The sequence below is a fragment of the Perlucidibaca piscinae DSM 21586 genome, from assembly GCF_000420045.1.
Taxonomy (GTDB): domain Bacteria; phylum Pseudomonadota; class Gammaproteobacteria; order Pseudomonadales; family Moraxellaceae; genus Perlucidibaca; species Perlucidibaca piscinae.
The window spans coordinates 166,200-218,823 of sequence record NZ_ATUE01000006.1; the positions used below are offsets into that span (position 1 = coordinate 166,200).

66 protein-coding genes, 1 tRNA gene and 2 pseudogenes (2 of these 69 only partly in view) are annotated in these 52,624 nt (G+C 62.1%); 23 read left to right on the plus strand and 46 right to left on the minus strand.

Annotated elements, in window-relative coordinates; genetic code table 11:
• Positions 1-83, minus strand: partial view of a hydrolase gene (locus tag F595_RS14620; protein WP_022955723.1) — the 5' portion only. It extends 556 nt beyond the left edge of the window; 83 of the gene's 639 nt are visible here — the first part of the coding sequence; the start codon lies at positions 81-83; its stop codon lies beyond the left edge, outside the window.
• A gap of 92 nt (positions 84-175) precedes the next feature.
• On the minus strand, positions 176-799 hold the full coding sequence (ycaC, locus tag F595_RS0104735) for an isochorismate family cysteine hydrolase YcaC (protein ID WP_022955724.1): 624 nt from the start codon (positions 797-799) through the stop codon (positions 176-178).
• A 162-nt stretch (positions 800-961) separates the two neighbouring features.
• Between ycaC and F595_RS0104740 the strand changes: the two genes are divergently transcribed.
• Positions 962-1,852 (plus strand): LysR substrate-binding domain-containing protein, encoded by an 891-nt coding sequence (locus F595_RS0104740; protein WP_022955725.1) that lies wholly within the window; start codon positions 962-964, stop codon positions 1,850-1,852.
• A 5-nt stretch (positions 1,853-1,857) separates the two neighbouring features.
• Here F595_RS0104740 and F595_RS0104745 read toward each other — a convergent pair whose 3' ends face one another.
• Both F595_RS0104745 and tpx read right to left on the minus strand, forming a co-directional pair.
• Entirely contained in the window at positions 1,858-2,928 is a 1,071-nt protein-coding gene (locus F595_RS0104745) for a hypothetical protein (protein WP_022955726.1), read from the minus strand.
• An 8-nt stretch (positions 2,929-2,936) separates the two neighbouring features.
• Positions 2,937-3,437, minus strand: coding sequence for a thiol peroxidase (gene tpx, locus F595_RS0104750; RefSeq protein WP_022955727.1), 501 nt, complete (start codon positions 3,435-3,437; stop codon positions 2,937-2,939).
• A 183-nt stretch (positions 3,438-3,620) separates the two neighbouring features.
• On the opposite strand from tpx, the gene F595_RS0104755 reads away from it, so the two are divergent.
• The 5 genes from F595_RS0104755 to F595_RS12790 all read left to right on the plus strand — a co-directional run bounded on the left by F595_RS0104755 (position 3,621) and on the right by F595_RS12790 (position 8,031).
• Positions 3,621-4,691, plus strand: coding sequence for an alkene reductase (locus tag F595_RS0104755; protein ID WP_026913237.1), 1,071 nt, complete (start codon positions 3,621-3,623; stop codon positions 4,689-4,691).
• 92 nt (positions 4,692-4,783) lie between these two features.
• Entirely contained in the window at positions 4,784-5,962 is a 1,179-nt protein-coding gene (locus F595_RS12785) for an alpha/beta fold hydrolase (protein WP_022955729.1), read from the plus strand.
• Positions 5,959-7,020: an NAD(P)H-dependent flavin oxidoreductase gene (locus F595_RS0104765; protein WP_022955730.1), complete on the plus strand. Its 1,062-nt coding sequence runs from the start codon at positions 5,959-5,961 to the stop codon at positions 7,018-7,020. Before F595_RS12785 ends, F595_RS0104765 begins: the two co-directional genes overlap by 4 nt.
• Entirely contained in the window at positions 7,010-7,561 is a 552-nt protein-coding gene (locus F595_RS0104770) for a nitroreductase family protein (protein WP_022955731.1), read from the plus strand. The genes F595_RS0104765 and F595_RS0104770 overlap by 11 nt, the downstream gene beginning before the upstream one ends.
• Positions 7,558-8,031, plus strand: a complete 474-nt coding sequence (locus F595_RS12790; RefSeq protein ID WP_022955732.1) for a YiiD C-terminal domain-containing protein — start codon at positions 7,558-7,560, stop codon at positions 8,029-8,031. The genes F595_RS0104770 and F595_RS12790 overlap by 4 nt, the downstream gene beginning before the upstream one ends.
• 50 nt (positions 8,032-8,081) lie before the next feature.
• On the opposite strand, the gene F595_RS12795 is transcribed toward F595_RS12790, so the two are convergent.
• Positions 8,082-8,261: a PA1571 family protein gene (locus tag F595_RS12795; protein ID WP_022955733.1), complete on the minus strand. Its 180-nt coding sequence runs from the start codon at positions 8,259-8,261 to the stop codon at positions 8,082-8,084.
• 119 nt (positions 8,262-8,380) lie between these two features.
• Between F595_RS12795 and F595_RS0104785 the strand changes: the two genes are divergently transcribed.
• Positions 8,381-9,550, plus strand: coding sequence for an ATP-NAD kinase family protein (locus F595_RS0104785; RefSeq protein ID WP_051144635.1), 1,170 nt, complete (start codon positions 8,381-8,383; stop codon positions 9,548-9,550).
• Between the two features lie 15 nt (positions 9,551-9,565).
• Here F595_RS0104785 and F595_RS0104790 read toward each other — a convergent pair whose 3' ends face one another.
• Entirely contained in the window at positions 9,566-12,070 is a 2,505-nt protein-coding gene (locus tag F595_RS0104790; RefSeq protein ID WP_022955735.1) for an ABC transporter permease, read from the minus strand.
• Positions 12,070-12,795 carry an ABC transporter ATP-binding protein gene (locus tag F595_RS12800; RefSeq protein WP_022955736.1) on the minus strand — a complete coding sequence of 242 codons (726 nt, stop codon included), beginning with the start codon at positions 12,793-12,795 and terminating at the stop codon, positions 12,070-12,072. The genes F595_RS0104790 and F595_RS12800 overlap by 1 nt, the downstream gene beginning before the upstream one ends.
• On the opposite strand from F595_RS12800, the gene F595_RS0104800 reads away from it, so the two are divergent.
• A complete protein-coding gene (locus F595_RS0104800; protein WP_026913241.1) occupies positions 12,794-13,438 on the plus strand; it encodes an arylesterase in 645 nt (214 codons plus the stop codon). The genes F595_RS12800 and F595_RS0104800 overlap by 2 nt on opposite strands.
• A gap of 39 nt (positions 13,439-13,477) precedes the next feature.
• On the opposite strand, the gene htpX is transcribed toward F595_RS0104800, so the two are convergent.
• Together htpX and F595_RS12805 are read right to left on the minus strand one after the other, a co-directional pair.
• On the minus strand, positions 13,478-14,374 hold the full coding sequence (gene htpX, locus F595_RS0104805; protein WP_022955738.1) for a protease HtpX: 897 nt from the start codon (positions 14,372-14,374) through the stop codon (positions 13,478-13,480).
• Between the two features lie 68 nt (positions 14,375-14,442).
• Positions 14,443-15,693 carry a pyridoxal phosphate-dependent aminotransferase gene (locus F595_RS12805; protein ID WP_022955739.1) on the minus strand — a complete coding sequence of 417 codons (1,251 nt, stop codon included), beginning with the start codon at positions 15,691-15,693 and terminating at the stop codon, positions 14,443-14,445.
• A gap of 139 nt (positions 15,694-15,832) precedes the next feature.
• Here F595_RS12805 and msrB point away from each other — a divergent pair, with 139 nt between their 5' ends.
• The 4 genes from msrB to F595_RS14830 all read left to right on the plus strand — a co-directional run bounded on the left by msrB (position 15,833) and on the right by F595_RS14830 (position 17,265).
• Complete coding sequence (gene msrB, locus F595_RS0104815; protein WP_022955740.1) at positions 15,833-16,249, plus strand: peptide-methionine (R)-S-oxide reductase MsrB; 417 nt, start codon at positions 15,833-15,835, stop codon at positions 16,247-16,249.
• A 44-nt stretch (positions 16,250-16,293) separates the two neighbouring features.
• Positions 16,294-16,779 carry a glutathione peroxidase gene (locus F595_RS0104820; RefSeq protein WP_022955741.1) on the plus strand — a complete coding sequence of 162 codons (486 nt, stop codon included), beginning with the start codon at positions 16,294-16,296 and terminating at the stop codon, positions 16,777-16,779.
• An 88-nt stretch (positions 16,780-16,867) separates the two neighbouring features.
• Positions 16,868-16,943 (plus strand) — tRNA-Glu (locus F595_RS0104825).
• A gap of 127 nt (positions 16,944-17,070) precedes the next feature.
• Positions 17,071-17,265, plus strand: coding sequence for a hypothetical protein (locus F595_RS14830; protein ID WP_026913242.1), 195 nt, complete (start codon positions 17,071-17,073; stop codon positions 17,263-17,265).
• A gap of 357 nt (positions 17,266-17,622) precedes the next feature.
• Here F595_RS14830 and F595_RS14975 read toward each other — a convergent pair.
• From F595_RS14975 to F595_RS0104860, 5 genes and pseudogenes are all read right to left on the minus strand, one after another.
• Positions 17,623-18,444, minus strand: a pseudogene (locus tag F595_RS14975) (recombinase family protein); the annotation flags it as partial.
• Positions 18,445-18,586: 142 nt separating this feature from the next.
• On the minus strand, positions 18,587-18,829 hold the full coding sequence (csrA, locus tag F595_RS12810; RefSeq protein ID WP_022955742.1) for a carbon storage regulator CsrA: 243 nt from the start codon (positions 18,827-18,829) through the stop codon (positions 18,587-18,589).
• Between the two features lie 14 nt (positions 18,830-18,843).
• A complete protein-coding gene (locus F595_RS0104850) occupies positions 18,844-21,516 on the minus strand; it encodes a toprim domain-containing protein (RefSeq protein WP_022955743.1) in 2,673 nt (890 codons plus the stop codon).
• Entirely contained in the window at positions 21,513-21,755 is a 243-nt protein-coding gene (locus F595_RS0104855) for a hypothetical protein (RefSeq protein ID WP_022955744.1), read from the minus strand. The genes F595_RS0104850 and F595_RS0104855 overlap by 4 nt, the downstream gene beginning before the upstream one ends.
• Positions 21,748-21,930, minus strand: coding sequence for a hypothetical protein (locus F595_RS0104860; protein WP_022955745.1), 183 nt, complete (start codon positions 21,928-21,930; stop codon positions 21,748-21,750). Before F595_RS0104860 ends, F595_RS0104855 begins: the two co-directional genes overlap by 8 nt.
• A gap of 368 nt (positions 21,931-22,298) precedes the next feature.
• Between F595_RS0104860 and F595_RS0104865 the strand changes: the two genes are divergently transcribed.
• Positions 22,299-22,601, plus strand: a complete 303-nt coding sequence (locus tag F595_RS0104865) for a type II toxin-antitoxin system MqsR family toxin (RefSeq protein ID WP_022955746.1) — start codon at positions 22,299-22,301, stop codon at positions 22,599-22,601.
• 1 nt (position 22,602) lies between these two features.
• A complete protein-coding gene (locus tag F595_RS0104870) occupies positions 22,603-23,016 on the plus strand; it encodes a type II toxin-antitoxin system MqsA family antitoxin (protein WP_022955747.1) in 414 nt (137 codons plus the stop codon).
• Positions 23,017-23,054: 38 nt separating this feature from the next.
• Here F595_RS0104870 and F595_RS0104875 read toward each other — a convergent pair whose 3' ends face one another.
• The 4 genes from F595_RS0104875 to F595_RS14440 are packed head-to-tail and all read right to left on the minus strand — an operon-like array spanning position 23,055 to position 24,402.
• Entirely contained in the window at positions 23,055-23,441 is a 387-nt protein-coding gene (locus F595_RS0104875) for a hypothetical protein (RefSeq protein WP_169446955.1), read from the minus strand.
• A complete protein-coding gene (locus F595_RS0104880; RefSeq protein ID WP_022955749.1) occupies positions 23,395-23,709 on the minus strand; it encodes an ogr/Delta-like zinc finger family protein in 315 nt (104 codons plus the stop codon). Before F595_RS0104880 ends, F595_RS0104875 begins: the two co-directional genes overlap by 47 nt.
• Positions 23,706-24,143, minus strand: a complete 438-nt coding sequence (locus F595_RS0104885; protein ID WP_022955750.1) for a phage regulatory CII family protein — start codon at positions 24,141-24,143, stop codon at positions 23,706-23,708. The genes F595_RS0104880 and F595_RS0104885 overlap by 4 nt, the downstream gene beginning before the upstream one ends.
• Positions 24,144-24,153: 10 nt before the next feature.
• Entirely contained in the window at positions 24,154-24,402 is a 249-nt protein-coding gene (locus F595_RS14440) for a helix-turn-helix domain-containing protein (RefSeq protein ID WP_022955751.1), read from the minus strand.
• A gap of 83 nt (positions 24,403-24,485) precedes the next feature.
• Between F595_RS14440 and F595_RS0104890 the strand changes: the two genes are divergently transcribed.
• The 5 genes from F595_RS0104890 to F595_RS14445 all read left to right on the plus strand — a co-directional run bounded on the left by F595_RS0104890 (position 24,486) and on the right by F595_RS14445 (position 28,324).
• Positions 24,486-24,881 (plus strand): helix-turn-helix domain-containing protein, encoded by a 396-nt coding sequence (locus tag F595_RS0104890; RefSeq protein WP_022955752.1) that lies wholly within the window; start codon positions 24,486-24,488, stop codon positions 24,879-24,881.
• A gap of 4 nt (positions 24,882-24,885) precedes the next feature.
• Positions 24,886-25,461, plus strand: coding sequence for a hypothetical protein (locus tag F595_RS0104895; RefSeq protein WP_156873797.1), 576 nt, complete (start codon positions 24,886-24,888; stop codon positions 25,459-25,461).
• Positions 25,412-26,320 carry a BRCT domain-containing protein gene (locus tag F595_RS14125; protein WP_156873798.1) on the plus strand — a complete coding sequence of 303 codons (909 nt, stop codon included), beginning with the start codon at positions 25,412-25,414 and terminating at the stop codon, positions 26,318-26,320. Before F595_RS0104895 ends, F595_RS14125 begins: the two co-directional genes overlap by 50 nt.
• Before the next feature lie 244 nt (positions 26,321-26,564).
• Entirely contained in the window at positions 26,565-27,167 is a 603-nt protein-coding gene (locus F595_RS14625; protein ID WP_169446957.1) for a hypothetical protein, read from the plus strand.
• On the plus strand, positions 27,167-28,324 hold the full coding sequence (locus F595_RS14445) for a DGQHR domain-containing protein (protein WP_084682830.1): 1,158 nt from the start codon (positions 27,167-27,169) through the stop codon (positions 28,322-28,324). Before F595_RS14625 ends, F595_RS14445 begins: the two co-directional genes overlap by 1 nt.
• On the opposite strand, the gene F595_RS14450 is transcribed toward F595_RS14445, so the two are convergent.
• From F595_RS14450 to F595_RS0104935, 8 genes are all read right to left on the minus strand, one after another.
• Entirely contained in the window at positions 28,325-29,125 is an 801-nt protein-coding gene (locus F595_RS14450; protein ID WP_228126946.1) for a DNA adenine methylase, read from the minus strand.
• A gap of 77 nt (positions 29,126-29,202) precedes the next feature.
• Positions 29,203-30,372: a phage late control D family protein gene (locus F595_RS12820; protein ID WP_211213137.1), complete on the minus strand. Its 1,170-nt coding sequence runs from the start codon at positions 30,370-30,372 to the stop codon at positions 29,203-29,205.
• Positions 30,373-30,398: 26 nt separating this feature from the next.
• Positions 30,399-30,830, minus strand: a complete 432-nt coding sequence (locus F595_RS0104910) for a phage tail protein (protein ID WP_026913245.1) — start codon at positions 30,828-30,830, stop codon at positions 30,399-30,401.
• 12 nt (positions 30,831-30,842) lie between these two features.
• On the minus strand, positions 30,843-33,317 hold the full coding sequence (locus F595_RS0104915; protein ID WP_022955757.1) for a phage tail tape measure protein: 2,475 nt from the start codon (positions 33,315-33,317) through the stop codon (positions 30,843-30,845).
• On the minus strand, positions 33,310-33,429 hold the full coding sequence (locus F595_RS14455) for a GpE family phage tail protein (protein ID WP_084682881.1): 120 nt from the start codon (positions 33,427-33,429) through the stop codon (positions 33,310-33,312). The genes F595_RS0104915 and F595_RS14455 overlap by 8 nt, the downstream gene beginning before the upstream one ends.
• Positions 33,430-33,437: 8 nt before the next feature.
• The gene (locus F595_RS0104925; RefSeq protein ID WP_022955759.1) at positions 33,438-33,785 is read right to left on the minus strand and encodes a phage tail assembly protein; all 348 of its coding nucleotides are present in this window, start codon (positions 33,783-33,785) and stop codon (positions 33,438-33,440) included.
• Positions 33,786-33,839: 54 nt separating this feature from the next.
• Positions 33,840-34,358 carry a phage major tail tube protein gene (locus tag F595_RS0104930; RefSeq protein WP_022955760.1) on the minus strand — a complete coding sequence of 173 codons (519 nt, stop codon included), beginning with the start codon at positions 34,356-34,358 and terminating at the stop codon, positions 33,840-33,842.
• Between the two features lie 61 nt (positions 34,359-34,419).
• Complete coding sequence (locus F595_RS0104935) at positions 34,420-35,577, minus strand: phage tail sheath protein (RefSeq protein ID WP_022955761.1); 1,158 nt, start codon at positions 35,575-35,577, stop codon at positions 34,420-34,422.
• 183 nt (positions 35,578-35,760) lie between these two features.
• Between F595_RS0104935 and F595_RS14630 the strand changes: the two genes are divergently transcribed.
• Entirely contained in the window at positions 35,761-36,225 is a 465-nt protein-coding gene (locus F595_RS14630) for a hypothetical protein (RefSeq protein WP_156873800.1), read from the plus strand.
• Positions 36,226-36,244: 19 nt separating this feature from the next.
• On the opposite strand, the gene F595_RS0104940 is transcribed toward F595_RS14630, so the two are convergent.
• From F595_RS0104940 to F595_RS0105035, 20 genes and pseudogenes are all read right to left on the minus strand, one after another.
• Complete coding sequence (locus F595_RS0104940) at positions 36,245-36,532, minus strand: hypothetical protein (RefSeq protein ID WP_022955762.1); 288 nt, start codon at positions 36,530-36,532, stop codon at positions 36,245-36,247.
• A gap of 10 nt (positions 36,533-36,542) precedes the next feature.
• Entirely contained in the window at positions 36,543-37,952 is a 1,410-nt protein-coding gene (locus F595_RS0104945; protein WP_022955763.1) for a phage tail-collar fiber domain-containing protein, read from the minus strand.
• The gene (locus F595_RS0104950) at positions 37,949-39,022 is read right to left on the minus strand and encodes a hypothetical protein (protein WP_156873801.1); all 1,074 of its coding nucleotides are present in this window, start codon (positions 39,020-39,022) and stop codon (positions 37,949-37,951) included. Before F595_RS0104950 ends, F595_RS0104945 begins: the two co-directional genes overlap by 4 nt.
• The gene (locus tag F595_RS0104955; RefSeq protein WP_022955765.1) at positions 38,995-39,711 is read right to left on the minus strand and encodes a hypothetical protein; all 717 of its coding nucleotides are present in this window, start codon (positions 39,709-39,711) and stop codon (positions 38,995-38,997) included. The genes F595_RS0104950 and F595_RS0104955 overlap by 28 nt, the downstream gene beginning before the upstream one ends.
• Position 39,712: 1 nt before the next feature.
• A complete protein-coding gene (locus F595_RS0104960) occupies positions 39,713-40,285 on the minus strand; it encodes a phage tail protein I (protein WP_022955766.1) in 573 nt (190 codons plus the stop codon).
• Complete coding sequence (locus F595_RS12825; RefSeq protein WP_022955767.1) at positions 40,278-41,183, minus strand: baseplate assembly protein; 906 nt, start codon at positions 41,181-41,183, stop codon at positions 40,278-40,280. The genes F595_RS0104960 and F595_RS12825 overlap by 8 nt, the downstream gene beginning before the upstream one ends.
• Positions 41,183-41,533, minus strand: coding sequence for a GPW/gp25 family protein (locus F595_RS12830; protein WP_084682832.1), 351 nt, complete (start codon positions 41,531-41,533; stop codon positions 41,183-41,185). The genes F595_RS12825 and F595_RS12830 overlap by 1 nt, the downstream gene beginning before the upstream one ends.
• Entirely contained in the window at positions 41,530-42,081 is a 552-nt protein-coding gene (locus tag F595_RS14460) for a phage baseplate assembly protein V (protein ID WP_022955769.1), read from the minus strand. Before F595_RS14460 ends, F595_RS12830 begins: the two co-directional genes overlap by 4 nt.
• A 73-nt stretch (positions 42,082-42,154) precedes the next feature.
• Positions 42,155-42,616, minus strand: a complete 462-nt coding sequence (locus F595_RS0104985) for a phage virion morphogenesis protein (protein ID WP_022955770.1) — start codon at positions 42,614-42,616, stop codon at positions 42,155-42,157.
• Complete coding sequence (locus F595_RS12835) at positions 42,613-43,113, minus strand: phage tail protein (protein WP_022955771.1); 501 nt, start codon at positions 43,111-43,113, stop codon at positions 42,613-42,615. The genes F595_RS0104985 and F595_RS12835 overlap by 4 nt, the downstream gene beginning before the upstream one ends.
• Positions 43,079-43,369 (minus strand): Rz1-like lysis system protein LysC, encoded by a 291-nt coding sequence (gene lysC / locus F595_RS14835; protein WP_022955772.1) that lies wholly within the window; start codon positions 43,367-43,369, stop codon positions 43,079-43,081. Before lysC ends, F595_RS12835 begins: the two co-directional genes overlap by 35 nt.
• Positions 43,290-43,655, minus strand: a pseudogene (locus tag F595_RS14130) (hypothetical protein); the annotation flags it as partial. The gene lysC and the pseudogene F595_RS14130, both read right to left, overlap by 80 nt.
• The gene (locus F595_RS0105000; RefSeq protein WP_022955774.1) at positions 43,652-44,482 is read right to left on the minus strand and encodes an N-acetylmuramidase domain-containing protein; all 831 of its coding nucleotides are present in this window, start codon (positions 44,480-44,482) and stop codon (positions 43,652-43,654) included. The gene F595_RS0105000 and the pseudogene F595_RS14130, both read right to left, overlap by 4 nt.
• On the minus strand, positions 44,479-44,763 hold the full coding sequence (locus F595_RS0105005; protein WP_022955775.1) for a phage holin family protein: 285 nt from the start codon (positions 44,761-44,763) through the stop codon (positions 44,479-44,481). The genes F595_RS0105000 and F595_RS0105005 overlap by 4 nt, the downstream gene beginning before the upstream one ends.
• A gap of 4 nt (positions 44,764-44,767) precedes the next feature.
• Positions 44,768-45,124, minus strand: a complete 357-nt coding sequence (locus F595_RS0105010) for a putative holin (protein WP_022955776.1) — start codon at positions 45,122-45,124, stop codon at positions 44,768-44,770.
• Positions 45,125-45,145: 21 nt separating this feature from the next.
• Positions 45,146-45,355, minus strand: a complete 210-nt coding sequence (locus tag F595_RS0105015; RefSeq protein WP_022955777.1) for a tail protein X — start codon at positions 45,353-45,355, stop codon at positions 45,146-45,148.
• Positions 45,355-45,813: a head completion/stabilization protein gene (locus F595_RS0105020; RefSeq protein WP_022955778.1), complete on the minus strand. Its 459-nt coding sequence runs from the start codon at positions 45,811-45,813 to the stop codon at positions 45,355-45,357. Before F595_RS0105020 ends, F595_RS0105015 begins: the two co-directional genes overlap by 1 nt.
• A 112-nt stretch (positions 45,814-45,925) precedes the next feature.
• Complete coding sequence (gpM, locus tag F595_RS0105025) at positions 45,926-46,654, minus strand: phage terminase small subunit (RefSeq protein ID WP_040568224.1); 729 nt, start codon at positions 46,652-46,654, stop codon at positions 45,926-45,928.
• On the minus strand, positions 46,654-47,676 hold the full coding sequence (locus tag F595_RS0105030) for a phage major capsid protein, P2 family (RefSeq protein WP_022955780.1): 1,023 nt from the start codon (positions 47,674-47,676) through the stop codon (positions 46,654-46,656). Before F595_RS0105030 ends, gpM begins: the two co-directional genes overlap by 1 nt.
• Positions 47,677-47,707: 31 nt before the next feature.
• On the minus strand, positions 47,708-48,562 hold the full coding sequence (locus tag F595_RS0105035; RefSeq protein WP_022955781.1) for a GPO family capsid scaffolding protein: 855 nt from the start codon (positions 48,560-48,562) through the stop codon (positions 47,708-47,710).
• 146 nt (positions 48,563-48,708) lie between these two features.
• On the opposite strand from F595_RS0105035, the gene F595_RS0105040 reads away from it, so the two are divergent.
• From F595_RS0105040 to F595_RS0105050, 3 genes are all read left to right on the plus strand, one after another.
• Positions 48,709-50,490, plus strand: coding sequence for a terminase large subunit domain-containing protein (locus F595_RS0105040; RefSeq protein ID WP_022955782.1), 1,782 nt, complete (start codon positions 48,709-48,711; stop codon positions 50,488-50,490).
• Positions 50,490-51,512, plus strand: coding sequence for a phage portal protein (locus tag F595_RS12845; RefSeq protein WP_022955783.1), 1,023 nt, complete (start codon positions 50,490-50,492; stop codon positions 51,510-51,512). The genes F595_RS0105040 and F595_RS12845 overlap by 1 nt, the downstream gene beginning before the upstream one ends.
• 803 nt (positions 51,513-52,315) lie before the next feature.
• Positions 52,316-52,624, plus strand: partial view of a 2-dehydropantoate 2-reductase gene (locus F595_RS0105050; RefSeq protein ID WP_022955784.1) — the start only. 705 nt of this gene lie beyond the right edge of the window; the window shows 309 of its 1,014 coding nt (coding positions 1-309); the start codon lies at positions 52,316-52,318; its stop codon lies beyond the right edge, outside the window.

Below are 52,624 nucleotides of genomic sequence, written 5' to 3' on the forward strand. Positions count from 1 at the left end.
ACCGCGAAGGCAAGGCCGGCCTGATGATCAAGCAGTACCAGCGCGCAGGCATCAGGTGTCAGGAAGGGAGAGGGCGTTTGCATCCTGGATCTTCCTTTCATGCGTTGAATGCAAAAACGGCCACGATCCCTGCCGGGGATGTGGCCGATCCTGGGTCAGGTGCTGCGTCGCCACATCACTTCTTGGTCAGGGCGTCGTAGCTGGTGATCAGGTTGCGGTAGTCCGGGATGTGGTTGGACAGCAGCGTGGCCAGGCCTTCGACGTCATTGCGCCAGTCGCGGTGCAGTTCGCAGGCGACAGCGAACCAGTTCATCAGCTGGGCACCGGCAGCGGTCATGCGCTCCCAGGCCGACTGGCGGGCGATGTCGGTGAAGGTGCCGGAGGCATCGGTGACCACGAACACGTCAAAGTCTTCTTCCAGGGCTGACAGGGCCGGGAAGGCGACGCAGACTTCGGTGACCACGCCGGCGATGATCAGCTGCTTCTTGCCGGTGGCCTTGACGGCCTTGACGAAGTCTTCGTTGTCCCAGGCGTTGATGTTGCCGGGACGGGCGATGTAGGGCGCATCCGGGAACAGGGCCTTGAGCTCCGGCATCAGCGGGCCGTTGGGGCCGTTCTCGAAGCTGGTGGTGAGGATGGTCGGCAGCTGGAAGTACTTGGCCAGATCGGCCAGGGCCAGCACGTTGTTCTTGAACTTGTCAGGGTCGATGTCGCGCACCAGCGACAGCAGACCGGCCTGATGGTCGACCAGCAGGACAGCGGCATTGTTCTTGTCGAGACGCTTGTAGGTAAAGCTCATGGTCGTATTCCTGTCGATTGGGGGGTATTTTCCGATGACTGTCTGGTCTTTTTGCTGTTCCATCCATGCTTGCAAAAAAGCCGTTCGAAAGACATTAATCACTGGACATGTATTGGACAAGACAGAAAAGATGAGTATCAGTGTTGCGCTGATGGAACGACCATGGATGATCTGAACGACTATCTTTATTTCGCACAGGTGGTGGATCACGGCGGCTTTGCCGCTGCCGGCCGGGCCCTGAATCTGCCCAAGTCAACGCTCAGCCGTCGCATCAGCCAGCTTGAGGAGCGTCTCGGCGTGCGCCTGCTGCAGCGCAGCACCCGGCACTTCTCGGTCACTGACCTGGGGCGCGAGTTCTATCAGCACTGCGTGGCCATGCAGGTGGAGGCGGAGTGCGCGCGTGACGTGATCGCCCGTCATCAGGGCGAGCCGCAGGGCATCGTGCGCATGAGCTGTCCGATCACGCTGCTGCACTACAACATCGCCGAGCTGATCAGCCAGTTCATGGTGCGCCATCCCAAGATAGTCGTGCAGCTGGAAGCCACCAATCGCCGTGTCGACGTGCTGGCCGAGGGGCTGGATCTGGCCCTTCGCGTTCGCTTTCCACCGCTGGAAAACAGCAATCTGGTGATGCGGGTGCTTTGTGAAAGCCCTCAGCGCCTGCTCGCCAGCCCCGACCTGCTGACGCGTCATCCGCCAATCCGGCAACCCGAGTATCTGCAGGGGCTGCCAAGCATGGACTGGGGCACGGTCGGAGAGCATGTCTGGTGCCTGGAGTCCGTCAACGGCGAGTCCCGCCTGATACGGCATCAGCCCAGGCTGGTGACCGAGGACATGACGGCCCTGCGCATTGCCGCCATGCATGGTCTGGGCGTGGTCCAGCTGCCCACCATCATCGCGCGCCAGGCGCTGGATGCCGGTGAGCTCTGCGAGGTGCTGCCGGACTGGGCGCCGCGCAGCGGCATCGTGCATGCGGTGTTTCCGTCACGCCGGGGCCTGTTGCCCAGCGTCCGGCTGCTGCTCGATTATCTGGTTGCCAACATCCGCCACTGAGCCGGTCAGAGCGGCTGCAGGCGGGTCATGACATCACCGCGCGCCAGCATGTCGCGGAACTCGTCGGCAATCCGCTCGCCCAGTGACAGTGCGGCTTGCCAGGCCTGCAGGCGCTCGCTGTCACGGCCCTTGTAGCCGCTGAAATCCTTGCGGCAGGGAATCTTGCCGCCGGGCAGCCGGGCGACAAGCGCCGGGTTCGGCGAGAGCACCAGCATGCGCTCGACATGCCGGGTACGACGGTGACGCAGACCCTTGTCCAGCCAGCCAGGCACTACGCGCTGCTCGTAATGCGGAATGAACAGCAGGCCGGATGGCGACTCCCGAAGCGGCAGGTCCATGTGGTAGTCGATGAGACCGCCATCGATGTGTGCGCCCAGTGGCGCGGCAGGAATGTCACGCACGGTCTGCATCATCAGCGGGATGCTGCCGCTGGCCAGCGTCGCTGTCGCCAGGTTGTCAGGGGTCAGACGTATCACATGATTGCGGAAACTGTCCGGCAGCAGAATGTCGGCCGGACGCTGCTGGTTGTGGAACAGGCAGCGCTCGAACGAGGCGGACAAGCGACGGCGGTGGCACAGGTTGTTGACGAAGGCCAGGGCAAAGCCGATCGCCTGCACGGCCGGCTGATGGCTGGCGGCGAGGCCCAGGCAGCGCGCGGTGATCAGGTTCAGCTGCAGCCAGGGGTGTGCCAGCACATGCTCGATGTCATCGTGATTCAGGGTGGCATCGAGAATGCCGCGTACCTGGCGGGTGATCTCGGCAGCATCGGGCCGTTCCCGGTAGTGCTGGGCGCAGTAGGCCGCCACCAGCCTGTCGATCGCCGCCACCGGATCACGGTGTGCTGCCGCCACCAGGCGGAAGGCCCCCACCGACGCGCCGAAGGCGGGCAGGGGCGAGCGCCGCTGCGGCAGCCAGTCGCCGAACAGGAAACGGTCGAGGGCGGCGATGACCAGGAACTTGGGGCCACCGGCCGGCGCACCCAGGGCAGCCAGGCTGTCCGGGGTCAGTCCCTGCTGTTCCAGCAACTGCCGGGCCTGCGCACCGGCGCGCAGCACGAAGGCGGGTTCGTGTGTCATCCGCCTGATCAGCCCAGCACGGCCAGTGCGGCAGCGTAGTCAGGCTCATTGGCGATTTCGCTGACCAGCTCGCTGTGCAGCACGCGATTGTCGCCATCGAGCACGACCACGGCACGTGCTGCCAGGCCGGCCAGCGGGCCGTCGGCAATGGCGACGCCGTAATCGCGCAGAAACTCGCGACCACGCAGCGTTGACAGGTTGATCACGCGATCCAGACCTTCGGCACCGCAGAAGCGGGCCTGCGCGAACGGCAGGTCAGCCGAGATGCAGAGCACAACGGTGTTGTCGAGGCCAGAGGCGCGGGCATTGAACTGGCGTACCGAGGTTGCGCAGGTCGGAGTGTCGACGCTGGGGAAGATGTTGAGGATCTTGCGCTGGCTGCCGAAACTGGCCAGCGTGGCATCGGACAGGTCGTTCCTGACCAGCGCAAAGGCTGGGGCGGTGTCACCAGGGACGGGCAGGGTTCCGTCGACCCGGACCGGGTTGCCATGCAGGGTTGTTGTTGCCATCACGCATCTCCAGGAAAAAGAACCAGTCGCCGAGTAAAGCAGAAGTTGGCACGCACGGGCAGTGGGCGGTGACGTGTGTGCCGGTGTGCGCTTTGCGTGCAGTGTGGGCTTTGCAGGCATGCAGCGACTGTCTAGTCTGTGTCGCAGCGCCCTCAACACTGTCCGGGAGTCCCCATGTCTGATCTGTCGTCGCTGTTCCAGCCCCTGCAAGCCGGTGCCCTGCAGGCCGCCAACCGCATCTGGATGGCGCCCCTGACGCGCACGCGTGCCGGTGAGGAGCATCTCGCCAACGCCCTGATGGCCGAGCACTACGCCCAGCGTGCCAGTGCAGGCCTGCTCATCGCCGAGGCCACCATGGCCATGCCCGGCTGTTCGGCGTTCTGGCGCGAGCCTGGCGTGCACAGCGATGCCCAGGTTGCCGGCTGGCGGCTGGTCACCGACGCCGTGCACGCTGCCGGTGGCCGCATCGTGCTGCAGATCTGGCACGGCGGACGCGCCTGCCATCCCGACCTCAATGACGGGCGCCAACCGGTCGCGCCCAGTGCGCTGGCCATCACCAACGACACCGTGCACACCCCCAGCGGCAAGGTGCCCTACGTCACCCCCAGGGCCCTTGAGGAGGCGGAGATTCCCGGCATCGTCGAGGGCTTCGCGCATGCCGCACGCCAGGCCATGGCGGCCGGCTTTGATGGCGTCGAGGTGCATGGCGCCAACGGCTACCTGATTGACGAGTTCCTGCGTGATGGCAGCAACCAGCGCACGGATGGCTATGGCGGTACCCGCGAGAAGCGTGCGCGCTTCCTGTTCGAGGTGCTGGAGGCGGTGATCGCGGTCTGGGGCAGCGATCGTGTCGGGCTGCGTCTGTCGCCGCTGAACAGCTACAACGACATGCGCGACAGCGATCCGGTCGGCCTCGCGGGGTGGCTGGCCGGCGAGCTCAACCGTTTCCGGCTGGCCTATCTGCACCTCATGCGTGGTGATTTCTACAACCAACAGAAGGGCGATGTGCTGACGCCGGTACGCGCTGCCTGGCAGGGCGTGCTGGTCACCAACATGGGCTACAGTGCCGAAGAGGCGGCCGCCACCGTGGCAAGCGGACAGGCGGATGCCGTGGCATTCGGCGTCCCGTTTCTCGCCAATCCCGACCTGCCGGCCCGTATCCGGGCTGGTGCGCCGCTGAACGCGGCTGATCCGGCGACGTTCTACAGTCCGGGGCCGGCCGGTTACACCGATTATCCGGTATGGTCGCAGTGACGATGATCGCTGGCGCCATGGTCAGGAATGCCGGGCATGAATGCTCTATAATGGTACGATCGTATTAATTTATCCGCAGGGAGAGCCAGTACATGGCGCGAGTGAATCTGCTGTCGCGGGCGCGACAGTATGCCGAAACCGGCGTGGCGATGGCGCGCAAGCTCACCGACAGCCGCCGCCACAAGGAGCGCTACATGCTCCAGGACCTGTCTGCCTACGAAACCATCCTGCGTGACGGCCTGATGTCGGTTCGGCACTACCGGCCGCTGGACGAGACCGAGGTTGTCATCGAGGGCAAGACCCAGCCGGTGCAGCAGCAGAAATACCGCATTCCGCTCGTGCTGGTGCCGCCACTGGGCGTGTTCGCTTGGATCTTCGACCTCATGGCCGACCGCAGCCTGGTGCGCTACTTCCTCGCCCATGGCTACGACGTCTACCTGATCGACTGGGGCTCCCCCAACCGTGACGACAAGCACCTGACGCTGGAAACCTACGTTGGTTACTGGATGCCGCTGGCCATGAAGGCGATTCGCAAGCACAGCGGCAGTCAGCAGCTGTCCCTGCTCGGCTACTGCATGGGTGGCCTGCTGTCGCTGATGTATCTAGCCTCCAGCAAGGATCGCGAGGTGCTCAACCTGGTCACCATCGCCAGCCCGGTCGACATGCACAAGACGCTCAGCGGTCGCCTGTCGGCCCTGATCGAGAAGCCGGCCCATTTCGTGCGCAAGACCACCGGCTTCCGCCTCGACAACCTGGATGACAAGCTGTTCCACATCCCGGGCCCGATGCTGTCGTTCATGTTCAAGATGACCAACCCGCTGGGGGTCGTGTCCAGCTACATCGAACTGCTGCGCAACCTCGGCGATGACGACTACGTGGCGCGCTACATGACCATGAACGAGTGGTTCACCAACATGCCGGACTATCCGGGCGGGACCGTGCAGGAAGTCATGCGCGACATGGGGCTGTACAACCAGATGGTGCGCGGGCGCATCAAGGTCGGTGGCGTGCTGGCAAACTTTGCGGACATCACTGCCAATGTGCTGGCGTTTGCCGGTGAAACCGACGTTATCGTGTCGATACCGGCGGCCGAGGCCATCATGGATGTGGTGAGCTCCCGCGACAAGACCTTCCATGTCGTGCCGGGTGGCCATGCCGGTGTCTTCACGGGCAGCAAGGCGGCGCACACGACCTGGGCCCTGAGTGCCGCCTGGCTGTCGACGCGTTCCGGTGGCTGGGCTGCCTGCGCCTTGCCGGAGCAGGCCACGTGAGCCAGGGCAACCGCCTGACCTCGCTGCTCGGCATCGAGCAGCCGTTCCTGTGCTCGGGCATGACCTATGTCTCCAATGCCCGTCTGGCGGCCGCGGTGAGCGAGGCGGGCGGTCTGGGCCTGATCCAGATCGGTCACCTGACACCCGAGCAGGCACGCGCCGAGATCCAGCTTGCCAAGCGTCTCACCAGCAAGCCGTTCGGCATCGGTCTGGCGCTGATGATGCCCGGCGCCCGTGAAAACGCCGAGGTGGCACTTGACGAACAGGTGCCGGTGATCAACTTCTCGCTGGGCAAGGGTGACTGGCTCTGCCGTCGCGCGCATGCCTATGGCGGCAAGGTGCTGGCCACCGTGGTCACCGAGCGCCATGCCATGGCCGCTGAACGCGATGGCGCCGATGCCCTGATCGTCACCGGCCATGAAGCCGCGGCGCATGGTGGTGATGTCACCACCCTGGTGCTGATCCCGGCAATTCGCCGCGTAACCGCGCTGCCCATCATCGCGGCTGGCGGCTTCGCCGGTGGCGAGGGCCTGATCGCCGCTCAGGCGCTGGGTGCGGATGCCGTGGCCATGGGCACACGCTGGGCCATGACCCGTGAAAGCCCGCTGCATGACAGGACCCGTGAGCTGGTGCTTGCCAAATCGGTGGATGACACCCTGGTCACGCGCAATTTCGACGGCATGCCCTGTCGCATCATGGCCACGCCCACCGGCCGTGCCGTGGCACGCAAGCCGCTGACGCCCTGGCGCGCGCTTTGGCAGTCCCTGCAGCTGATGTGGCGACAGCGCACCCCGGTGTCGCAGGTGCTGCGTTCGGTGCGTGAGCAGGGCGTGATGGAGGCGATCAAGCTGATGTATTTCGGTGCCGCCGTCGAGCGCATCCGGGTCGCCATCGAGGACGGTGATCACGCGCGCGGCGTGCAGCTCATCGGCCAGGCCCAGGGACTTATTGATGACGTGCCCAGTTGTGCCGAGCTGATGGCACGTCTGGTTGCCGATGCCGAGGCCACGCGTGCCCGGCTGCTCGCAGCCACGGGAGGAGTACATCATGCAGCTTGAAGAGGCGTTGTTGACGCGTCGTTCGCTGTCGCAGCTGGGGGCTCCGGCGCCCTCCGCCGAGCAGCTGGCGTTCGCTTTCGCGGCGGCAGGCCGTGCCCCTGACCATCGTCTGCTGCGTCCCTGGCGCTACCTGGTCATCGAGGGGGAAGGTCTGAGCCGTCTGGGTAATCTGTTCGTGGCCTCGGTGGCGGCCAGCGATCCGGCGCGTGCCGAAGCCGAGTCGCAGCGCCTGCGCCAGATGCCGCAGCGTGCGCCGATGATCGTGGTGGCCATCCTGGCGCGCCAGGAACATCCGACGGTTCCGGACTGGGAGCAATGGCTGAGCCTGGGCGCATCGGTGCAGAACTTCCTGCTCATGCTGCATGACCAGGGTTTTGCCGGCATGTGGCGCACCGGCGAGATGGCGACCTCGGCCACCGTGCGTGACGGCCTCGGGCTGCAGCCGCAGGAGCAGATTGCCGGCTTCATCTATGTCGGTTCGGCACTGGCTGACAAGGCGGCACCCGCGACACCGGAGCCGTTCTGGCAGGTCTGGCCGTGACTGCCGCGATCAGGCTGCCTGAGCGCGCCGCCGCGGATGCACTGATTGCGGCCATGCGCGAGGAGATGCCGCTGCTGGCATTCATGGGGGTCGAGGTGGAGGCGTGTGACGGTCATTCCCTGACCTTGCAGGCGCCGCTGGCGCCCAATCGCAACGACAAGGGCACGGCTTTCGCGGGCTCTCTGGCTAGCCTGTCCACGGTGACCGGCTGGGCGCTGCTGACCCTGTGGGCGCAGGCGCAGGGGCTGCCGTGCCAGGTGGCGGTCTTTCACACCGAGATTCGTTACCGTCGACCGATCGTTCAGCTCTTCAAGGCGACGGCCATGCTGCCGGATGACGCTGCACTGGCTGCGCTCAGGGATCAGCTGCTGACCAGGAGCAAGGCCCGGGTCACGTTGAATGCGGTGGTGGTGTCTGCAGAGGGAGAAGCGGTGGAGCAGGTGGCGTCGTATGCGCTGTGGCGGATCTGAAAACAAAAGGCCCGAGTCATTGAGGACTCAGGCCAGAGGGTAAACAGCGGTCAGGCGGCGTGGCGAACCGACGGGAACTGGCAGCGCTTGGCGAGATCATCACAGGCTTTCTGGATCATCTCTTCCGTGATGGCGATTTCATGGCCTTGATCGTCGAGCAGAATGGCAAACTGGAACGGATTGCCGATCACACGCTTCTCGTTCATGCTCTTCTCGGTCTGGATCATCATCGTCACGTCCTCTTGCCCTGCGGCGTTTTCATCGGTGGCTGCGTCGCCTTCCCTTGAGTTCAATATAGTCAGCACCCCGGCGTCTGTCCTGTGCTTTCCTCCGTAATGTGTAACCAACTATGAAATCATTTCAGGATGTTTCGGAGCGTCCGTTGCGGCTGGGTTTGCTGGTGAACCCCTATGCCGGTGCCGGCGGCCCGCTGGCGTTCAAGGGCAGTGACGAGCTGCCCGCAGCGCTGCGCGAGCAGCTGCAGGCGCAGGCGGCCGCCGGGCTGGCGCCGGCTCAGCAGCGGGTGCTGGACATGCTGTCTGTCCTGCAGCGTGGAGAGGCGTGCAGCCGGCGACCGCTGCACTGGCTCACGGTGGCGGGTGCGATGGGCGAGCACGTGCTGCGCCAGGCGAACATCGCTGCCGAGGTGCTGCCATTGTCGCTGCCCGAGCACACCTTGGCGGATGACAGCCGGCGTGCGGCCCGGGCACTGCAGGCAGCGGGTGTTGACCTGCTGCTGTTTGCCGGTGGCGACGGCACCGCGCGCGATGTCTGCGCGGCCATCGGCCTGCAGGTGCCGGTGCTGGGCATTCCGGCAGGCGTGAAGATGCATTCCGGGGTGTTTGCCATCAATCCCCAGGCCGCCGCCGCCGTGCTGCAGCTGCTGCGTGACGGCCAATGGGTCAGTGTCGAGGTGGCCGAGGTCCGTGACATCGACGAGTCAGGGCTGCAGCAGGGGCGGGTGCGCGCGCGCCATTATGGCGAGATGCGGGTGCCGGTGGAGCCGCGCTATCTGCAGCAGGTGAAGTGCTCAGGCCGCGAGGTCGAGGAGCTGGTGGTGGCGGAGATTGTCGCCGATGTGCTGGAACGTCTGCAGCCGGGTGTCCGCTATGCCCTCGGGCCGGGCACCACGACGGCAGCCGTGCTGGCGGCGCTGGGCCTGCCGGCGACCTTGATGGGCGTCGACGTGATTGCCGATGGCTGCCTGCTGGCTGCCGATGCCAGTGCCGATACCCTGCGCACCCTCGCCGATGAGGGCGAGATGCAGGTGCTGCTGTCGCCCACCGGCGGCCAGGGCAGCCTGATCGGCCGCGGCAACCAGCAGCTGAGACCGGATCTGCTGCGCCGCATCGGTCGTGCCGGCGTGCAGGTGCTGGCCACCCATGCCAAGCTCGATGAGCTGGCAGGACGACCGCTGCGCCTGGATACCGGCGATGCCGCGCTCGATGCCGAATGGTCAGGCTGGTGGGATATCGTTACCGGCTATCAGCAGCGCGTGCTCTACGCGGTCAGCGGCTGAGGCGGCAGCAGCCGATCATTCCCCGCGCAAGACGCGCGCTGGCGGTGTGGTCCAGATGCGGCGCATGCCCAGCCAGCCCGCGAGCATGGCCAGAACGGAACCTGCCAGCGGCGTCAGCAGCCAGAGCAGCGGGTCTGCCTGTGCCGGCATGTCCAGCACCTGTGTCTGCACAATGATCGCCACTGCGGTGGCGAGGCCGGCTGCCAGCATACCGGCCAGCAGGCCCAGCATGGCCAGTTCGGAGATCAGTCGCCGCGCCAGTTCGCGCTGGCTTGCGCCGAGGGCGCGCAGCAGGGCGGCTTCTTCGCGACGTTGATCCAGCGAGGCTGCCAGACAGGCAAGCAACACAAGCACCCCTGCCACCAGCACGAAGCTCAGCACGACACGGATGGCGAGCGAGACCTGTGCCAGCAAGCTGCGCACCTGCTGCATGAGGGCCTGGACATCAATCAGCACCAGTGCCGGAAAGTCATTTACCAGGGTGTTCAGCACCTGGCGCTGGTCATCCCTGACATGAAAGCCGGTCAGGTAGCTGGCCGGGAACCCGGCCAGCGCGGCAGGTGGAAAAACCATGTAGAAATTGGGCTGGAAGCTGTCCCAGTCAACCTCGCGCAGGCTGGTGACACGTGCCTGCACGTCACCTTCGGCCAGCGAAAAGCGAAGACGGTCGCCAAGCGAGAGACCAAGGCGTTCTGCCAGTCGTGACTCCACCGAGACCGGATGTATCGCCTGGCTGGCGATATCGTTTTCCCACCAGCGGCCGGCGATCAGACGATTGCCTGCCGGCAACCTGTCCGAGACGGTCAGATTGAGTTCCCGGTTGAGTGATTCCTCGCTGCTTCGTGCATCGTCGTCGGAAGATTCCTTGCTGATGCGGGTCTGCACGGGCTCGTCGTTGATGGCAACCAGGCGGCCGCGAATGACCGGATAGAGCGCCGGACGGGCAATGCCTGCGCCAGCCAGGGTGTCGAGCACGGCATCGCGCTCGTCGTCGGCAATGCCGAGGGCAAACTGGTTGGGCGCATCTGCCGGCAATCTGTTCTGCCAGCTGTCGAGCAGGCTGCTGCTGATGTGTGTCACCAGCAACATGGCTGCCATGCCCAGTGCCAGTGCCATGATCTGGGTGGTGGCCGCTGCCGGGTGGCGCCAGAGTTCGCGCAAGCCCTGCACGGCCGATGGCAGCGGGCGCTGCTGCCCGTGGCGGCGCAGCAGCGCGAGCAGGCCGCGCAGCAGCAGTGCCAGGAGCAGCGCCAGCAGACTCCCGGCAACCAGCACGCCGATGCTGAGCCGGGCGTTGCCGGTCTCGAGCCAGAGCAGCAATCCCAGTGCCGCCATGGCCAGCGCGGTGATCAGCCAGAGGCGCGGCGGCATGGGCAGCAGATCGCGCCGCAGCACGCGCAGCGGCGACACCTGGAGCAGATTGAGCAGGGCCGGCAGCGCGAAGCCGACCAGGGTCAGGCTGGCCGTGGCCATGCCGGTGAGCAGCGGCGCCTGCCAGGCGAACACCTGGCCGATATCAGGCAGCAGGCCTTGCAGCACCTGGAACAGCAGTGCCGAGGCCAGCGCACCCAGGCCACCACCCAGCAGCAGGGCCGCCAGCCAGATGACGAACAGCTGCATGCCGTAGAGGCGTTTGAGCTCCTGCCGTGAGGCGCCCAGACAGCGCATCAGCGCGACGGCGTCGGTCTGGCGGCGGACATGACGACCAGCGGCCAGCGCGACAGCCAGTCCCGACAGCACGACCGTGAGCATGGCGGCAAGGCTGAGGGTGTCGAGTGCCCGGCTCAGCGGCGTGCCGATCTCCGGGCGGCCACGCCGGATGTCGAGCAGACGTTCACCGATGGCCAGACGGTTGTCGAGGGCGCGCTGCTGCGCGGCAACAGCGGCACTGTCGCCGGCCATCAGCCAGCGATACTGCACGCGTGAGCCAGGCTGTATGACGCCGGCGCCGGGCACGTCGTCGAGGTGCATCAGGGCACGTGGCGCGAATGCGGCCACGTTGCCGGCACGGTCAGGCTCCTGCACCAGAATGGCCGTGACAACCAGGTCGAGCTCGCCGAGTCGCACGCGATCACCCGGACCGACGTCGAGAAGCTGCGCCAGACGATCATCCAGCCAGATTTCTCCCGGTTGCACGCGCGTGGCTGGCGACAGCGGGCTGCCGCCGCGCCTGGCCAGCAGCTCGCCACGTAGCGGATAGGCCGGTGCAACGGCTTTCACGGCGGCGAGCTGAAAGCGTTCGCCGTGCTGGACCATGCTGGAGAACTCGATCACCGCGGTGCCGAGCAGGCCGCGTTGCCGGCTGTCATCCATGACGTCCTGGCGCAACGGCCGGCTGCTGCTCAGAACCAGGTCAGCGGCCAGCAGGCTGGCCGCCTGGCGTTGCAGACCCTGGTCCAGACTGGCGGACAGGAAGCGCAGGCTGGTGGTGGCAGCAACTGCCAGCACCAGGGCGAAAAACAGCAGCCAGAGCTCGCCGTGGCGCAGATCACTGCGCAGCAGGCGCCAGGCCAGGCGCATCAGCCGGCCACCTGCGTGGCTGTTGACGTGGTGGCGGTGACGGCGTGGGGGGCAAGCAGATGGCCGCCATCCAGATGCAGCCGGCGCTGGCAGCGCGAGGCGAGGTTGTCGTCGTGCGTGACCAGCACCAGCGTGGTGCCGGCATCGGCATGGGTGTCGAAGAGCAGATCAATGATGCGGGCACCGGTTGCGCTGTCGAGGTTGCCGGTGGGCTCGTCAGCCAGCAGCAGTGCCGGAGCGCCGGCAAAGGCGCGCGCGATGGCCACGCGTTGCTGCTCGCCGCCGGAGAGCTGGCGCGGCGTGTGCTGTTCCCTGGCGGACAGGCCGACCCGGTTCAGCCAGTGCCGCGCCGCTTCACGGGCCGGGCGTCCTGCCAGCTCCAGCGGCAGCATGACGTTTTCCAGGGCCGTCAGGTGCGGCAGCAGCTGGAAGTTCTGGAACACGAAACCGACATGGCGGCGTCGCAGTGCGGCACGGCCATCCTCGTCCAGCGCGGTCAGTGCCTGACCGGCAAGCCGGATCTCACCGCGGGTTGGCAGGTCCAGACCGGCGAGCAGGCCGAGCAGGGTGGACTTGCCGGAGCCTGAGCTGCCGGTTATGGCCACGGTTTCTGCCGCGTTGATGGTGAAGCTGATGTCATGCAGTATCACCAGCGGCCCGTCGGCGGTGGTCACGGCATGGTGCAGGTGGCTGACATCCAGCAGGGGCGAGGAGTCGATGTTCATGGGATCCCGGATTCGAGGCCTGATGGCGGGCATGTGTCTGATGCTGTCGGCACTGCTGTCGATGCAGGCATCTGCAGCAACCATCCTGATCGTTGGCGATAGTATCAGTGCCGCTTACGGCATGGACATCCGACAGGGCTGGGTCAGTCTGCTGGAGCAGCGTCTGCAGCGCCAGTCCGCGACGCATCAGGTGATCAATGCCAGTGTCAGCGGCGAGACCACTTCCGGAGGGCTGCAGCGTCTGCCGCGCCTGCTCAGGCAGCATCGCCCGGATCTGGTGGTGCTGGAACTGGGTGGCAATGACGGCTTGCGCGGTCAGCCGCCTGCGCTGATGCAGCGCAACCTCGAGCGCATGGTGCGTCTGACGCAGGCAGGTGGTGGTCGCGTCATTGTCGCCGGCATGCGCATTCCGCCCAATTACGGGCGCGCCTACACCGATGCCTTTGCTGCCTTGTTTCCGGCTGTCGCGCGCTCGACCGGCAGTGCCCTGGTGCCGTTTCTGCTTGACGGTGTCGGTGGCAGACCCGAGTACATGCAGGCGGATGGCCTGCATCCGAATGTGCGCGCGCAAGCACTGATCCTGAAACAAGTCTGGCCGGTGCTGGAGCGTGAGCTGCGCCAGGTTGAGGCGCGCCGGAAATGAAAAAGCCCGCTGAAGCGGGCTTTTTCGTCAGGTCGCGGATCAGGCGATCTGCAGGCTCTGCAGATGCGCGATGCGCTTTTCCAGCGGCGGGTGCGACATGAACAGCTGGGCCAGCGTGAAGCCTTCGAGCTTGCCGGTGGTGATAGCCATGGCGGTCATCTCGGCCGGCATCTGGTCAGGCACTTCATGCTCGCGCTGCAGGGCGCGCAGGGCGCTGATCATGGCGGCACGACCGGCGAGTGCGGCACCAGCCTCGTCGGCACGGAATTCGCGGTGGCGCGAGAAAGCCATCACGATGGCCGAGGCCAGGATGCCGAGCACGATGTCCGCGATGATGCTGGTCACGTAGTAGGCGATGCCCGGGCCTTCCTCGTTCTTGAAGATCACGCGGTCGACGAAGTTGCCGATGATGCGCGAGAAGAACATCACGAAGGCGTTGACCACGCCCTGGATGAGGGCGAGGGTGACCATGTCACCGTTGGCGACGTGACCGACCTCGTGCGCGAGCACGGCACGCACTTCATCCTTGTTCATGCGCTGCAGCAGACCCGACGACACCGCGACGAGGGCGTCATTGCGGTTCCAGCCGGTGGCGAAGGCGTTGGACTGGTAGCTCGGGAAGATGCCGACTTCCGGCATCTTGATGCCGGCGCGCTGTGCCAGATCGGCGACGGTGTCGAGCAGCCAGCGTTCCTCGCCACTGCGCGGGTTCTCGATGAGCTGGACACCCATGGTGCGCTTGGCCATCCACTTCGACATCAGCAGCGAGATCAGCGAGCCGACCGAGCCGAAGACGAAGCACATGACCAGCAGGTTGCCCAGCTGCAAGGTATTGCCGGCGCCATGAGTCGAGCCGACCCCGAGCAGGCTGAGGACGATCCCGGCCACCAGCACGACGGCCAGGTTGGTGAGCAGGAACAACACGATGCGTAGCATGGGCTTTAGAACTCCATCAATGGATTGACGCTAGTAAAGTAGGGGCGACGAATGACGTTTTCAAGTCATCAATCGGCGTTTGCCGCTGCCAGCACCTCGGTGCCGTGACGCTGGCGCCAGCGCGCCAGGAAACGCGACAGCCGCGTGATGGCTTCCACCAGTTCCTCGCGATGGGGCAGGAAAACCACCCGGAAATGGTCCGGATGCGGCCAGTTGAAGCCCGTGCCCTGCACCAGCAGCACCTTTTCCTCCTGCAGGAACTCGAGAATGAACGCCTGGTCGTCGGTAACGGGATACACGGCAGGGTCCAGCTTCGGAAACAGGTAGAGTGCACCCATGGGCTTGACGCAGCTGACGCCGGGAATGTCGTTGAGCATCTTCCAGGCCAGCTCGCGCTGCTCGTAGAGACGGCCGCCAGGGCGGATCAGGTCGTTGATGCTCTGGTAGCCGCCGAGCGCGGTCTGGATCGCGAACTGGGCCTGCACGTTGGCGCACAGACGCATGGAGGCGAGCATGTCCAGACCTTCGATGTAGTCCTTTGCCGAGCCCTTGTTGCCACTGACCATGAGCCAGCCGGAGCGGAAGCCGGCGACGCGATAGCTCTTGGACAGGCCGTTGAAGGTGATGGTGAGCAGTTCGGGGGCAAGGGTGGCCAGACAGATGTGCTCGGCATCGTCGTAGAGAATCTTGTCGTAGATCTCGTCGGCGAACAGCACCAGGTTGTGCTTGCGTGCCAGCGCCACGATGCCGTCGAGGCTTTCGCGGGAGTACACGGCGCCGGTGGGGTTGTTCGGGTTGATGACCACGATGCCGCGCGTGTTCGGCGTGATCTTGCGTTCCATGTCGGCAAGGTCGGGCGCCCAGTTGCGCGCCTCGTCGCACAGGTAGTGCACGGCCGTGCCCCCGGCGAGGGTGACGGCGGCGGTCCACAGCGGGTAGTCCGGTGCCGGCACCAGGATCTCGTCACCGTTGTTGAGCAGGGCCTGCATGGCCATCACGATCAGCTCGGAGACGCCGTTGCCGATGTAGATGTCGCCGACATCCACACCCAGCAGGCCGCGGGTCTGGTAGTAGTGGACGATGGCCTTGCGCGCCGCGAACAGGCCCTTGGAATCGCAGTAGCCGACGGCGTTGGGCAGGTTGCTGATGACGTCGGACAGGATTTCCTGCGGCGCTTCGAAGCCGAACGGGGCCGGGTTGCCGATGTTGAGCTTGATGATGCGATGGCCCTGTTCCTCCATCGCGTTGGCCGCCTTCAGAACCGGTCCACGAATGTCGTAGCAGACGTCTTTCAATTTGGCGGATTTGGCAATGGACATGGCACGCTCTGTGAAGATGACAAGTTACTGCGCGTCAGAATGGCAGCCTTCTGATTGTAACGAATAAATGCGATGCTCTGTGGACTTTCCCTTGACCCGCTGCCGGGCAGATACTGAGCGCACACGGCAGGAGTTGATGATGACCAGCAAGCGACCCGATCGAGACACCAGTGACGCCGAGTGGCGCCAGCGTCTGGAGGCTGCCGAGTACCAGGTGATGCGGCAGAAGGGCACCGAGCGTCCGTTCACCGGCGAGTACTGGAACACCACCACGCCCGGCCGCTACGACTGCCGCGGCTGCGGCGAGCCGCTGTTCGATGCCGCGACCAAGTTCGACGCGGGCTGTGGCTGGCCCAGCTTCAACCAGCCGATACGTGACGGCGCGATAGACGAGCACCGTGACCTGAGTCATGGCATGATCCGTACCGAGATCGTCTGCCATCACTGCGGTGCCCATCTCGGGCATGTCTTTGATGACGGCCCGGCACCGACCGGGCTGCGTTACTGCCTCAACTCCCTGTCGTTGCGCCTGCGTCCGTCGTTGCCGGAAGCGTGAGCGGCGCCCGACATACATGAATAAAAACGAGGAGAATCAACAAAATGTCGTCAGTCTATGATTACACCGCGCGTACCATCCTGGGTGAGGAAATGGCGCTCGCGGACCTCAAGGGCCAGGTCCTGCTCATCGTCAACACTGCCAGCAAGTGCGGCTTCACGCCGCAATTCAAGGGCCTGGAAGCGCTTTACCAGAAGTACAAGGACCAGGGTCTGCAGGTGCTGGGCTTTCCCTGCAACCAGTTCCTGAACCAGGATCCGGGCAGTGACGAGGAGATCCAGAGCTTCTGCTCGATGGATTACGGCGTGACGTTTCCCATGTTCGGCAAGATCGAGGTCAACGGCCCCGGTGCGCACCCGCTGTTCCAGCATCTGGCAGCCGAGGCGCCCGGTCTGCTCGGCAGCAAGGCGATCAAGTGGAACTTCACCAAGTTCCTGGTCGGCCGCGATGGCAGGATCATCGACCGTTATGCGCCGACCACCAAGCCGGAAGACATCGCCCGTGACATCGAGAAGGCGCTGGCCGGCTGAGACAGCGCAGGCAGCGCCTTTCTTGACACCTCCGAAGGGCGCTGCCTACCATCCGTCGCGCCGGCGCCATGCCGTCGGCATCCGCACCGTCCCTATCGTCTAGCGGCCTAGGACATCGCCCTTTCATGGCGGAAACCGGGGTTCGAATCCCTGTGGGGACGCCACATTTACGCAGTCATTCGCGCGAATCCGGAAGTGCAGCTGCATTTCCAGGTTTGCCGGCGACAGCGTTACACGCTCAAGAAATGACTCGAGAAGCGGCTTCACCCGCTCGGTTGGGCTTACCGCTAGTTGCTCCGAGAAATCATCCAGCAGATCACGAATGCGTTCGCGACTGAGCTGCTTGCCGGCAAGCTGAATCTCGTCTTCCTGCCTCTGCTGTTCGATATCACCAATGAGCGCGCGGCGCTGACGCTCGAGCTCATTGATCTTGCGATACATCGGGGCGGGATCCTCAAGGGAGATGACGGCATCGACCGCGCGTGAGATCCGTCCATTCAGCATCGCCAGATCCCGTTGCAGGCCCTCGCGCCGACTGACGTCTATCGTTGCCTGTTGGCTGCTCTGGTAGAGAGCGTCGACAAAGTCACTGCTCTGCAGGCTCTCGGCCAGTTGCCCCAGCACGACCTGGTCGACTTCTTCCGCACGAATAACCCGACCGCGCTGTCCATTTACGCCAGGGAGGCGGTATGACGGTCCGCGTCGATCACGCATGCCATTCCATTGCCTGCCATCGGGTGCGTAGAGCAGCCCGGACATCAGGTAGCTGCTCATTCCGCGCTTGGCTTCGGAGATCCGCTTGCCCATGTCGCTGTTCTCGAGGCCAGCCATGATGGTCTCGGCTTCATCGCGAGTGATGATGGCCGGATGGGTGTTCTCGGTAATGACCCACTCGCTGCGCGGCCGCTTGCGGCCCTCAGGATGGCCGACTTCCCGATTCACGTTCCAGACCGTGCAGCCCGCATAGGTGAGCACGTTCCACTCGACGCCGACACATGAGCTGCTGGAGATCTGGAGGCCTGAGTTGCGCAATGCCATCGGGCGCGGGGTGCCGACTGCTCTGGCCTTGAGGTAGCGCGCGACAGCAGGCGCCTGTGGGCCCAGCTTGAGAACGCTTTTGGTCACCGGCTTGCCGTCGCGAATCAGTCCGGTGTCCTGTGGATCCAACTCGTAGCCGATCGGGGCGCGCCCACCGGCGCGGAAGCCTTTGCGCACGTTCTCGGCCATGCCGCCCAGACCCTTCTCGCGAGAGGCGTGGCTGTGCATCTCGTCCATCGCGCGCATCACCGAAAGCACAAGCATCTCGGTCACGGGATCCATTTCGGGGATCTTGGAGTAGATGATTTTCACGCCTTTCTTCTGGCAGTGGTGCGAGAAGGCGACCGCAATGTGCTGGCGTCTGGCCAGGCGGGATGTGTCGTAGATGAGCAGGTGATCCCAGGGGCGAAGAGGGTTTCCGATGGCAGCGCACAAGCTTTGGTAGCCAGGCCGCTGTTCGTCTTTGCCGGACTCGACCACGTCGCTGTATTCCGCAGTGATGGTCAGTCCACGCGCATCAGCCAGGCGTTCCAGCTCCCGGCGCTGGAAATCCAATGACACGTCCTTCTGGTCCTTGCTGGACCGAAGGTACAGGGCGGCTTTCAGTCGCATCGCGATTCCTGGCATCCAGTTCGGTCAGAAACGGTAGCACAAGCCGCGCCAAGGCGGGATCTGGGCGTCCTACCGGCGGAAGCACCCGGACCCGCTGGTTCTGGCTTCTGTCAGCCATGAAAAACGGCTCGCTGAACGCAAGGTCCAGGACGGCGCATCACGTGTTGACACGCTCATATGCCATTTCGTGCGAACAGGCATCGGCTTCACGCATGACTGCCTGTTCCATGTAGACCTGCTGGCCACGAATTCGCAGATAGACTTCCTCGCGGTGTACCGCCACGTCATCCGGTGCGACCACGCCAAGGCGTACCTCGTTGCCGCGAATGCCCAATACCACGACCTCGATGTCGTCACCGATGATCAGTCTTTGATTTTCTCGGCGGCTGAGAATCAGCATGCTTCTCTCCTTGCTCAGGTGTTTTTCTTGAAGATCCAGCACTTCACGGTGGCTGATCGGGTCAGGCCGCCAGAGGCGCGGATGGTGCTGTGGGTGGGTCGGTTGCTGTCGACAAATGGGTGGCGCCGCGAGCTCTTGAGCAGCTCGCGCAGCAGCGGCAGCTCGGCGATGGTCTGCTTGTGGAAAGCCGCCTGTTCGGCAAAGTCGTTGAGGTTGATGGCAATGACTGCGGGGTCGCTGGAGTGGTTCACGGCCGGGCGGTCGTCTGGCGCACGCTGCTCCAGGTAGTCGTAGACCTCCCAGAACTGGGTCACCAGCGGGTGGTCGGCATTGACTGCGCGCTGGCGCTCGAGCGCCATGAGGGTGAGGGTGCGTTGGGTTTCTTCAAGCTGCGCGGCACTGATGGGCACCAGCAGGGGCAGGCAGTCGAGCAGCGCCATCATCTGCGCGTGGTTCTTGATGATTCGCTCGATGCGGATGTCTCTCAGGCCTCGCAGAATGCCTTCGTGAACACGCACACGCTCGTTGAACCGCTCCAGAATCTTGGTTTCGCTGCGGACGGCCTTGATCAGGAAGTGGCTGACGGCATCGACAGACATCATGTTCAGGTTGTCAGCGGCGGCACGGCTCTCGCTGGTGACCACAGGCCGCTTGAAATGCAGCTTCACGATTCGGGTGAGAATGGCCTCGCTGGCATTCACGTCGGCGTTCTGACTGATGCAGATGGTGGCGCGAAACGGCGGCTCATAGGTGTCGTTGCCACCATTCTTGACGCCCCTCGTGCGCAACGTGCCTCCCCCGAAGAAGTCCTTCAGCTCATCCCAGTCGAAGGACTTGGCGTGGGCCTTGTCGGGGCTGTTGCGGTCGCCCTCGATGAGCACCACCGGCATGCCGGCTACCTGACCCATGGCACGCGAACGGCCCGCGATGGACGACTTGCTTGGGTCGAAGCCTTCGTATTCACGCCCGAACAGCTTCCAGAGAAAGGTCAGCAGCGTGGTCTTGCCGGCGCCGGCCTCGCCGGTGGCCTCCAGAAATGGAAAGCTCTTGTGGGCCGCGCGGATCTGCTCGCAGAACAGGGAGCCTGTCCAGAAGGACAGTGCGATCATGCCTTGGGTGCCGAAGCACTGCCAGAGCATGTCGAACCAGCGTTCGTTGTATTCGCTGGTGTCGATGCGCAGTGACAGCGGCACGCCTTTCATGAGCGTCTTGAGGCGCAGCTTGTCGAACTCGAAGAAGTCTTCGTCGTTGATCTGGCTGACCACGCCATCCTTCACGGCCACCTTGTCGAGGATCCAGCAGCGGTGCTCGCGGCTGTAGCCGATGTAGTCGATGGTCTCGACGCTCTTGATGTTGTAGGTCTGGTTCTTCATGAGGATGTCGAGCTGGTGCTGGCTGCCTGTCCACCAGGCGCCAGCCGCCTGGGCGAGCTTCTTCTTGAAGTCGCCGGCCGATGTGATCTGCGCCGGGGTGAAAGCCATCTTCATGTCCGGACCGCCATGCGGGAACGCGACGCGGATGTAGTACCAGGCCTCGTCGGTGACCTCGGCGCGCTGGTGGTAGAGCACTTCGGGGTAGCAGTTGGCGACCTCGTTGACGGCGCCGGCCTGCTGCAGCAGATAGGCCCGGCGCTCGTCGTCGGTCATGGCCTCGGCGCGCTCGCTGTCAGCCAGGCGGTCCTGGGCGTCGGCATAGCGCTTGTCGTCGAACTTGAACCAGAACAGGCGGTTGTCGAAGCCGAAGTAGAACTCGCGCTCTTCCTTGTGCCGATAGATGAGCAGGGCCTTGTCTCGGGCGCTCTCGGCAATCAGCAGCGCGCCCTGGTAGCGGCACTCGGCGAGGGTGTTGATGCCGAGCTGGTCACGCAGGTGCAGGTCATTCCAGTCCAGGCGCTTGCCAGCGCGGTCCTTGAGGGTGATGGTCGCCGCCTCGCAGACAAAGCCGAGGTCGCGCGCCCGCTTCACGAACTTGCGGGTGAAGCTGGTGCCGGCGCCATCGCCATCGAGGGCCCAGACCAGTTTCGGCAGGTCGCCGGTGCGCGCCTTCGCAAGTGCCTCGAGGGCGATGTCGGGGAAGTTGTTGCTGGACAGGGCAGCCACGGCCTGGACGTCGTGGTGGAGCAGGGCGAGAGCATCGAAGATGCCTTCGGTGATCCAGAGCTCCTTGACGCTGCTCAGGTCAACGGCGGCGGGTCGCCACCAGCTGCCCTTGTAGCTGTCGCCGGGCTTGAAGCGGGCCTTCATCTTGCCGAACCGGTGCGGGCGATCGATGAGGCGCTCCCACCAGCCGCCTTTCTCGAGCGGGAAGCGCACGGTGGCGGTGCCAGCCCGGGCGGCGTTGTCGAAATAGGCCTCCTGGATGAACTCGCCGGCGGTGATCTTGGGATCAAAGCCCCGGCAGAACTGCAGGTAGGCGGCGGCCGTGGCGGCCGGTTCCTGTTCGGTGGCGGCGTACTGGCTGGACCAGTCGTCGAAGAGGTCGCGGTAGACGTCCTTCACGGCCAGCTCGGCGCCGCACTTGTTGAGTCGGCCGCAACGCACGATCCAGGGCGACTCGGCGCTGACGTAGAGCTCTTTCTTCTTGCAACTGGGGCAGGTGCCCTCGCGCAGCCACCCGGCTGCCCGCGCCTTGAAGCCGTAGTCGGCCTCGAGGCGCGTGAGCACGCGCTCGCGCAAGTCGTGGTTCATGCGCGCCTCCGGAGCTCATCGGCAATGAGAGCCAGTTCCTGGGCACGTGCCTGCAGGGTTTGACCGAGCACGCTCATGAGGCTGCCCAGCTCTTCACCGCTGAGTTCTGGGGCGCGCACGGTGGCTGCGCGGTCGGCGAGCCGGCTGACCGCGATCAGGGCCTGGGCGAGTTCATGCAGGCGGAACTCGCAGGTGTCGAGGGCGTGCAGGGCCTGCTGAGCACGTGGGTGGTCAGTCATGCCGCACCGCCAGTCGGCGGGCAGCTGCCATGTGCGCGTTGTAGCGCGCCAGGCGAATGCTCGCGCGTTGCCGGCTGACCAGAAGGGCAGCGACAGCATGACGGCGGTGGTAAGCGGCGATGAGACGGGACAGCAGGGACGGTGCGGACGCACCTGGGGCGGTGTACTGGGCCATGATGGGCCTCCTGGAACTGGGTTGTGAAACCCACCACCAGAGTCCGCCAAGACTAGGGTGGCAGGCTGGACGGCGTTGGCGGACCGGGCTCCAGGACCGGCGCTCCCGAAGGAGCCACCGCCCAGCCCGCCATAACGACGCGCTGGAGCGTGCCCACAAAAAAAACCGCGAACGTCAAACGCTCTGCGGCTCTGTGAGCCTGGAACACCCGGGCCGCCAAGCCCGACTGCGGGATTTACCGCAGCACGAACAGTGTCGTCCCGGAGGTTTTGTACTGTCAACCCTGTGAGGCAGGGCTGAGCGAAATATTTATGGATTCCATAAACTTTAACTTGTGCTGAATTCATGGATTCCCTAAAGTGAGGGATATGGAAAAGCACACCGCCCACTATGCGTTGCACGAGCTCCAGGCGGTTGTTGCCAGGTGCGGCATCGATGTCTTCACTCGTACCGCGCAGGTCGGAGTAGATGCTCTGGGCCTTACAGCTGCTGAGGCAGTTGCCGTTGTGCTGAGTCTGAAGTCGTCCATGCTCTACAAGAGCATGACGACCCATGCCGATCACCGGGTGTGGCAGGACGTGTATCACGCGCCGTGCCCGAACGATCGCATGGCCTACATCAAGCTGACCTTGCGTGACGGCACGGTGGTCATCCAGTTCAAGGAGTTGTGACATGACACAGGAATGCACTTCCCGATTTTGCCTGCAGTGCGATGACGGCACTGAGCTGGCCCACGAAGCGCGTGACCTGAAAACGGTCATCGACGGTCTGCCCTTCACGGTGGCAGCGGTGTCTGGCTGGCACTGCCCGGTCTGTGGCGAAGTCGAATTCGATGCCGGTGAGGGTGCGCGATTCAGCGCTGCGCTGACCGAAGCACGCGGGCAGGTCACTGAGCGCAAGGCCCGGGTCATTCGCGAGATCCGCAGGCAGCTCAAGTTGACGCAGGCTGAGGCCGGCCTGATCTTCGGCGGCGGCGCGTCGGCATTCTCGGAGTATGAGCGTGGTCGTACGCAGCCGCACAAGTCGACCTGGGCGCTGATGCGGATTCTGGGCAAGCACCCTGAGCTGCTGAACGAGCTGCGCTGAGGGCTAGGCATAGTTGCCATTGAGGACATGACCTGCCCTCAGTTATGCGGTTGCGACAGATCGCCGCCGGCGGGCCACCAGGCCGCATCGTCGGGCAGGTCGCTGGTCAGGAAGACCTTGGTTTGGCCGGTGGCCGGGTGGTACAGAAAGAGGGCATTCGGCGTGGTGCGCAACGCATCAATTCGCCAGCCCAGCTCCTCACGCTCCACATCGGCAATGGCATGCACGGATGCAATGTCCGCCTGCCGGCGCGACACCTCGAAGCGTTCGATCAGATAGCGTGTGCAGCGGTCAACCAGCCGCATGCGATCACCGCGCAGGTGCTGGCAGTGGTGTTGGCGAAGCCAGTTCAGTGCGTGGCCTTGCAGTTCAGTCATGTCATGCCGCTCCTGCTGTGTGTTGAGGTTCTTGTTCTTCGATTTCATCGAGCAGGTCTGCTTGCCTGTCATCACCTTGCAGGCTGCGCATGGCGTCACGGCGCATGGCCGAGGGAGCCAGCGGCAGCTGGATTGCCGGGTTGGGCATGGCGGAAGGCGAGAGGGTGTGCGTGATCTCGAAGGCGGCCCGGTACGTGGCGCCACAGGCTTCGTTGGTGCACTGCAAATACGCTGTGCGAAGCAGGAGATGCTCCCCGAGGGAGCTTCGAATGCGCACCTTGGCGCGGCAGTGCGCGCAGATTAGGCCGTAGCTCATGCCATGGCCTCCAGGCGTGCCAACATGACCTGCATGCACTGGATGGTCCGGTACATGGCATCGCGAACGGCAGCGAGCTCCTGAGCATCAACACGACCATCGGCCAGGGTGTCATCGACAGCACGCCCTACATCGCCATGTGCCCGCCACAGGTGCGTGATCAGTTCCAGGACGGCGAGGTCGCTGGGCGGCACGTCCGAGTCGAGGCGATAGCAGACGTAGCCATGGTTGGCAGCCAGCGTGTGCAGGATGAGGTGGTTGTCCGTGATGCCCATGATGAGATCAGCATCGCTGAGCAGTGGCTTGTTGCTGGGATTGTTGGGGTTGGCCTTGTTCCTCAGCACGGCGCCGCTCATGCCCATGAGCGGGCCTAAGGCCTCGGTGCCACCTTTAAATGCATGTGCTGTGCGGTAAAACGCGAGTTGGACGTCCATTCAGCGAGCCTCAAGTTGAATGATGAAGTTGGCTGCAAACGGTCGTAGCCTGCTGACTCGGGGCTGGCTTGAGGCCAAGTGCTACAGCAACGCGATGCGCATCCCCTCTGCAGCACCGCCGGCGGCCAGAGAGGACTTCGTAGACGGTTGACGGCGAGACACCATGAGCCATTGCCCATGCGTGAACGGTAGTGCCGGTCTCGTAGAAGCGATTGCGGGCAGCCGCGAGGGCTTGCTCATTAAAGGTGGCGTCGGTCATAGTGCATTCATGTGTGCAATTGTGTGATCAGGGATGAGAATTACCCAAGGAATTGGGATTGTCAATGCTTGGGGTAATCATTTGTGGGATTTGGCGACCGACTGCGCGAAGAGCGATCGAGGCTTAATCGCACTCAAGCTGAGTTTGCGAGCCTTGGCGGCTGCTCCAAAAACACCCAGTTGAACTATGAGAAGGAAGAACGCACACCTGATCTGGCCTACCTGGCCGGTATTGGTGAAGCTGGCGCGGATGTCCTCTACATCGTGATGGGGGTGCGCAACACGAGCATGCTGGAGCAGTTTGAAGAGAAGCTCCTCACGCTGTATCGATCAGCTCCCGTCAGTCTCCAGGCAGCTGCGCTGGGTGCACTTGAGGCAGGTCTGAGTGCGGATCGGGGCGTGCTCATCAAGGGCGCAGTTTCTGGGCAGGTTGCTGGTGGCGACATCACCAACAGTGGTCCGGTGAGGTTCGGAAAATAACAAGATGGACCCGGTCATGGATGGCATGAAAATCGGTGGCGGAGTCTCCGGGCAGGTGGCAGGAAATGACATCCACAATCATGGCACGGTGGTGTTCGGGTCTTTACCTCAAAAGCCAGAGTCGCAGCTGCAGGAAGAGTTTGCATCACGAACAGGCGTGTGGTGCGCCAAGCCTGCGCGCGAGTGCTTCGAATGGCTGATGTCCGAGCATCACTTCGTGAAGACCGAGCTTGAGCCAGCCTGGCGGCATAGGATGATCATCTGGTCTGACGGGCGCCTGAAGTCCAACGCAACCACTCTCGATCGTTTTTTCGGTTGGTTCCTTGTGGTTGCGATGAGCGTACCTGCACTTCAAGCGCTGCTGCTCAGTGAAATCCCCATTTTTGTCTCTGTTCTCGCGCTCATACCGGTTGTGCTGGTTGGCGCCTGGATGGATCGCACGCTTTTTTTCCCGCACCGGGTGGCTCGCCGGGCTGTGGCTTTGATGGATGACTGGTTTTCCGACAACAACAACAACATGGACGGAAGGTATGACTCAGCAAAAGGATCTGCACGGCCAGCCAGTGGCCGGGTTTCGTAGCACCGCAAACCGCGAAAAAATGCTCAACACCCTGATGGGTATCTGTCAGGGCATCACGGCAGACCACACGCTCAATGATCGTGAGGTCTCCTACCTCAGTGTCTGGCTCAACGAGGCTGACGCTATTGTGTATGGCGATCCGGACGTCTTCGACATCGTGTGCCAGGTCAAAGACATCCTGGCTGACGGCTATGTATCGAGAGACGAGCTCGAAGACCTGCGCGACATGCTCGATGACATAGTGCGCCAGCGACCCATGTCGAGGTTCTCCGATGATGACGCCGTGCTTCACCGGCTGGGCGGCATGGCACATGGCCTCGTGGCTGACGATGCCTTGAATGACACAGAGATCCGGGTGCTGCACAGCTGGCTTGAACAGAATGCGCATATGCAGAGCACCTGGCCTTTCAGTCGCATCATTGAGCGTGTTCGTGCTGTGCTCCAGGACAACCATGTCTCGGAGTCTGAAAGGGCTGATCTGCTGACCGTCCTGAAGGATCTGAACGGATCTGCATTTGATGAGCAGGGCACGGTCGGTGGCATGTCCACTCGTCTCTACAGCGCGGACATGCCGCAAGAAATCGATCTCGTGTTCCCGCGCCGCTCATTCGTGCTGACAGGCAAGTTCGCCTATGGCCCCCGCGAGCGCTGCAGTCAGGAAATCATCATCCGCGGCGGGTCAGTCGCCGGCGCGGTCTCAAAGAAAGTCGACTACCTGGTGGTGGGCGCTCTGTCATCCAGGGACTGGATCAACGAGAGCTACGGAAACAAGATCCGCCGCGCCATTGAGCTGCGAGAGCAGGGGCATTCGATCGTGGTGGTGAACGAGGAAATGTGGGCCTGTGGGTTGGGGCATTGAAGCTAATTATAGAGTTCGGCTCAGCTATAAAAATAGAGAATATAGTTTTTATTGAAATTATTATTAACAATAACAGATGCTAAATATTCATGAAATGCATATTTTTTACAAGTAGTTTGGCTTCATGTTTTTTGAGGCAAAAAATTTCTCTGAAGGAGTAATTTTAATGATCATAATGCTGGTTGTGCTTAAGGCTTTTGGGAATTTTTACTGAATTTTGCATGCTTTTTATAGGCGATTAGTTATGGACAGGTTTATTAATAAGTATTTCTTGCCGGCAATCGAATTCCTTCCATTTTGCAAAGGGATTTCTCGTGTGCAAAAAAAGAACTTTCTCGATGCTGCAAGTGATGTTGCTATTACAGTCCTGTTGGCTACATTTCCATTATGGGCGGCTGCATTTTTTGCGGCAATGTCTAATGAAAAAGATATTGATAGTTTCGTTGCCGCTGTAGCTTCTGTCGGCAATATGCTATATGTTCAAATTAATGATGGAGCTCTTATACTCTACTCGGCATCATTGATTGCTCCGGTCTTGGTGATGGCGCTTGAGTTTAGGAAGGACAGCCAGATATTAAAGGTCCCTTCTCCAATGTCATATATTGTTTCTGTGTTTATGATTCAAACTGCTGCAACCATTTATTTTTCCAAAAAAGCCTCCAATGATTATATAAATATCGAATTTGCATATTATGTTTCTATTTCTATGTTTTTATTAACCATTATTATTCTTTATATTGTTAATTGTTTTAGATATTTTGAGGCAGGAATTGATCCCGGTAGTGAAATTGAGAGTAGTGCAAAAAAATTTCGTGACGGTTATAGCCGCCATCGCGGGGTGCAGTAATGAATGATGATTTGGTTGATGAGATGCATTTTGATCGTAAGTTAGAGGTGCGCTGCCTTAAGGTCACACAGCCTCTTGGGGATTTTTATATTGGAGTTATTGATTCTAAGGATTTAAGGGAGATCACTTTTTCAGATGTTAGGCGATTAGAAGGTGAGAGAGGATTTGAGACTTATCTTGGAATTCAGCGGCCGCTTAGTAAGGATCGAGTTCGAAAGATATCTGAGTATGTAAGAACTGTTGATGCGTGCTTTCCTACGGCCGTACTACTATCTGTTCAAGAGCGTTGTGCCGAGTTCGATGAGGAAAGAAGTATTCTAACTTTGCATGCATACAAAGCTCAGGTGGATGATGTTTATGAGAGTATTAATTATGAGGGAATTGCTAATGTTATTGACGGACAGCATAGAATAGCTGGCCTTGATGGCTATGCAAAAGGCGACTTTCAAATCAATGTATCAATATTTGTAGATATTGATGTGTCGTCGGAGGCTTATATATTTTCAACAGTCAATTTGGCGCAGACGAAGGTTAATAATAGTCTTGCTTATGATCTGTATGATTTAGCGACAAAAAGAAGCCCTCAGAAGTTATGTCATGAAATTGCGGTTGTCCTTGAGAAAGAACAAGACAGTCCGCTACATCGAAGAATAAAGAGACTAGGAACTGCGACTCCGCATAGCCTCCCAGGAAGTATTACTCAAGCAGCTTTTGTTCAGTCGCTCATGAAATATATTTCATCAGATCCAATGAGAGATCGTGATGCCTATATGAGAGGTAAAGTTCCTGCGCTTTCAGAGGGGAACTTGAACAAACTTATATTTAGGCAGTTTCTTATTAAAGAGCGCGATTTCGATCTTACTGATATAGTTTGGGATTATTTCTCGGCAGTAAGTAAAAGGTGGCCAGTAGCTTGGGAGTCATCTGAGCGAGGAGTCATGCTTTCAAAGACAAACGGCTTTTTTGCACTTATGCGTCTCTTGGGGGATATATATAGTGGCCTAGGACTTGATAAGCCATCTGAAGGTGATTTCAAAAGGGTTTTTGATAACTATCAAATTATCGATGATGAGTTTACGACGGCAAATTACAAACCAGGATCAAGTGGGGAGTCGGCACTTTACAGAAAGCTGAAAACAGAATTGAATCTTGGTTAGCTATTCCCAGCATTGTATAGCGAGTTCTTGGTACTTCCCCCGGAACTCGCTTTTTCCTGCAAGTACGTTGCTTCTTGAAAGTACATGTTGATTGTATCCCTCATAAAGTTCGCAAACTGATGCATGGTTTGCATTTAAAACTAAAACCTTTGCCCCCCTTTCGGTGGCACGGTCGACTGCATTTTTCAGTCGTATTTGGTCTTCCCATTTGAAGAGGGATTCATTGTATTTTATAAAGCCATTGTAGTTATGCTTCACTGTATATGGTGGATCAATAAAAACAAAGTCGCCATCTTGTGATTTATTTATTGACTCTTCGAAGTCGCAACACAAAATTTCTACTGAAGATAATAGATTGGAGACATGTGGAAAGCTGTCAATATCAATTAAGATATTTTTTTTTGTGCCAATTGGGACATTAAATTCGCCTTTTAAGTTGACGCGATAAAGTCCATTCCAGCATGTTCTGTTTAAGTATAGCGTTCTTGCTGCTTTTTCCATGCACCCGCTAGGCGATGATTTTCTAACTTCATAGTAGTGCTCAATGCTATGAAGATTTTGATGGATTTGTAGTAACTCTATAATTGGCTTCCAGTCCTTCTTAATTGAGGTGTAAACATTTATTATCTCTTTATTAATGTCTGAGATTATTGCATTTCTAGGCTTTAGATGAAAAAAAACGGCCCCACCTCCAAAAAATGGCTCTATGTAATTGTTGAATTTTTCGGGGAAAAGCCAACTTGCTTGAGCTGTAAGCCATCGTTTCCCACCGGCCCATTTAATTATTGGCTGAGCTTCCACATTTTTCTCGATTGGCGATGTTTGCTGGCGCCTAGCTTAGTGACACTGTCGATTTAAGTCGATGGCCAATCTCGCTCTCAAGTCTGCTGCGCTTGTCGAAGCGCTGCGTTTGCTCGTGTCTTGGCAATGGCTCTGTTGGTGTAGAGCGGCGAGAGGGTTTGCACGTTTCCTTCCTTTCCAGCTAGAACTAGTGACCGCTTACCGGTCTTACTGTCTATCCATCGAGCACGCACTCCCGACAACTGGCTGTCGTTGCTGTGACTGGACTCGGCTGAGAACACTTCAGCCTCAACTTTTGTGGTGAAGCCGCTGTCCGTGATGCTGTGCACCAGCTTCACGGCAATCCAAGCTTGTCCGTCGATCTCTGGTTTCCAGCCGCTCACGATCAGAGGAGTCTCGGGATACAGCTCAGGCCGACCTACGGCCAAATCCAGTGTGAAGGTGGCTGCAGCACGCTGGATCCTGCCCATCTCGGCAACGGCCGCCGTCATGGCATCCTGTTCGGTAGCATAGGTGTGGCGCAGGGTTTTCAGATTTTCTTCATCGCCGGCAATAACCTCGCGCTTGCGGCCGGTGCTGGCCTCCAGCCAGTAGGCCATGACCCCGGTGTAGGCATCGCGGTCGCTGGAGCCGTACTCGTGCTCGTCGCCATCGGCGCGTGTGATGATCGCCGGCGAGATCTCTCGTCCGGACACCGTGGCAGCCTGCCCGCTGGGAAACACCACCAGGCGGTCCGCCTTGATGCTGGCGATGGCGCCGTGGTCCTTGCAGAGCCGGGTGAGCAGGTTGACGTCGCTTTCGCTGGTCTGGTCCAGGTGCTTGATGACGATGCTTGCCAGTCGCGCGGTCAATGCCACCTTCAAGCCGTTGGTGGCCGCGATGGACTTCACGATGGCGCCGAGGGTGGTGTTGTGCCAGCTGCGCTCCCGCTTCACCCGCAATCCGGCGCAAAGGTTCGCGCTGCGGGCGCGGATGGTGAGCTGGTCAGGTGCGCCGCTATGGCGCACCTCGTCGACGGTGAACGTGCCCTTGTCGACCAGCGGCGAGCCCTGCCAGCCAATGGCCAGCTGCAGCTTGACGCCCTTGGACGGCATGGCCAGCTTGCCGTCGCTGTCGGAGATGGTCAGATCAAGCTGATCGGCCTCGAGGCCGCGATTGTCGGTCAAGGTGAGGCTGATCAGCCGACCCTGAACACGTGCGCTGATGTCCTCGCCGGCCAGGCTGATCTGGTAGGCCGGCTTGGGCACGTGCTGGGGGTTGATGGTCCAGAGGTTCATCGCAGCAGGTTCAGGCCAATGTTGAGCAGGCTGCCCAGCAGGTCCACGCGGTCGTCATCTACGCGCTTGAGCTGCAAGGAGAACTCGACGCGGCGCGGGTGGCCGTCCGGGAAGAAGACCGTCTTGGTCTCCTCGAGCTCTTCAATGACGAACAGGCCGTAGATGCGGCCGGTACCCTCGATCAGCGGCCAGGCCTCGCCGCGCTCAGCCATGAGGCGCAGGGTGTCCATGGAGATCATGCCGCTCGCCAGCTCGGTGGTGTACCAGCCAGAGAGGGTGATCTTGTCATCGCCCGGGCCCAGGTACTGGTTGGCCGGCCGCAAGCCGATGCGGTTCTGGGATGCGTGTCGGTAGCTGGTCTGGCGTCTGAAGTCCTGGTAGGCCAGTGACGACAGGCTGAACACGAACATCCCGAGGGTCATCATCATCGACTGCATGCATTACTCCAGATCGCGCAGAGCAGAGCGCACCGTGGCTGCCTTGTCTTGGGCGAACTTGCGCATGGCGCGCTCGACAGCCTGCCCGATCTGCCGGGGATCTCCGCCTGTGACCTGAATGGTCAGGTGGATCTGGTCGCCCTGGACCACCACGCTGCCAGCCGACCGCTGCACGGACATGGCTGGCCGGTTGTCGATGGGGACGCCAGCCAGCGCCGGCATGGTCATGCCCAGCGCCATGCCGGCGCCGGCGGTCTTGAGCTGGCCGGTGATACGGTTGATCTGCCCAAGCACGCCACCGGTGCCACCCTGCAGGCCGATCTGCAGGCCTGCCATGGTGTGGCCGCCCAGCTCGGCGAACACGCGGCTGGGGGAGTGAATTCCCAGGCGCTCCTTGAACCAGCCGACTGCGCCAGTTCCGACGCTGGTGATGGTGGCCTTGAGACTGGCCAGCTTGCTGTTGATGCCGCCGATCAGGCCATCCAGCATCTGCGAACCCATGGTGCGGAATCGCTCCGGCAGGCCAGTGAACCAGTTCAGGAACTCCTGGCCTTTGGCCTTCAGGTAGTCCCAGTTCTTGTAGATCGCGTAGACCGCGATTGCGATGGCCGTTAGCGCCAACCCGACAGGGTTGAACAGCATGATCCGGAAGAGACCGCTCAGTGCGATACCAGCCAGCCCGATGCCCTTGCTCAGCAGCGTCATGGCGCCGAAGCCTTGGATGCCCAGCAGGGACATGCCTAAACGCATGATGGCGAAGGGGCCGATAATCGCGGCCAGCGCCAGCGTCAGCCCGCCCATGACCACCATGATGGCGCTGATCACGGCCAGTCCCTTGAGCAGGGTGGCTGTCAGCACCGGATTGGCCTTGGTCCAGGTGTCCACGCGCTCCAGCACGTTGTCCAGGGTGTCGAGCAGGCCCATGAGTGGTCCCTTCAGCAGCCCGCCCTGAGTGCCGGAGGTGTTGAAGAGCCGGTTCTGGGTCATCTGCCAGCGGGCGGACACGGTCTGGTTGCGGGCATCGGCCTCGCGTTGCATGGAACCCTTGGCTTGGGCCGCGTTGACCAGCTCGAGCTGGCGCCGGTACTCGGCCAGGTTTCCCGATAGCTTCGCGGCATCGTCGCCGAACTCGTCACCGAAGAGCATCGTGGCCGCGGACAGGCGCTTTTCCCGACTCAGCGCCTGGATGGCCGTGAGCACATTGATGATGGTGTCGGTGGGATTCTGGGCCATGCCTTTCTGGATGGCGGCCGGGTTCATGCCCAGCATGTCCATGCCGGTCATGAAGCGCTTGCTCTGGTTCTCCGCGATGGACAGCTCACGGATCATCGCGTTGGTGGCCGTGGCCGCTACCTCGGCGCTGCTGCCCAGGCTCAGGAAGGTGCTGCCCAGCGCGGCCGTGGTGCGGTAGTCCATGCCGGCGGTCGTGGCCACGCCGGCAACACGCTGCAGCACATCGATGATGTCGCCACCCTTGGAGAGCGCCTGGTCGTCGAGGTAGTTGATGACGTCGCCGAGATCCCGGATGTTCTTGATCGGGATTTTGTAGAGTGCTGCAATGCGGCCCATGTTTTCGCCCAGCTCGTCCTCGGGCAGGTCGAAGGCCGAGGCCATGATGGCGGCGGTCTCGGCGAAGTTGAGCAGGTTCGCCACGCCCTGGATGTTCATGCGCGCGCCGCCCTCGACCAGGGCGGCCAGCCCGGTGGCGGCAATCGGCAGGTGCTTGGATAGTTCCTGGATGCCGGCGGCGAGCTGGAAGTAGGTCGGCGTCAGCTTGCCATTGGCATCGCGGGCTCCCTGCACTTGGCGCGCCACGCCGAGCATGGCGTCCTCGAAGGTCGAGTAGTCCTTGATGAACTTCACCACTGGCACCAGCCCGGCCGTGCCGCCGGCGGTCAGGCCGGCACCGGTCGCGGCCGCGTTGCCGGCCCACCCCATGGCGTTGTCGTAGGCCTTGCGTGCAGCGGCCAGCCTCTTGTGCTTGGCAGCCAGGGTGGCCAGCTGGGCCTCCTGCTTCTTCATGGCGGCATTGGCGGCCTCGACGCTGGCCTTGAGCTCCTTCTCGAAGCCGCGCAGGCGGTTGGTGGCGATGCCGGCTTCGTCGAGCGCACGTCTGTTGTCGGCGAGCTGCTTCACCTGGCGGGTCTGCTTCAAGCGAAGGTTGTCGGCGGCGCTGGCCAGGCGCTTGAGCTTCGTGGCCTGTGCCTCGGTCGGCGGGCCGCTGGCCGCCACCTCTAGGCTGTAGAGCTTGTACTGGTGCCGGGCCTTCTGCAGGTCGTTCAGAGTCTGGTTGAGCGCTGCCTGGCGCTGCCGGAAGCCGTCGATCTTCGCCTGCTGCTTGTCGAGATCGCGCAGTTGCCGGCGGGTCGCCTGCAATGCGGCAGAGGTCTGGGCGCTGCCGCGCTGGATCTTCTTGAGGGGGGCGGTGACCGTCTCGATCGCATCGAGCAGTACCTGCAGCTTCAGTCTGTCAGTCATCGTCCTGTCCGCAGCGCTTGCGGGCGTCTTCACGCCAGCCCATCAGTTCAGCGAGATCCATGTCATCCATGGTGGACGGCGGCCAGTGGAATACAGCAGCGATGTCCGCCATGGCGTCATTCACGCGCCGAGGGACGCTTCCTGCCGCGCGTCCTTCGGCAGCAAAAAATCGCTCACCTTCGCGCCCAGCTGCAGGAGGTCGGCCGGATCCAGCTCCAACACGTCCTGGGCGGTGAGTGCCGGCGTGGTGATACGAGGTAGCAGCACGCGCAGGGCGTCGACGTCCATGCGCAGCACGTCGACCAGCTGCAGGCCGCGCAGGGCGCCGGCCTTGGGCTTGCGGACCTCGATCTCGGTGATCAGGAGAGTGCCGCGCTGCAGCGGCTCGTCGAGGGTGACCAGGTTGGGGTTCTTCATGGATTCGGTCTGCGCCTGCTGATCAGCCGGCATGTGGTTCTGCTCGCTCATGAGGCGCTCCAGAAAGTGTCAGGGGAGCCGCCGGCGGCTGCCGGCAGGGAAGGGTCAGGCCAGGCCGATGGCGCGGCGCTGACCGGCCATACGGTCGACACCACCCACGACCTCCTTGAAGTTCAAGAGATCGATCTCGATCTCGACCACGCCGTTGATCTCGAGGCGGTAGTAGGTGAGTGGGGTCTTGATCTTGTGCTCGGTGTCCTCACCCGGCTTGGCGTCGCCCATGTCGATCTCTTCGTGGCGACCACGGACGATGATCTCGACGGCATCCACACCGCCGTCATCCTCGCGCTGGTAGGCACCGGCGAAGCGCAGGCCGATGGCATCTACGCCGACGGCGCCAAACTGGCGGAGGACGATCAGATCCAGACCGCCCAGGACCCACTCCAGCGTCAGGCCGTCATCCGACATACCGAAGTCGGTCTTCACGGCGCCATTCATGCCGCCGCCACGATAGGACTCCATCTTGCGTGCCAGCTTGGGCAGGGTGACGGACTTCACCAGGGACAGGTAGCTGTTGCCCTCGTTGAACAGGTTCAGGTTCTTCAGCTTGCTCGGCAGCGACATGGCTGGCCTCCTTCAAATCGTAGGTCTTTCCCCGACGATCGGGGCGTGTTCACCAGCAGCGTCAGGCCGCAGCCACGGCTTCCGCGAAGTTCACCAGATAGCGGCCGGTGATGCGCTGCCGCAGCATGAGGTTCTCCAGCGGCGGCACCGGGGTGAAGTCGTAGTCGATGTAAAGGCCACCGGCCTGCAGCACGTCAATGCCATTCGCTTCCGGATCGAACCAGCACTGGCCATCGATGATGTAGCCCTGCGCCTTGAGGCCACGGAGCTTGGCGTTGATGCCCTCGATGATGTCCTTGGCCAGGCTGGGGTGCATCGGCTTGTCGACAGCCCAGAAGTGACCTTCCGCCATGGTGTCCATGAGCACCTGAGCGGTGCGGGTGTAGTTCTCGAAAGCGAACAGGGGGTCATCCGTGGCGGTGCGCGAGCCCCAGAAGCGGAAGCCGTCCGAGCGGATCAGGGTGGTGACCTCGGCCGCGTTCAGGTAGCCGGTGTCGGTGGCCGGATCCTGCAGATCCCAGAACACGTCCTTGCTGATGCCGGTGACACCGTCGACGACCACGTTTGAGAGGGTCTTGTGCCAGCCCACCTCGCGGTCGAGCTTGGCGCGCAGTCCCAGCGCATGCGCCGTGGCCGGGGAGGTTACGCCGAGCTTCGTGAAGTCCGGCCAGATGACCATGACCTCGCGGGCTCCGAAGTTCTCGCGGTAGGCAGTGGCTTCTTCCTTGGTGGCGCAGTCAAAGGCGCTGACGTAGGCGAAACCTCGCAGCTTCTGTGCAAGGGACACGAGTTCGGTGGCCACGCCCTGGGTGTCGAGGCCAGGGGCGCCCAAGATGCGCGGCTTGATGCCGAAGCGCTGCTTGGCGGTGAGTAACGCCTTCAGGCCGGTGTACTGACCTTCGGTGGTGATCGTGCCAATGACATTGACCGTGGTGGCGGCTTCATCAGCACCAGCTTCAACACGAACCACGATGCAGATGGCGTTGCCCTTGTCGGCGATGGCCTGCAGGGTCTTGGCCAGCGTGCCGGCGACGCCGGCCTTGGCGATCATTGCCTGAGGGTTAGTAACCAGCACTGCCTCGTTGAGGGGGAAGGCCAATGCGTCGGCATCGGCAGCGGTGGCGGCAAAGCCGATCACGGCGGTCTCGATGGTGCGGATGGGACGCGGGCCGTCGGTGACTTCGAAGACTCGTACGCCGTGGTGGTATTCAGCCGACATGGTTCAGCTCCTGTTTGGAAGGGCGAGGACAGGAGCAGGATGTCGCGCGCGCGGTAGGCGAGGGTAGCGGTTGAAGGTGTATGTGCGTTTGATACACCGCGTGACTTGTAAAGCGGGTTCCAGTCCCCCACAACTGAATAGACGCCATGGCATGGTGCCAGTGGGTCTCATGGAAGAGAAAATATGATTCATGATGCAAAAGCAGCATTAAATGAGGTTTTCGGACGCAAAAATCAGCTGCGTGCACTTCGCGTTGAAATGAGCAGGTTGGAGCGTTGTTTTGACATCCCCCGGGACGACTTGCCCGGAGATTTTCCGATTGATGGGGTAGAGGTGGGGGATGGCGAGATTTCAGTCTCGTGCTATGGCAAGACTCTCCATGCAACTGGTCGGATTGTTGATATTGGTGGCAATTTCTATGGCGAGTACATGTTCACCGCCAATCAGAGTGGGCAGATCCACAATGTTTTTTCGATCTACGTGAACTCAGACGGTGATGTCTTGGCCGGGAATGATTTTGACTCATCCATAGGGAGTGTCGGTAATCCGAGTCGGATTCTCTATCAAGTAGCGCTTCACATCGCTTTGACCTTGCCAAGGTCTTCAGTGTTCACACCATCAGCACCTGGTGTTTTTCAGGTGCGCTGATCTGAGAAAATGTGGCGGCTCACTGATCCATGAGGGCCGCCACATCCGGGTTGTTGTTCAAGAAATCTCGCAGCTTTGCCACTGGGTCAATGCCACTCTCAGCGTGGGAGACTGGCTTGATGGCCAGCTTCCAATTGCGGCCCATCCAGCGCGGCCATTTGTCTGCCGGCCACTCCTCGGGTGGCGCCACCAAGGTGCAGTTCGCTGGCAGCAGGTACACACCGGGTTCCAGTGGGGACTCATCGGCCTCGGTGGTCCCGGTCAGCATGCCAGCGCGGTCGAATTGGTACGCGGTTTTCGACGTCATGGTGTCAGCCTCAGAACTTGATGCATGCCAGCAGCGCGACGTTGCGCGGGCGTGCCTCGTTGCCACCCATGGAATTCGTGATGCCTGCGTTATGCGGTCGTGCGGCCGGGTCGTGACCGCCCAGGTGATACGCGGACTCGCCACCGGTGCCGCCGTTGTTGCTCAGGACACGGACTGCATCCAGCGTATTGCGGGCTGCGAACACGTTGTCCTTGTTGGCGATCAGGTGCGTGTGCGCAAGGTTCTGGCTGCCCTGGCTGGATCCGAACGCCCGGCCGGTGTCGACGCCACGACCATCATCCCAGCCGCGGGGGAACTCGCCGCGCAAATCCGGCAGGTTGAATGTGTTGAATCCGTCGCCGGAGCCGAACGTGGTGCCGATCGACGCGAACAGCGACGCGTAGGCGATTCGGCTGACTGCGGCGCCGTTTGCCTTCAGGTAGCCGGTCGGCGCCGTGTGGCGCGCGAAGAACATCACGGCACCAGGCGACACACCGGCAGACACCAGGGTGTCGACCTGGGCCTTGCTGTACACGTCCAGGTTAGTGCGGGCGGCAGCCTTGTCCGGCACGTCGACCAGGTTCTGGTCGCGCTGCAGCGGCGTGGTGACGGCGCCGGCGGGCTCATTCTGCACGCCCAGGATCTTCGTCCCGGCCGGGTAGCTCTGGCCCAGGATAATGCGGGTAATGTCATTCGGCGCGGCGGCCTTAGTCCACCCGTCTACGCCGGCGCCGAAGGACAGGCGCACACCATCGATGTAGATCGCCAAGCCCTCGGTGGTGACAACGGCCCAGTCGACCTGTGTCTGGCTGTCGGCCAGCGTCTGCAGTTCCTCGATTGTGGTCACAACCACGTTCAGCTCGGCGGTCGGGTCTGCCCATTCCGCATCGCCGCATGCGTTGCTGGCCTTGCGCAGCACCTGGCCGGTGGTGCCACCTGGCGCAACAGTGCACAGGGTGACGTAGTTCTGTACCCAGGTGTGGGTCGCCACCACGATGCTGGGGTCCAGCGTGATGCTGATCACGTCGGCGTTCGTGACCTTGAACACGACGTTCACGACGGTGTCGGATACGGCGCCTTCGCTGGCGGTCGGCTTGTAGGTGTCCGGCAGGTTGCCGACCGCGAACAGGCCGCCATCCTCGTCGTATACACCAACCTCGCGCAGCACGAAGCCGCCTTCGCTGGAAGGGATCAGCAGCTGGGCGGTGAACTCGGTTGGGTCGTCCGGGTTCTGGAACACCTGGTTGATCGTGCTGCGGTAGATTTCGCGCACCAGAACCTCCTGGCCTTCGTTGGGCTCGGTCGGGTTGCCGTTGCCGTCACCGACTGCCATTTCGGTCAGGTTGATCGGTGTGTTCGTCAACTCGGCGGACGCGATCTTCGCAAGGCCATAGGTGGTGTGCAGTGTTTTGTAGGTCATGGCGTGTACTCGATGATTTTGGCACTGACGTCGTCGATGTAGGCGTTAAGGTTTGTTCCCGCAGATACTCGCGTGCCCAGCATGATCAGCCGCAGCGTCTTGGTGCCTGCCGGGATCTTCGCGCTGATATTTCGCTGTAGCCACGTGTCGTTATCGATCTGGACCGCCGTCTGGCGGCCGATTTCGACGTTGCTTCCATTGAGGAATGCAATCGCCATCGCGCCGGAGTCGGAGTCGCTGGCCCATCCAGCCTGCCACCAGGTCAGGGCGACCGCAGCGTTTCCGGAATCGATGGCCGTGGCGCGCGATGACACGCTGACGTCCTGGTATCCCTCATACGTGGAGGACGCACCCAAGCGGAAACAGTTAAGCCCGCTGTGCGGGCCGGGTTCGCCTGCGCCGTTGAAGACCCCAGAAACCAGCGTTCCGGTGACGTTGGTCCAGCCGGTCACGCCGGACTCGGCGCCTGGGTTGGTGATCGTCAGGTCTGCAGAATAGGTCTGCACCTTCGCGGCGGCGACTATGTCGTCGATGTAGTAGTTCAGCTCGATGCCCAAGCCGCGAAGGCCGTACATGTGCAGCCTGATCGAGCGGGTGTTCGCTGGGAACAGAACGAACGTGTGCTGCGCGCGCCACCCGGTAGTGACGCCGACAGCATTCGATCCAGGAAACGTGCTGATCGTCGCGCCGCCAGTGTCTCGAAACGTGACCCCAATCCGGCCGGTGTCTGCTGCGGAATCGTTCAGGTAGGATTCCCACCAGGTCAGGCGCAGCAGCAGGGATCCGGCATCGATCAGGCTGTGCAGCGCGGCCGGCAGCGTGACGTCCTGGTAGCCCTCATACGTGGCTGTGTCGCCAAGCCTGAACGCATAGGAACCGCTGTGCGGCGGGTATTCAGTGGGGTCCAGGCACGTGTCGGAAACCAGGGTCCCGGTGACGTTCGTCCAGCCTGTGGTGCCAGACTCGGCGCCAGGGTTCACGATGGTGATGCTTGCCAGTGCGGCAGACGATGCCGCTAGCAGCGCAGGCGCGCAGGCGAACATTACGCCATCCCCTTCGAAATGCTGCAAAACAGCTTGTCCTCGACGCTGTCGTAAACGCACGAAATAAGGTCGATTGCGCTGGCGGTCGTGGTCAGCGTCGGCGCACCTCCGGGGAACTTGTACTTGTTGCCGTAGGCCAGCGTCTTCGAACCTGACCCGTCCTGCTTCACGCGGAAGTTCAAGACCTGTCCGTCTGCCAGGTTCGTCGGGTTGTCCAGCGTGCGGTTCCCGCCCAGCGTCACCTTGAAATTGTTCGACAGGCTGGCGTCGACCGCGATGTTCGCGCCATCGGTCAGGCCGACGAAAGACACGGACTGGGCCTTCGTGAACGTGTTGGCGGTGGACTTGTGCGTGGCGATGGCAATTGCAGCGGCTGCAGCGGCACCAGCTTCAGCGTCCTCGGCAGCGGCCTGGGCATCTTGGGTGGCATCGCGTGCGGCCTCAGCGGCTGCCACCACGTCGCTGGCGTCCAGGAACTGCACCCGGATCGTGAAGTCGCGGCCGGCTCCGGTGACGCGCAGATCATACTTGCCATCAGGCGCGGCGAACTGAATCAGGCCGTTGACGGTGCCGGTGAATGGGTTGGCCAGCGGGTCGCCATCCTTGTCCACCATACCGGTGACCAGCGTCGTGGTGCCGGGCTCGTACAGGTACGCAGTCGGGCCGGCGATGACATTGCCGCCGGTGTCCTGCGCGAAGAAGGTTTTCAGTTCCATGTCAGCCCACCAAGATGAATTCATTGATGCCGATGAAGGGCACGACGTAGTTCGTGACCGTAATTTCGTGACCGGACAGGGCCACGGCTGCTACGTTCGGGCCAGCGCGCGACGACACCTTCGGGACCACCTCATCCAGCCAGCTGCGCAGGTTTTTCGTGGCTTGCACGGTGCCCAGCAGGCGCAGGAACTGCAGTTGGCTGAACCCGGCCTGTTCGCTGTTGATCAGCAGCTTGAAGGTGTACGGGTCGCCGGCAGGGATCTGGTTGAACCATTCCTGGGCCTGGGCATCGAACCCGATGCCGGCCAGCGCCTCCTTCAGCGCGCCGATCGTGCCCTTGTACTTGTGGACAGCGATCGATGCCTTGATCGCGCCGCGCTTTTGCGTGTCAGTCCAGCTGGTATCCCAGCTGTCGACGGTAAACGCCCAAGCCAGCCAAGGCAGCAGCTCCGGCGGGCACAGGTCTGGGTTCCAGACATCTCGCACCAGCACGGGTACCTCGCCAGTGCGTGCGATTGCCTCGGACAGCGCGCGCTCGGCGGCCGTTGCGTTCGGCGGCAGCAGATCAGACATCGGTGCCTGCCGCTATGGTCACGGTGATTGCCGTGCAGTTGCTGGCCTCGCCGTCATCAATAGCCAGCGTTGCCATGGGCTCGGTCAGGTTCACGCGCTGGACACCTGGCTGATGCAGTGCTGCGTACAGGCCGGACATGGTCACGTCGTAGCCGATGCGCCGCACGCTCTCGGCGTAGGCTGTCACGGCATCCTCGGCAGCCTGACGCACGACTTCAGCATCCGGGCCCGGATACATGACCAACTCGGCTTCGATGGTGTAGGGCACGATCGCAGCCGACATCACGGTGACCAAGTCAGTTAGCGGGCGGACGCGTTCGGCGTTAAGGGCTGCACCTACAGCATCAAGAAGTTCACTATCCGCAGCGCCGTCACCACTGCGTGAAAGCACGTAGATGGTCACTTCTCCCGGGGCAGGGCTTGTTGCGCTGGCATCTTTGACATCCCCATCCGCACTGAGCGCATGGAAAACATAGCTGCCTTCAGAGCCGGCCGTGGTTATCCCTTCCAGAGATAGTTGGAGTCGCGCACGAAAGTCTTCGTCGGACTCATAAATGGGTTCGATTGGCGGAATAGCTTCCGGGTCACCTTCGGTAATGAGGAGCCTGCCGACATCCAGATTGGCACCGATGTGATCAAGGTCCGTGTCTTCAGCAAATGCCAGCATGACGGCTTTTGCGGCCTCATTGACACGCTGTCGCAGAAGCACTTCACGGAAGGCAGCGACTTCGAGAATTTTGTATGCCGGATCAGACTCGACAGTGGCAGTGAATCCCGGATGGCGAGCACGAAGATCCTGAAGCATCTCATTCAGGATGCTCTCGAAGTCGAGACTTTCTACGACTCCAGGCGCTGCAAGGCGCTGAAGATCAACGGTAGTGAAAGCGCCCCCAGCCATCAGATGCGCACCCCAATCGGAATCGTCAAGTTCACATTTTTCCCAGTGCTTTTTATCGAGCCCTCGATGGTCAGATTGGCAGTGCCAGTATTCGCTGCTTCAGAAAGAAGGATCCGCGAAATCAAGATACGTGGCTCCCAACGCATCAGGGCAATCAACGCGGCCGAGTAAAGCAACAGGGACATTTCAGCATTGAGAGGTTGATCCAATAGCCTTGGAATGAGAGAGCCATAGCTCCTGCGCATCACACGAGACGCGATGGGCGTCAGCAGCACGTCTGAGATCGATTGCTGAATATGCTCAATCTCGTCGGTGCTTGATTTGCCGGTGGATGAATGCATACCGATCATGATGTCGCTACCGGTGGCCCGCTCTGTCCAGAGCCTGCTTGAACACCTGATGTTGGGTGCTCGACAAGGCTCACGCCTGCGGCGATGACATCGACGCTCGCAGTGAGTTTGCCAACCACGTTGACATCGCCTTCGATGGTCAGACCACCCAGCGATCTGACAAGGCATGTGGCGTCAGCAGGTAGCATCACCTCGAGGTGATGTGTCTCGGAGTCGTAGCGGATCACTGCACCGTCACGGAAGTGGCGGGCGCGCTGTGTGTCGCTGAAATCAGGGCATGGCCAGAGCGTGGTCGGTAGGCCAGTGAGCACGAAGCCTTGGGCCGGATCACCGCCCGGGGAAAGGATCACACAACCTTCACCAACGCTGGGGGCCCCGGCGTCATGGTCTGCCCCAGCGGACACCATGAAGTAGGGCAGCCAGTCGGTCAGCAGACGCCCGGACATCACTCGCACCCGAGGGGCCGGGTGCGCCTCGACGTCGACTTGCTCGATCGTTCCGAGTCGAATCAGGTTGTCCAGGCGGCGGGTGAGGTCGGCGGTATTCATGCCCTCATCGTGCCGGCATCGCGCGAGGGGGTCAGCAAGCTGGCGTTGTAGATGGCGCCTATACACATCGCCATCAGTGGTCGAGGTGAGACAGCGTGGTCGCCCGGATGAGGTCGATGTCACTGGGCGAAAAGCCGATCAGCTGGCGCTCAGGGTAGCGGATGTAGGGGCCGCGCCGGCTGACGCGGTCACGTCGGCCTTCCTGATGAACCTGGGCGATGTAGTTCACCAGTCCCCCCTGCAGGAAGCCGACCGAGACCTGATTGCTGTTCGAGGTAGCCTTGAGATAGCGGGCCTGACGGAGGCGGGTGAACATCTTTCGGCGCAGCCTGCCGCGCTTGTCCCGCAGTCCCTTGCGCGGCCGGCGTTGCTCAAACGGCGTGCCGTCCGGGTTCTGCTGGGCGCTGATGCGTTCGGCCTGGCTGCGCTGGAGTCCGCGAAGAATGGCGACAGCGAGCTGCCGGCGTTGGCCAGCCTCAAGCCGCGAGGTCAGCTGGCTGATCCACTCCTCGAGCGCCTGCAGGTCTTGCGTCATGGCGCGGGTTCTGTGCTCAGGTAAACCGGCGGCTGATCGCCTTGCTGGGCATGGAGCTTGCGGAATATCCCCAGCGGCGGGCCGAGCGGATCCGGCGCCAGCGGCTCCCCGACGTGCTCGATGTTGTGACTGCCATCCTCCTGGCGCTTCACCAGCACGCGCTCCGTGAGCGGCATCGTGATGGCGAGGTCGACCTTGTTGTCATCAATGACCTCGGCCTCGAATTCGATGCCTTCCTGCGTGTTGCGCCAGCGGTCGAAGATCTCAGGCTCGTTGACCTGAGCCCACAAGATGCAGGCCACCACCGCGAGGTCGACGTCAGCGGCGAAGTCGGTGAGGAGGATCTGGACCTCGTAGCGGTACTCGAAGGAGGCATGCACACGGCTGGCGCTGGCGATCCGGCCCTTCTCCACGAACAGCGAGAGCCGTTCCGGGTGCTGCCGCAGCTCTGGGATGGCCTGCTCAATCGCCGCGCGCAGGCTGTGGATCTTGTTCATGGAGCAGCCTCTGCTGGCAGCGGTAGGTGGTGTCGACCTGGGCGGCGCACTGCGCCCAAGCGCCCTCGATCAGCTGCAGGTCACTGTGAAGCTGGCCGTTCAGCCGGGGGGCTGTCGCCGGCAGTTGGCAAGGCGTCACCGGTGGACAGCCATTGAAGGTAATCGTCGGCACCGGTGATGGCGGGGCGCTCACGCAACCGGACAACAGCATCAGGCAGAGGCTGATCAGCCCACTGGCGGTAGTTCTCGTCTTCACGTTGAAGGCTCTCGAGGTGGATGACACGGGTACGGATGGCGCCGTTCAGCGAGGCTTGTCGCTGGTACTGCGCCTGCATGTCCGCGTATTGCGTGACCATCTGCTGGTTGGTCGCTTCGAGCTGGCTGACGGCCTTTCCGTGGTTGTCGATCGCCTGACTCAGCGTGGCCAGCGCGGCCTGGGTGCGGGCATTCGCCGCCTGCCGCTGGGCGTTCAGGCCCCAGATCAGCGCCAGCAGCACGCCGGCGGCGATGCACTTGAGCAGAAGTCGCTGGAGGATGGTCATGCGGCATGCACCTCGCTGAACTCCTCATAGGCGCGCTGCAGCCTGGCGTCGTAGAGGTTCTTCCGGTAGTCCGGGCCGTTGTAGCGCTTGGCGAAGTCCGTCCACCGGCGAGCGCGCAGCGCCTTGTGCAGGCCCGGGTCGGCCTTGATGAGGCGCACGAAGGCATCGAGCTGGGCCCCCTCGCTGGTGCTCATGGCCTTGGCGAAGGCCTGCACGCTGTCGTAGCCCAGCTGCTGCCAGTGAAAGCCCATGATCTGGAACAGGCCCCAACTGGCCGACTCCAGGGCGGCGGTGTCATCGATCCGGCGGGCATGCGCAAGGCGCTGGTGCTCTGCAGTTCCTCCTGCGTATCCGCCTGGAGTCTGATTAACGATCCCTGGTTGTGCTCGTGAGGTGCAAACCAGAAGGCCCAGCGCCAGCGATGGCTCTGTACTGGCCAATGCTTTCTCTTTCATGCGGCGATACATGATGTGCCGCTCGAACAGGATCACCGGCCGGCCGTTGGCTAGGAAGCCGTGGCCGTTGCTTTCCACCGCGTTCACTGCCATGACGGCGGCCAGCTCAACGTCCAAGGTCTCTGCCGCGCGCACCAGGTCGAGTTGGGTGAGCAGGCGGGCGTCGAGCTGGCCCTGCAGGGCGGCGATGGTCTTCAGGCCAGCCACGCCATCAATCACCAGTCCTGCGCTCTGCTGAAAGGAGCGGACGGCGGCGGCCGTGGCATCACCGTAGTCGCCGTCGATCTCGATGCTCAGGCCGGCAGACTTCAGCAGACGCTGCAGCTGGCTTACATCCTGCCCGCGACTGCCGGGTGTTAGTTTCTGGATCATGTGCTTGGCCTCAGCAAGGCGGCCAAGTTGCCGCCGGCGCGGCAGACGAGGACGCAGAGGAGTAGGGCGATCAGGGCTTCGTCGACCCCGACCACCGGGTGAAACAGGAGAATGACGATGGCAGAAGACATCAGGACCGCTATGGTCAGCGAGGCCAGAAGTGAGATCAGTGGCCGGTACCGAGCGCCGTTGCGCGGGAAGCATAGCAACCGGATGGCGGTGATCATGTAGGCCATTGCCGTCACCAGTCCTGGGAGCGTGGACATCAGGAAGGTCATCATCGGCTCAGCCTCCTTTGCTGCCCTTCAGCAAGGTGCCCAGATCGAGCTTCTCGACCTGAGCCAGCGCCTTGAGCAGGACAGGGATGATGAGGACCGCGCCGACGGCTGCTGCCGGACCGGTCTGGGTGATCGGTGTCTGATTGAGGATCTCCGGTGCCGAGATGTAGCCGCCGATGATCGATAGCAGCATGCCCAGCAGGCGAGCGGCCGGCCGCAACTCCTTCTTGGTCATGGCCACGACCGCGGCGCCGAAGATAGCGCCGATCAGCGCGTTGACATCGATCCACGGGATTAGGGTGGCCAAGCCGACGCCAGCGGCGGCGGTTGCCGCGACGGCAGTGCTGGTGGTGGGTTCAGCCACGGTGCTCTCCTGTTCAGGTATTCAGTCCCACAGCTGCACCAGCTGCGAGGTCACATCCACGGCCGGTGCTTCGTCCGGCAACGTCACCATATGTCCCTCCGGCAGGATCACTCCCGCAGCCGCCAAGCCCCGGTTGAGCTCGAGGATCTGCTCGACCACCCCGGCGGTGCGTCCGAAGTGCCGCCAGGCAATAAGGTCGACGGTGTCTCCTTGCAGTGCCCGGACCTGCATCAGATCAGCTCCACGGTCGAGCGCGTGATACCGAGCAGGTCGCGGATGGCCCAGCGGGCGTTGCGGTAGTGGTCGTCTCCTGCCGGTGCCAGGGCTTCCGACCGGCGGGCGCCGGCCTCAGTGATGCTGTAGTCCGGGTAGCGCTCGATCAGGTCGGCATGCGCGTAGGAATAGACCGCGCGCTTGTAGAGGCTGATCAGGCGGCTCTCGCCGTTCACCTGGCTGGCCGGAATATCGGCCATGGAGGCGGCGGTCTGTTGTTCGCGCCAGTCGGCCAGATCCTTGTTGACGGTCAGGATGGCGTTGACGATGGCCCAGCGGAGACGCTCTGGGCTGATTGACGTGGTCAGGCGCTCGGTGGCGCGGACGTCATCAAGGCCGATGTTCGGGAACCAGCCATCATTGGTGATCTGCGCACCAGGTGGTTGTGCAGCTGGGATAGAGATGAGGCCGGTCATGCAGGGCTCCAGGCCGGTTCGGCGGTGGTCGAGGGTTCACGCAGGATCAGGGCAGAGGGATGCCCATCATTGCGATTCCCATCGAGCCGCCGGGGTGCCGGGGAAGGCTCGGTCAGCCGGCCGGCGCGAGCGGCGCCGGTTCAGCAATCTTTTTCAGAGCGCGTTCAGCGCGGTCGATCTCGGTCTTGACGCCGCACTTGTCGTGCAGGGTCAGCGCTCGATGCAGGTGCGGTATCGCCTGCTCGAGCCAGGTCTTGTCGGTGCTTGCCGGGGCGTCCGGATTGATCTGGGCCAGCATGGTGCGGCCGATGGCCTTCTCCAGCTTCGCTCGGGCCTCATCCGGCATGTCCTGCTCGGTCGTCAGCTCAGCAGTGCTGGCCAGCAGCTCCAGCGCCATGGGCGTGCCGGCGGCGACAGCCACCAGGGCCTGTTCGGCGATCTCCTCGGCGATCAGGCAGCCCATCGTGCGGTTGAAGCTGTCGGGCAGTACCAGCTGGTAGCGCAGCACGTAGGACGCCAGCGGCAGGGCGCCGGCGATATCGCCGATATCGATGCGCCAGAGCATCACGCGGGTGAGCACCTCGTCCTGGCCGCCCTTGCCGCCGACGAGCGCGCCGGCCACGTAGTCGGCGTACTCCGGAAGAATCTCGCGCTTGACCGCGATCTTCGTCTCGACCGACTGGATGGCCTTGAGGCGAGCACGATCCTGGGTGAGTTTTGCCAGCATCAGCTCGTAGGCGCTGCCGGTTACCTCGCCGTGTTCATCCTGGGCAGCGGCAGCCGTCTGGCTTGCCGTCACCCGAATGAAGTGGCGCTGGGCAGGGCTCAGGCGGCGGTTCATCACGGCACCACCGGCCATTCGCCGAGCTCGATGTTCTCGATGACCGCGATCAGGCCGTAGTCCTCGATCACGTAGGCATCGTTCGAGGACTCGAAGTTCTCGATGCGATCACGCTTCGGGTTGTCCAGGATGACGCGACGGCGGCCACCTTCCTGCCAGTAGATGGCCAGGTTGGTGAGGCAGGTGATGATCACCGTGCCCTCGGGGATGAAGGGCACCTCGACAGCCGGCAGGCCACCGACGCGGCGCTGGCTGATGATGACATCGGTGGCCAGGGCGTTCTCGGCGGTCTGCTCGCGGTTGATCAGCGGCAGGTACTTGTCGTGCATCAGCTCACGACCGATCAGCACAACCAGGTCGGGGCGGCGACGGTGCACCGGGTCGAGCAGCTGGATGCCGTCATAGACCAGGGCATCGAGGTTCTCGTAGTCGCCGTTCTTGCCCACACGGATCTCGTCGCTGGCAGCGACCACTTCCGACATCAGGCGGGCCGGTGCATCGACGCGCACATGCTCGATCCAGCCGATGTTGACGTCCTGCAGCAGCGGGTTGGCGGCGCGGTTGGTCGCGGCCGCGGCACTGGTGCCGTTGAAACCGATCATGATGCGGTCCAGCGCCTGCTGCTGCAGAATGGCGTCGCGCAGCATGGACTGGAACTCGGGGAACTTGGCCCAGGCGTCGAGCTTCGCGTAGGGGATAGCGGTGTCGAAGTCGGTCTTCGCACACTTGTAGGTGCCCTTCGACAGATCGCTGACATCGCGCGGCTCGCGTTCATCGGCGGTGGTGTTCGTGCGGCCGGCGATGGTGCCGGACACACCGAGACCGATCTTTTCGCCTTCCAGCTCGTCGACCGGAAGGATCGTGATGCGCTTCAGAAACTCGCTGGACTCCTGGATGCGCTTCTCCAGCGTCTGCTGGACGCTGGGCGTGACCGTGAACTTCTGGACCGCGCTGGCGATGGCGTTGAGCTTGGCGATCTGGTCGGTGTACTGGGTGAACTTGGTGCGGGTTGCGGTCTTCATCGACGTCTCCAGGGTAATCGGGTCGGGTGGCTTAGCAGTCGGTGGCGGCGGTGGTGCGATCACCGCCGGTGGCCGAGGGGCGACGGCCGCCGAGTTCGGTGTTGTCCAGTTGTTCACTGAAGACCTTGTTCGCGGCTTCGACGGCATCGAGGCGCTTCGTCAGGGCCTGCACCTGGTCTTCGGCAGCCTTGCAGGCGTCCTGCAGGGCCGTGAAGGCAGTGGCCTGGGTGGCAGCATGCTGCGCGATCTCTTCCACCGCCTTGTGGACGTCGCTGAACTTCTGCGCGTCGGTGGCATCCTTCTTCTTGGCGCCGGTGAGCAGTTCAGTCACGCGGGTCAGCAGGGTCTTGTCCTCGGTCTTGACCTCATCGAACTCGATCAGGGTCTCGGTGGCGGCGGTATACATGGCGGCTTCCGAGTAGTGACGAGTGCGGAACGGGCTGACGTCGGGCTTCTGTTGAGCGAAGGTCAGCATGTCGGTGCCGAGCGAGGCAGGGGAGTCGGTGACGCCCAGGCCGACCAGATAGGCTTCGCCGGTGTCAGCGAAGCTCGGGTCGAACTCGCACGAGGTGTAGAGCTTCTGGCGCTTCTTGTTCATCGCCAGCAGCTCGTCGGTGGGATCGACCTGGGCGAACAGGGCCAACTTCTTCTCGTTGCCGATGGTGACCTCTTCGGTCTTCAGAGCGACCACGTCGCCCAGCGCGGAAAACGGGCTGTCGGACAGGATGCCTCGGAAGTGCTCCAGCCAGATGCGGGCGCCATAGGTGGCCTGGTTGAAATTCTTGGCTGCCTGCTCGAGCCAGACGCGCTCGATGGTGCGCTTGTCGGTGGTGGCGCCTTCAACCGCCACACGGAACCACTTCGACTTGAACTTCTTGATGGACATGCTGGATTCCTGCTCTCATTGGCCTGCCTGATATGACTCGCATCGTCGGCAAGCGCGCGCGGCGCAGCAACGCGCGGCATGTGTAAATCCCACGCATACACAATCTGATTCAACTCCCTGATTTTTCAGCGCTTCATCATGGCGCCATGAATGCACTGGCCCTTCCAGACATCGCTGATCTCGACACCCGCCGGAAGGCTCGCGCCCTCTACTGGCAGGGTTGGCGCGTGTCATCTATCGCCCGCCACCTGGTGCTCAAGCCAGCCACGATCCACTCCTGGAAGCGGCGGGACGAGTGGGACGAGTTCACGCCTATAGAGCGCGTCGAGGAGACGCTGGACCAGCGCCTGCAGGCGCTGATCGTCAAGGACGAGAAGGAAGGGCGGGACTTCAAGGAGATCGACCTGCTGACACGGCAGATCGAGCGGCTGGCACGCGTCAGACGGTATCAGGAGCCGGGCGGCAATGAGGCTGACCTCAATCCCAAGATCGGCAACCGCAACGCCGGGCCCAAGGCCCCGCGCCGGAAGAACCACTTTTCTACGGACGACATCGCGGCCCTGCGCGCGAACCTCGAAGAGTCGCTGTTCGACTACCAGAAGGCCTGGCTGCGCGAGAAGGATCAGCGCACGCGCATGATCCTGAAGTCGCGTCAGATCGGCGCGACCTGGTACTTCGCCCGCGAGGCCTTGATTGATGCGCTGGAGACTGGCCGCAACCAGATCTTCCTGTCGGCCTCGAAGGCCCAGGCGCACATTTTCAAGCTCTACATCAAGAGCTGGGCGTTCGAGGTCTGCGGCATCGACCTGACGGGTGACCCCATTGTTGTCCAGACCGATGAGCATGCCGACGCCACGCTCTACTTCCTCGGCAGCAACGCCCGCACAGCCCAGGGCTACCACGGCAACTTCTACTTCGACGAGTTCTTCTGGGTCCACCGATTCGAGGAGCTGAACAAGGTCGCCTCGGGCATGGCGATGCACAAGAAGTGGCGCAAGACCTACTTCAGCACGCCCAGCAGCACCTCGCACGAAGCCTATCCGTTCTGGACCGGCTCGCGCTTCAACAGGGGCCTGCCGAAGGAGCAGCAGCTCAAGATCGACGTCGGCCACGCGAGTCTGAGGGCCGGTGTGGCATGCGAGGACAGCATCTGGCGCCACATCGTCACGATTCTCGATGCGAAGGCGGGCGGTTGCGACCTGTTCGACATCGACGAGCTGCGCAGGGAATACGCGCCGGACGAATTCAACAACCTGCTGATGTGCCAGTTCATCGACGACGGCCAGTCGCTGTTCCCGCTGGCCACAATGATGCGCTGCATGGTCGACAGCTGGGTGGAGTGGGCTGCCGACTTCAAGCCGCACACGAAGCGCCCCTTCGGCAACAAGCCGGTGTGGGTCGGCTACGACCCGGCGTCGACCGGTGACAGTGCCGGACTGGTGGTCATAGCGCCGCCGGCGCGCTCGGGCGGCAAGTTCCGGATGCTGGAGAAGCACCAGTTCCGGGGCCTGGAGTATGCCGAGCAGGCCGCGAAGATCGAGGAGATCACGAAGCGCTACAACGTCACCTACATCGGCATCGATGTCACCGGCCTGGGTGGCGCGGTCTACCAGCTGGTGAAGCACTTCTTCCCGGCGGCAACGGCCATCCAGTACTCGGTCGAGATCAAAGCGCTGATGGTGTTCAAGGCGCTGGATGTGATCGGCAAGGGTCGGCTCGAGTTCGATGCCGGCTGGACCGACGTCGCGGCGTCGTTCATGGCCATCCGCAAGACCCTGACGGCCAGCGGCCGGCAGGCCACCTACACCGCCGGGCGCTCGGACGATATCGGTCACGCCGACCTCGCCTGGGCGGCCATGCACGTCTTTTACAACGAGCCCCTCGGCGGTGAGACCCCGCAGAGTACGGGCGTCATGGAGATCTTCTGATGAGCGATACCACCTTCAACACGCCGGCGGTCGAGGCTTTTTCCTTCGGCGACCCGGAGCCGGTCCTGCAGGGCAGGGGCGTGCTGGACTACCTGCAGTGCCTGGAGAGCGGCAACGGCCGCTGGTACGAGCCACCGATCAACATGCACTCGCTAGCCCAGGCATTCCATGCTGCCGTCCACCACAGCTCGGCTATCCACGTGAAGCGCAACATCCTGCTCAGCACCATGGAGCCGACGCCGCTGCTCAGCCGACAGAGCGCCTCGCGGCTGTTCAAGGAGTATCTGGCCGTGGGCAACTGCTACCTCGAACGGCGCCGGTCGCTGAGCCGCAAGACGCTGCGCTTCGAGCCATCGATGGCGAAGTACACGCGGCGCGGGCTGGATCTCGACCAATACTTCTTCGTGCCGGACTACGAGAAGGAACACCCATTCGCACGCGGGGCGGTGTGGCATCTGATGGAGCCGGATCTGCACCAGGAGATCTACGGGGTGCCGGAGTGGCTGGCCAGCCTGCACTCGGCGCTGCTCAACGAAGCGGCGACGCTGTTCCGACGCAAGTACTACCAGAACGGCTCGCATGCGGGCTACATCCTGTACATGAGCGATCCGGCGCAGAACGAGGATGACATCGCCGCGATCCGCAAGGCGATGAAGGACAGCAAGGGCCCGGGGAACTTCCGGAACATGTTCGTCTACCGCCCCGGCGGTAAGCCGGACGGCGTGAAGGTGATCCCGGTCAGCGAGGTGGCGGCCAAGGACGAGTTCCTCAACATCAAGAACGTGACCCGCGACGACCAGATGGCGGCACACCGCGTGCCATGGCAGATCATGGGTATCCCGCCCATGAGTGGGGTGTCGTCGGGTGACCCAAGGTCAGTGGCACAGGTATTTGCTCGCAACGAGGTCGAGCCGCTGCAGGCGGCGTTCCTCGATGCCAACGAGTACTTCGGCGAGGAGATCTTCCGCTTCAAGCCCTACGAGATCGTCCAGACGGTGGCCGGGCCGCAGTTGGTGACCTAGTCCCCGGTCGGGTATGACCATGAAGCCGCCTTCGGGCGGCTTTTTTTCGACCAAAATCTGTCAAATCAGGTCATTTCCAGCCAAAACCGCAGTTCTGGCGCGCCGTCTTCCCCCCGCCACGCCCGCGGGCTTTTTTGGGCGCTCACGATGCACGTGCATGATCCCCTGGGGCCCGCGTCATTGCTGGGGCGCCAGGGGATCAGACGAGTGGAGATTTGCTTGCGGAATCATGCAGGGTCGGCATGGGTGTGCTCTGTGTCCGGTGATCTCTGGCAAGACAGGCTCAGGCGATTCATTTTGGGGGACGCATCGGAAACAGGTTAGAAAGGTTAGTGGCCCTGTTTTTTGCCCTCAAACCCAGCAATGGCGCGGGTTATAGGCATTACCCCTGTGAGGTTAGACGAGGTAATGCGTGAGGTTAGGTCATTGATTTCAAAGGGAGTGACTTTTCCGGAAAATTACCTTAGGTCTGGGTAATGCCATTACCTATAAATTACTCAATCCTAACTTTCAAATATGAATTGTAAGGCATTGATATATATTACTATATGTTCATATTTTATTGATTCTAACTTTTCTAACCTGTTTCCGATGGCTTGCCAAATTTTCTGTACGTTGCGTCAGTGTTGATACCCCGTGGCACAAGATCTGGACAATAAAAGGCCCTCAATCGAGGGCAGGAAAAGGCTATAAGACAGACGCCGCAAGGGATTCATGCAGCCCTGCGAAGCGTGAGGACATGCCTGATGACTGCACATACCCCCCCACTCTGTGGGGACGCCACCATTCGCAGGCGGCAGGTCATGACACGAATCGGCATTTTCGGGGCAGGCAGTGTCGGTTGCTACCTCGGCGGCCGTCTCGCTGCCGCCGGCGTGCCGGTGACACTGGTCGGGCGCGAGCGCCTGCTGCGCATCACGGCCGAGCACGGCCTCACCACCACCGATTACCAGGGCCATCATGCCCATGTCGCTCCGGACGAGTTCCGTTTCAGCACCCGGGCGGCCGACCTTGCCGATGCCGACGTCGTGCTGGTGACGGTGAAATCGGCTGCCACCGCCGATGCCGGCCGGGCGCTCGCCGAGGTGCTTCCTGCCGGCACGCCGGTGGTC

What these genes read in the sequence shown, in the direction of transcription:
- F595_RS0104985 (WP_022955770.1), bottom strand. Translation starts at nt 42,616, where the DNA reads ATGACGCAAGACCTGCAGGCGCTCGAGGAGTGGATCAGCCAGCTGACC.
- F595_RS0105005 (WP_022955775.1), bottom strand. Translation starts at nt 44,763, where the DNA reads ATGATGACCTTCCTGATGTCCACGCTCCCAGGACTGGTGACGGCAATG.
- F595_RS14625 (WP_169446957.1), top strand. Translation starts at nt 26,565, where the DNA reads ATGGACAGGTTTATTAATAAGTATTTCTTGCCGGCAATCGAATTCCTT.
- F595_RS0104870 (WP_022955747.1), top strand. Translation starts at nt 22,603, where the DNA reads ATGACACAGGAATGCACTTCCCGATTTTGCCTGCAGTGCGATGACGGC.
- F595_RS0105035 (WP_022955781.1), bottom strand. Translation starts at nt 48,562, where the DNA reads ATGTCCATCAAGAAGTTCAAGTCGAAGTGGTTCCGTGTGGCGGTTGAA.
- tpx (WP_022955727.1), bottom strand. Translation starts at nt 3,437, where the DNA reads ATGGCAACAACAACCCTGCATGGCAACCCGGTCCGGGTCGACGGAACC.
- F595_RS0104910 (WP_026913245.1), bottom strand. Translation starts at nt 30,830, where the DNA reads ATGATGATGACCCTCGGGATGTTCGTGTTCAGCCTGTCGTCACTGGCC.
- F595_RS0104940 (WP_022955762.1), bottom strand. Translation starts at nt 36,532, where the DNA reads ATGACGTCGAAAACCGCGTACCAATTCGACCGCGCTGGCATGCTGACC.
- F595_RS0104855 (WP_022955744.1), bottom strand. Translation starts at nt 21,755, where the DNA reads ATGACTGACCACCCACGTGCTCAGCAGGCCCTGCACGCCCTCGACACC.
- F595_RS12845 (WP_022955783.1), top strand. Translation starts at nt 50,490, where the DNA reads ATGAGCGATACCACCTTCAACACGCCGGCGGTCGAGGCTTTTTCCTTC.
- F595_RS0104785 (WP_051144635.1), top strand. Translation starts at nt 8,381, where the DNA reads ATGAAATCATTTCAGGATGTTTCGGAGCGTCCGTTGCGGCTGGGTTTG.
- F595_RS14125 (WP_156873798.1), top strand. Translation starts at nt 25,412, where the DNA reads ATGACTCAGCAAAAGGATCTGCACGGCCAGCCAGTGGCCGGGTTTCGT.
- F595_RS0104945 (WP_022955763.1), bottom strand. Translation starts at nt 37,952, where the DNA reads ATGACCTACAAAACACTGCACACCACCTATGGCCTTGCGAAGATCGCG.
- F595_RS0104875 (WP_169446955.1), bottom strand. Translation starts at nt 23,441, where the DNA reads ATGAAATCGAAGAACAAGAACCTCAACACACAGCAGGAGCGGCATGAC.
- F595_RS0104740 (WP_022955725.1), top strand. Translation starts at nt 962, where the DNA reads ATGGATGATCTGAACGACTATCTTTATTTCGCACAGGTGGTGGATCAC.
- F595_RS14630 (WP_156873800.1), top strand. Translation starts at nt 35,761, where the DNA reads ATGATTCATGATGCAAAAGCAGCATTAAATGAGGTTTTCGGACGCAAA.
- F595_RS0104865 (WP_022955746.1), top strand. Translation starts at nt 22,299, where the DNA reads ATGGAAAAGCACACCGCCCACTATGCGTTGCACGAGCTCCAGGCGGTT.
- csrA (WP_022955742.1), bottom strand. Translation starts at nt 18,829, where the DNA reads ATGCTGATTCTCAGCCGCCGAGAAAATCAAAGACTGATCATCGGTGAC.
- F595_RS0104895 (WP_156873797.1), top strand. Translation starts at nt 24,886, where the DNA reads ATGGACCCGGTCATGGATGGCATGAAAATCGGTGGCGGAGTCTCCGGG.
- F595_RS14445 (WP_084682830.1), top strand. Translation starts at nt 27,167, where the DNA reads ATGAATGATGATTTGGTTGATGAGATGCATTTTGATCGTAAGTTAGAG.
- gpM (WP_040568224.1), bottom strand. Translation starts at nt 46,654, where the DNA reads ATGAACCGCCGCCTGAGCCCTGCCCAGCGCCACTTCATTCGGGTGACG.
- F595_RS0104935 (WP_022955761.1), bottom strand. Translation starts at nt 35,577, where the DNA reads ATGTCGGCTGAATACCACCACGGCGTACGAGTCTTCGAAGTCACCGAC.
- F595_RS0104960 (WP_022955766.1), bottom strand. Translation starts at nt 40,285, where the DNA reads ATGTCTGATCTGCTGCCGCCGAACGCAACGGCCGCCGAGCGCGCGCTG.
- F595_RS0104925 (WP_022955759.1), bottom strand. Translation starts at nt 33,785, where the DNA reads ATGAGCGAGCAGAACCACATGCCGGCTGATCAGCAGGCGCAGACCGAA.
- F595_RS0104930 (WP_022955760.1), bottom strand. Translation starts at nt 34,358, where the DNA reads ATGTCGCTGCCGAGCAAGCTGAAGAACCTGAACCTGTTCAACGAGGGC.
- htpX (WP_022955738.1), bottom strand. Translation starts at nt 14,374, where the DNA reads ATGCTACGCATCGTGTTGTTCCTGCTCACCAACCTGGCCGTCGTGCTG.
- F595_RS0104915 (WP_022955757.1), bottom strand. Translation starts at nt 33,317, where the DNA reads ATGACTGACAGACTGAAGCTGCAGGTACTGCTCGATGCGATCGAGACG.
- F595_RS0105040 (WP_022955782.1), top strand. Translation starts at nt 48,709, where the DNA reads ATGAATGCACTGGCCCTTCCAGACATCGCTGATCTCGACACCCGCCGG.
- F595_RS12805 (WP_022955739.1), bottom strand. Translation starts at nt 15,693, where the DNA reads ATGTCCATTGCCAAATCCGCCAAATTGAAAGACGTCTGCTACGACATT.
- F595_RS0104790 (WP_022955735.1), bottom strand. Translation starts at nt 12,070, where the DNA reads ATGCGCCTGGCCTGGCGCCTGCTGCGCAGTGATCTGCGCCACGGCGAG.
- F595_RS14440 (WP_022955751.1), bottom strand. Translation starts at nt 24,402, where the DNA reads ATGACCGACGCCACCTTTAATGAGCAAGCCCTCGCGGCTGCCCGCAAT.
- F595_RS12830 (WP_084682832.1), bottom strand. Translation starts at nt 41,533, where the DNA reads ATGATCGGTATGCATTCATCCACCGGCAAATCAAGCACCGACGAGATT.
- F595_RS12825 (WP_022955767.1), bottom strand. Translation starts at nt 41,183, where the DNA reads ATGGCTGGGGGCGCTTTCACTACCGTTGATCTTCAGCGCCTTGCAGCG.
- F595_RS0104770 (WP_022955731.1), top strand. Translation starts at nt 7,010, where the DNA reads ATGCAGCTTGAAGAGGCGTTGTTGACGCGTCGTTCGCTGTCGCAGCTG.
- F595_RS0105000 (WP_022955774.1), bottom strand. Translation starts at nt 44,482, where the DNA reads ATGATCCAGAAACTAACACCCGGCAGTCGCGGGCAGGATGTAAGCCAG.
- F595_RS12795 (WP_022955733.1), bottom strand. Translation starts at nt 8,261, where the DNA reads ATGATGATCCAGACCGAGAAGAGCATGAACGAGAAGCGTGTGATCGGC.
- msrB (WP_022955740.1), top strand. Translation starts at nt 15,833, where the DNA reads ATGACCAGCAAGCGACCCGATCGAGACACCAGTGACGCCGAGTGGCGC.
- F595_RS0104800 (WP_026913241.1), top strand. Translation starts at nt 12,794, where the DNA reads ATGGGATCCCGGATTCGAGGCCTGATGGCGGGCATGTGTCTGATGCTG.
- F595_RS12800 (WP_022955736.1), bottom strand. Translation starts at nt 12,795, where the DNA reads ATGAACATCGACTCCTCGCCCCTGCTGGATGTCAGCCACCTGCACCAT.
- F595_RS0104860 (WP_022955745.1), bottom strand. Translation starts at nt 21,930, where the DNA reads ATGGCCCAGTACACCGCCCCAGGTGCGTCCGCACCGTCCCTGCTGTCC.
- F595_RS0104745 (WP_022955726.1), bottom strand. Translation starts at nt 2,928, where the DNA reads ATGACACACGAACCCGCCTTCGTGCTGCGCGCCGGTGCGCAGGCCCGG.
- F595_RS0104820 (WP_022955741.1), top strand. Translation starts at nt 16,294, where the DNA reads ATGTCGTCAGTCTATGATTACACCGCGCGTACCATCCTGGGTGAGGAA.
- F595_RS0105020 (WP_022955778.1), bottom strand. Translation starts at nt 45,813, where the DNA reads ATGACCGGCCTCATCTCTATCCCAGCTGCACAACCACCTGGTGCGCAG.
- F595_RS0104850 (WP_022955743.1), bottom strand. Translation starts at nt 21,516, where the DNA reads ATGAACCACGACTTGCGCGAGCGCGTGCTCACGCGCCTCGAGGCCGAC.
- F595_RS14455 (WP_084682881.1), bottom strand. Translation starts at nt 33,429, where the DNA reads ATGGCGGACATCGCTGCTGTATTCCACTGGCCGCCGTCCACCATGGAT.
- F595_RS0104880 (WP_022955749.1), bottom strand. Translation starts at nt 23,709, where the DNA reads ATGAGCTACGGCCTAATCTGCGCGCACTGCCGCGCCAAGGTGCGCATT.
- F595_RS12835 (WP_022955771.1), bottom strand. Translation starts at nt 43,113, where the DNA reads ATGAACAAGATCCACAGCCTGCGCGCGGCGATTGAGCAGGCCATCCCA.
- F595_RS0105015 (WP_022955777.1), bottom strand. Translation starts at nt 45,355, where the DNA reads ATGCAGGTCCGGGCACTGCAAGGAGACACCGTCGACCTTATTGCCTGG.
- F595_RS12785 (WP_022955729.1), top strand. Translation starts at nt 4,784, where the DNA reads ATGGCGCGAGTGAATCTGCTGTCGCGGGCGCGACAGTATGCCGAAACC.
- ycaC (WP_022955724.1), bottom strand. Translation starts at nt 799, where the DNA reads ATGAGCTTTACCTACAAGCGTCTCGACAAGAACAATGCCGCTGTCCTG.
- F595_RS0104955 (WP_022955765.1), bottom strand. Translation starts at nt 39,711, where the DNA reads ATGGAACTGAAAACCTTCTTCGCGCAGGACACCGGCGGCAATGTCATC.
- F595_RS0104885 (WP_022955750.1), bottom strand. Translation starts at nt 24,143, where the DNA reads ATGGACGTCCAACTCGCGTTTTACCGCACAGCACATGCATTTAAAGGT.
- F595_RS14460 (WP_022955769.1), bottom strand. Translation starts at nt 42,081, where the DNA reads ATGAATACCGCCGACCTCACCCGCCGCCTGGACAACCTGATTCGACTC.
- F595_RS0105030 (WP_022955780.1), bottom strand. Translation starts at nt 47,676, where the DNA reads ATGAAGACCGCAACCCGCACCAAGTTCACCCAGTACACCGACCAGATC.